Source organism: Sphingobium sp. TCM1, assembly GCF_001650725.1.
GTDB lineage: Bacteria > Pseudomonadota > Alphaproteobacteria > Sphingomonadales > Sphingomonadaceae > Sphingobium.
Window position 1 is genome coordinate 111,977 of sequence record NZ_LXVX01000023.1, and the last position, 47,543, is coordinate 159,519.

A 47,543-nucleotide genomic window follows, 5' to 3' on the forward strand; every position below is an offset into this window, starting at 1 on the left:
GGGAGACACCCGCATGAGCCGCCTTTCTGCCGGTGGCCTGATCGACAGGCAGCGCCCGCTTTCCTTCACCTTCGACGGGAAGGCCTATTCGGGCTTTGAGGGCGACACTCTCGCCTCCGCTCTCGTAGCTAATGATGTCCGTCTCGTCGGCCGCTCGTTCAAGTACCACCGGGCGCGCGGGATCCTCACAGCGGGAAGCGAGGAGCCCAACGCCCTCGTCACCCTGCGTACCGGCGCCCACGCCGAGCCGAATACGCGCGCGACCACCGTCTCGCTGTTCGACGGTCTGGAGGCGAGCAGTCAGAACCGCTGGCCCAGTCTGCGCTATGATCTGCTGGCCGTGAATCAGCTTGCCTCGCCGATCTTTGTGGCGGGCTTCTATTACAAGACCTTCATGTGGCCCGCTAAATTCTGGGAGAAGGTGTACGAGCCGCTTATCCGGCGGGCGGCGGGGCTGGGCAAGCTCTCCATGCTGCCCGATCCGAGCGAGTATGACCGCGAGCATGCCTTCTGCGATCTGCTCGTCATCGGTGGTGGTGCGGCCGGTCTTGCGGCGGCCCTGACCGCAGGACGTGCAGGGCTGCGCGTCATGCTGGCGGACGAGGACGCCCGTCCCGGCGGGCGCCTGCTGAGCGAGCGGCAGGAGATCGACAGCATGTCCGCAGTGCAATGGGTTGCACAGGTGCTGGCGGAGCTGGCCTCGCTTCCGAACGTGCGCGTGCTCAGCCGTACCGGCGTATTCGGGGTCTATGACGACGAATATGTGGCCGTCGAACGCGTTTCCGACCATCTTGTCGCCCCGCTGCCGGGGCAGCCGCGTCAGCGGTTGTGGAAGATCGTCTCCCGCCGCGCCATCCTCGCGACAGGCGCCATCGAGCGGCCGCTGGTGTTCGGTGGCAATGACCGGCCTGGTGTCATGACTGCCTCGGCTGTCTCGACTTACGTCAATCGTTACGCCGCGGTTCCCGGACAGCGCGCCGTCGTGTTTACCGCCAGCGACAGCGGATGGTCGACTGCGCGGGACCTGGCGGCAGCGGGCGCCTCCGTCGTGCTTGTCGACCACCGCGAAGATGAGCCTGCCCTCGCCGCTGAACTACGTACGCGTGGTGTCGAAATCCTGAGCGGCGCGATCGTCACTGACGTGCACGGTGTTCCGGTCAGGAAGGTTGACGTGCGCCTCGCGGATGGTTCGCGCCGCACGCTCCGCGCGGATCTCGTCGCGATGGGTGGCGGCTGGAATCCGGCAATCGGCCTTGGCAGCAACATGGGAGCAAAACCTGTGTGGTCGGAATCGCAACAGACTTTCCTGCTCGACGAGACCCCACCCGGGCTCGTTCCGGCCGGTGCGGCGGCAGGCCGGTTCTCGCTGGCGCAGGCCCTAGTCGACGGCGCTGCCAAGGGTACCGACGCCGTGGCGGACGCAACCGGCCGCGCTGTTCCCCCGCCCTCGTTTCGGGCAGCGGACGAAGCCGCGTCGACCGCGCCCTTGTGGCATGTACCGGGCGCGCGAACCAAGTGCTTCGTCGATTTCCAAAACGACGTGACAGCCAGCGACGTGCAGCTCGCTGCCCGTGAAGGCTTCGTGTCCATCGAACACATGAAGCGCTACACGACGCTTGGCATGGCGACCGACCAGGGCAAGACCAGTCAGCTCAATGGCCACGCACTGCTGGCGGCGGCAACTGACCGCACGATTGGTGCGGCAGGGACGATCATGTCGCGCGCGCCTTATCAGCCAGTGGCGATCGGCGTGCTGGCGGGCCATCACCGCGAGGAATCCTTCCGCCCTGTGCGCCGCACGGCCAGCCATGACTGGGCGGCCGAACAAGGTGCAACCTTCGTTGATGCCGGACAGTGGAAGCGTGCGCAGTGGTTCAGCCGCCCGGGGGAGGCGTCCTGGCTGGAGACAGTCAACCGCGAGGTTACGATGACCCGGCGCGGCGTCGGCATCTGCGACGTGTCAACGCTCGGCAAGATCGACGTGCATGGCCCCGATGCCGCCCTGCTGCTCGACCGGCTCTACATCAACATGTTCTCGACCCTTGCCGTCGGCAAGGCGCGCTATGGCGTGATGCTGCGCGAGGACGGCATCGTCATGGATGACGGCACAACCACCCGTTTCGCAGAGGACAGCTTCTTCGTCACCACCACCACGGTCAACGCCGCGCGGGTTATGCAGCATATCGACTATGCCCGGCAAGTGCTCTGGCCCGAGCTCGACGTTCAGGCCACTTCGGTGACCGAACAGTGGGCCACCTACGCCGTCGCCGGTCCCCGTTCGCGCGAGATGCTGCAGGCGGCATTTCCGGACCTTGACGTATCGAACGACGCCCTGCCGTTCATGGGCGCTGCGAAGTTCCGCTGGCAGGGTTTCGAGGCGCGCATCTACCGCCTGTCGTTCTCCGGTGAGCTGGCCTACGAAGTAAGCGTACCTGCGACGCTCGGCGACAAACTGGTGCGCCACCTCTTCGCTGCCGGCCGCTCCTACGACGCCGTGCCCTACGGCACCGAGGCGCTCGGCGTTATGCGCATCGAGAAGGGCCATGCCGCGGGCAACGAACTGAATGGCCAGACCACTGCAGCCGACCTCGGCATGGGCCGGATGATGTCGAAAAAGAAGGATTTCATCGGCCGCGCCATGGCTGCCAGGCGCGGGCTCGCGGATCCGTCGCGCCCCGCGCTGGTCGGTCTCAGGCCGGTCGACCGTACCCGGCATCTGCGTGGTGGCGGACACCTGCTCGCCCCAGGTGCAGCACCGCTGCCGCAGAACGACGAAGGGTTCGTGACCTCGGCCGCTTGGTCGCCAACGCTGGACCATTCGATCGCGCTTGGCCTGCTGGTCAACGGCGCACAGCGTCACGGCGAGCGCATTGTCATCCACGATCCGGTGCGCGGAGGCGATATCCAGGCGGAAGTCTGCAACCCGATTTTTGTCGACCCCGAAGGAGTCCGCGTCCGTGCCTGAACACCTCACCATCCAGGAGCGCGATGATATCGCTCTGGCATCCGTCATGGCGAGAAAGAGCATGAGTGCCGCGAAGATCGGCACTGCGCTGGGCATGTCGCTGCTTGACCGACCGGCGGCCTGCGGCTCGGGAGCCGTGACCTTCATCGGCACGGGCCCGGGGACCTGGCTCGCGTTCCACGATGGCACCGCTCCCGATTTCGCTGCCGATCTCACGCATCGGCTTGCGGGACTCGCATCGGTATCCGACCAGTCCAGCGGCTACGTTGTCCTGCGTCTTGCAGGCGAAGGCGCGCGCAAGCTGTTACAGCGCGGGGCGGCGATCGATTTCCACTCCGCATCCTTTTCCAGCGGTTCGGTGGCAACCACGGTGATCGCGCATATCGGTGTCGTCATCCGGCAAGTCGACGACGGTCCCACTTACGACCTTGCCACTTTCCGTAGCTTTGCCGGCAGCCTGCGCGAGTGGATCGACCACGCCGCAGCCGCGCTGGCCTTCTAATCCGAGGACACGATGACCAAACCCTATCTCCTGACCCTGTCCTGCGCCAACCGGCCAGGGATCGTCACGCGCGTTACCGACGTGATGTATCGCCATGGCGGCGACATCAAGGAAGCGCACCAGTACGATGACGCCGAAACCGGCCGCTTCTTCGGCCGCATCGTGCTCAGCCTGCCGGATGAGGCCGCTGCCGATGATCTGCGTGCCGGCATCGCGCCGCTGGCAGAAGAGCTCGCGCTCGACTGGACGCTGCGTCCCAAGGATGAACTGCGCAAGGTGCTGATCCTGGTATCCAAGTTCGATCACTGCCTGGTTGATCTGCTTTACCGCAACCGCATCGGCGAACTGCCGATGGACGTCGTGGGCATCATCTCCAACCATCCCCTCGGCACCTATCAAGGTGTCGATTTCGGTGGCATTCCGTTCCACCACCTGCCGATCACCAAGGAAACGAAGCCGCAGCAGGAAGCCCGGATCAAGGCGATTGTCGATGAGACGGGCGCGGAACTGATCGTGCTGGCGCGCTACATGCAGATCCTGTCGGATGACCTTGCCGCGTTTCTCTCGGGCCGGTGCATCAACATCCACCATTCGTTTCTGCCAGGCTTCAAGGGTGCCAAGCCCTATCACCAGGCGCATGCGCGCGGTGTCAAGCTGATCGGCGCAACCGCGCACTACGTCACCGCCGACCTCGACGAAGGACCGATCATCGAGCAGGACGTGGAGCGCATCTCGCACCACGACACGCCCGACGATCTCGTGCGCAAGGGCCGCGACATCGAGCGCCGGGTGCTGGCGCGGGCGGTAGCTTTCCATCTCGACGGCCGCGCGCTCGCCAATGGCGCGAAAACGGTCGTGTTTCGCGACTGACCCGATGGCAGCCATCATAGACGGACGGGCGATCGCCGCGAAGCTTCGTGGCCGGGTCGCGGAAGAAGTCGTCAGTCTGGCCGCGGAAGGGATCGTGCCGGGACTGGCGGTGGTGCTCGTCGGCGACGATCCTGCCAGTCAGGTCTATGTCCGCTCCAAGGTGACGCAGACGCTGGAAGCGGGAATGCGGTCGTTCGAGCACCGCCTTCCCGCCTCCACGAGCCAGGAGGAACTTCTTGGCTTCGTGGCCGCGCTCAATGACGACGATGCGGTCGACGGCATCCTCGTGCAGCTTCCCTTGCCGCAACACATCGATTCAGACCTGGTGCTGGACGCGATTGATCCGCTGAAGGATGTCGACGGCTTCCATCCGGTCAATGTCGGGCGTCTTTCCACCGGCACCGGAGGACTGATCCCCTGCACACCGCTGGGTTGCATGATCCTGCTCGACACCGCGATCGACCACTACCGGGGCCTGAAGGCAGTCGTGATCGGCAAGTCCAACATAGTCGGCAAGCCGGTCGCCATGCTGCTGCTTGAACGCGAGTGCACCGTCACCGTCACTCACATAGCCACCCGCAACCTGCCGGACACCGTGCGCAGCGCCGACATCGTTGTTGTCGCCGCAGGCAGTCCGGGCCTTGTGCGCGGAGATTGGGTTAAGCCGGGGGCTGTGGTCATCGACGTTGGCATCAACCGCGTCGAGCGCGACGGCAGGAAGGTGATCATCGGCGATGCCGTGCGCGAGGAAATGGATCACGCCGCCGCTGTAACGCCCGTCCCCGGTGGGGTTGGGCCAATGACGATTGCCTGCCTGCTGAGCAATACCCTGCGGGCGGCGAGGCGCCGACGCGGGCTGCCCGGCGCGGTGCGCGAGGCGGCAGTTGCCTGATCGATATGATGACATCGGGCAACATCCTCTTTATGAAACAGTGCCCGAACAGGTTTTTAACGGAGAGTCGGCATTACTGCTACCGTCAATACCGAAGATCAGGATACCTTGACGGGCTCGGCCGCACCCGGCAAGCCCGATCGCAGTCTGGAAAAAGCACTGGGCACCCAAATTCGTGCCGTCCGGCGCGATCTCGATCTCTCTATCGCCGATCTTGCCTCGGCAGCGGGCATATCCACCGGCATGCTCTCGAAAATCGAGAATGGGGGCATTTCCGCTTCGCTTGGCACACTCCAGGCGATCTCAGGCGTATTGCAGGTTCCCCTGTCTCTTCTCTTCGCGTCGTTCGAAGACCGGCAGGACTGCTCGCACGTGAAGGCGAACGCCGGCGTTACGATAGAGCGCCGCGGCACCAAGGTGGGCCATATCTATCAACTGCTCGGCCATATGTTGCGCGGCGATGTCAACGTCGAGCCGTACCTTATCACCCTTCGCGAAGATGCGGCCCCTTACACCGGCTTCGCGCATAGCGGCGTCGAGTTCATCTACATGCTCGAAGGCGAACTGACCTACCGCCACGGCAACGCGAGCTACCCTATGCAGCCGGGAGATTCGCTGCTGTTCGACAGCGGGACCCTGCATGGCCCGGAACGGATGCTATCGGAGACATCCAAGTATTTGTCGATAATCATATATCCGAAGAGTTGATTTCCTTACAGGCAAATTTGTTTCCTGTGAGTTGACCAATTTTCCATACTCCAGTACGACTTCCTTCTCTGACGAGGGAATCGACCATGTGTGGAATTGTTGGGTTGTTTTTGAAGAACAGCACGCTTGAGCCCCGTTTCGGGGAACTGCTTGCTGAAATGCTCGTGGTCATGACCGGCCGCGGTCCCGATAGCGCGGGCTTTGCTGTCTACGGCAGTGGTGAGAATGGGCGCATCAAACTGACCGTGCGGGGTGATGACCTCGATTCGATCGTCGCAGACCTGGGCGGCGATATCAGTGGCTTCATCCGCGACACGCATCTGGTGCTCACGCTTCCCGAACGCGATGAGCAGCGCGTTCGCGACTGGCTCGCCGCCTCGCGTCCGGATCTTGCGGTTACCGGCGCAGGTGAGCGCATCGAGCTGTACAAGGAAGTCGGCCTGCCTGCCGACGTTGCCAAGCGCTTCGGCCTCGCCGGCATGTCGGGCACGCACGGTATTGGCCACACCCGCATGGCTACAGAGAGCGCCGTCACCACAGCGGGCGCCCACCCGTTCTCGACCGGCACCGACCAGTGCCTAGTTCACAATGGCTCGCTTTCCAACCACCGAAGTCTGCGCCGAATGTTGGAGCCCAAGGGCATCCGCTTTTCGACCGATAACGACAGTGAAGTCGCCGCCGGCTATCTCAGCTGGAAGCTGCAGGAAGGAGCGACGCTGGCCGAAGCACTCGAAGCGAGCCTTGACGACCTCGACGGCTTCTTCACCTTCGTGGTCGGCACCGAGAGCGGCTTCGCAGTGCTGCGCGATCCAGTTTCATGCAAGCCTGCCGTCATGGCCGAAACCGACGATTACGTCGCGTTCGGCTCTGAATACCGCGCATTGGCGGGTCTTCCGGGTATCCAGAACGCCCGCGTGTTCGAACCTGAACCTGCCCGTGTCTATGCTTGGGAGCGCAACTGATGCCTGTCGTCGATCTCGCCGAAACCACCAAGCGCGACCTTAACGCGCAGCTTCACGCCCTGCCTGCCGACACCAACGCGACGCACTGGACCGTCGAGAATTCCGAAGGCCAGCACGCGCTTGCCGTCGGGCTCGATGTACCCATCACCGTCGAGATCAATGGTCACGCCGGTTACTACTGCGCCGGCATGAACAAGCAGGCAACCGTCGTGGTGGACGGCAACGTTGGCGTTGGAGTCGCCGAGAACATGCTTTCGGGCAAGGTTCACGTGAAAGGCGACGCCAGCCAGTCGGCGGGCGCCACCGCGCACGGCGGCCTGCTGGTGATCGACGGTGACGCCTCGGCTCGATGCGGCATATCCATGAAGGGCGTCGACATCGTCGTAAAAGGTTCGATCGGCGCGATGAGCGCATTCATGGCTCAATCCGGCAACCTCGTGGTCCTGGGCGACGCCGGCGATGCGCTGGGGGACTCAATCTACGAAGCCCGACTCTATGTGCGTGGCACGGTCAAGAGCCTCGGCGCCGACTGCATCGAGAAGGAATTGCGCGACGAGCACAAGGCCGACCTGCGCCGCCTGCTTGACGCCGCCGGCCTGGACGAGACCGTCAGCGTCGCTGATTTCCGCCGCTATGGCTCCGCCCGCGGTCTCTACAATTTCCACGTCGACAACTCGTCGGCTTACTGAGGACCTACAGATGGACCTGGAGAACATCCCCCAGACGTTGCCGCGCTTCTCGGCAACTTTCGATCCTCACACGCTGGCGGAAATCCGCAGAGCTGCCGCGACCGGAATCTATGACATTCGTGGCGGAGGTACGAAGCGCAAGCTGCCGCATTTCGACGATCTGCTGTTCCTCGGGGCATCGGTCTCGCGCTATCCGCTGGAGGGTTACCGAGAGAAGTGTGCCACGGATGTGTGGCTGGGCACTCGCTTCGCAAAGAAGCCGATCCATCTCAAGACCCCTGTCACCATCGCCGGGATGAGCTTCGGCGCCCTGTCGGGTGCCGCCAAGGAGGCGCTGGGCCGTGGCGCGACCATCGCCGGGACCTCAACGACCACTGGCGACGGCGGCATGACGCCCGAGGAGCGTGGTCAGTCGCAGACACTGATCTATCAGTACCTGCCTTCGCGCTACGGAATGAACCCTGATGACCTTCGCCGTGCCGATGCGATCGAGGTGGTCGTCGGGCAGGGTGCGAAGCCCGGCGGCGGCGGTATGTTGCTGGGCCAGAAGATCTCCGATCGCGTTGCCATGATGCGGAATCTGCCCAAGGGCATCGACCAGCGTTCGGCCTGCCGTCATCCCGACTGGACCGGTCCCGATGATCTTGAGATCAAGATCGAGGAACTACGCGAGATTACCGACTGGGAAAAACCAATCTACGTCAAGGTGGGTGCGACGCGCCCTTATTATGACGTTGCCCTTGCGGTGAAGTCGGGAGCCGACGTCGTTGTCCTCGACGGAATGCAGGGCGGTACGGCCGCGACGCAGGACGTATTCATCGAGCATGTCGGGATTCCGATCCTTGCCGCGATCCGCCCCGCAGTGAAGGCGCTGCAGGATCTGGGCATGCACCGAAAGGTCCAGCTCATCGTCTCGGGCGGCATCCGTAGCGGTGCAGACGTGGCCAAGGCCTTGGCTTTGGGTGCGGATGCCGTCGCCATCGGCACCGCCGCGCTGGTCGCGTTGGGTGACAACGACCCTGCCTACGAAGAGGAATACCGCAAGCTCGGCTCCACCGCCGGTGCCTACGACGACTGGCAGGAGGGCCGCGACCCCGCAGGCATAACGACGCAGGACCCTGAACTTGCCGCGCGCCTCGACCCGGTTCAGGCCGGCCGCCGCCTTGCCAACTACCTTTCGGTACTGACGCTGGAAGCACAGACCATCGCCCGCGCTTGCGGCAAGAGCCACCTGCACAATCTCGAGCCCGAGGATCTGGTGGCCCTCACGCTAGAGGCTTCTGCCATGGCCGGTGTGCCACTGGCCGGAACGAACTGGATCCCCGGCCAGACTTTCTGACCGGCCGGTGGTCCCGGAGCCGGCAATCCCAGATGCCGGCTCCAACGAAGGCACCCTCGTGCTCGCAGGCAGGAACGGGTTTATCGGACAATCAGAGCGCAAAGCGGCCGGTCGTCCGTTGCTGGAGAAATATGACCATGACCATTAGCCTTGCGGAAATCGCCAAGGAAAAGGGAATCAAGTACTTCCTCATTTCCTACACCGACCTGTTCGGCGCCCAGCGTGCCAAACTCGTTCCTGCCTCTGCCATCGCCGGGATGCAGAAAAACGGCGCCGGTTTCGCCGGTTTCGCTACCTGGCTCGACATGAGTCCGGCCGACCCGGACCTATTTGCGAGACCCGATCCGGAAAGCCTGGTCCAGCTCCCCTGGAAACCCGAAGTGGGCTGGCTCGCCGCCGATCTGTGGATGAATGGCGCTCCCGTAGAGGCCTCCCCGCGCGTCGCCCTCAAGAACCAGATCGCGCGCGCTGCCGAAATTGGCCTGCAGATGAAAACCGGGGTGGAATGTGAATTCTTCCTGCTATCTTCCGACGGTCAGTCTATCGCCGATACGGCAGACTGCCAGGCCAAGCCCTGCTACGACCAGCAGGCGCTGATGCGCCGCTACGATGTGGTTACCGAGCTGTGCGATGCCATGCTGTCGCTCGGCTGGAAACCTTACCAGAACGACCATGAGGACGCGAACGGCCAGTTCGAGATGAACTGGGAATATGACGACGCGCTGCTCACCGCCGATCGCCATGCCTTCTTCAAGTACATGGCCAAGTCGATTGCCGAAAAGCACGGCCTGCGCGTGACCTTCATGCCCAAACCGTTCACCCACCTGACTGGCAACGGCTGCCACATGCACGTCTCGATGTGGAAGGGCGACACCAACGCCTTTGCCAACCCTGGTGGCCAAGACCTGACCGCCGAGGCGCTGCACTTCATCGGTGGCATCATCAACTCTGCGGATGCACTCACGGCCTTCCTCAATCCGACCGTCAACAGCTACAAGCGTATAAACGCGCCGCGCACCACTTCAGGCGCGACCTGGGCGCCCAACTCGGTGACGTGGACGGGTAACAACCGCACGCACATGATCCGCGTGCCCGAACCGGACCGGTTCGAGCTGCGCCTGGCTGACGGTGCAGTCAATCCGTATCTGATGGCCGCTTCAGTGCTGGCGGCGGGCCTCGACGGACTGGCCAACGCCCGCGACCCGGGACCGCGCTCCGACATCAATATGTATACGGAGGGCAGCACGCTACCGGCCAAGAACAAGCTGCCGCTGAACCTGCTCGACGCCCTACGAGCGCTGGAAGGCAGCGCCGTACTCAAGGACGCGCTCGGCCAGCTCATTCCCGCCTATCTGAAGCTGAAGACAGGTGAATGGAACGACTTCACCCGTCATCTCACGCAGTGGGAACGCGACACCACGCTGGACTGCTGAACGGGCTCTCTCGCACCGCACATCGCCGTACCGGCCTGTTCCCGGCCTGCCGCCGGGAGCCGTGGAGACGTGCGCGCAGAACGCGCCGGATTCGTCATGTGGAGGCAGTCAATGAAACTCATCCTGTAAGCGGGGCCTGAGTACCGCAGCTATGCGGCTTGGGCGACGTCTTGCTCGGTCGGATGCCAGTTCCATATGTGGACGGCTCTTCGACATCGAGCGCGCCATCAACGGCAAATCGGCGCAGGATCGTTTGGCTCTGCGGCAGGAGCACAGCGCCCCGCTGGTGGCCGATCTGGAAGAATGGATGCGCGACAGCCGGTCGAAGCTATCGAAGAACAGCGATGTGGCCGAGGCCATGGATTACATGCTCAAGGCGTGGCCCGCCTTCGCCGCGTTCCTCGACGACGGCCGTATCTGCCTCTCGAACAACGCGGCGGAACGGGCGCTGAGGGGCATTGCCCTGGGGAGAAAGTCGTGGCTCTTCGCTGGTTCAGATCGCGGCGGCCAGCGCACCGCCTTCATGTTGAGTCTCATTGGCACGGCAAAGCTCAACGACATCGATCCGCAGGCCTGGCTCGCCGATGTGCTCAGCCGCATCGCCGACATCCCCCAGAACCGTCTCCACGAACTGCTTCCATGGAATTGGCGTGCCGCCGAGGATCAACGAAAAGCCGCCTGATCCGCGGCCTTCACCGCATGCCTACCCTGAAGGACACGGCACATCAACTCCACCCGCCAGCGATGCCGCCAGCTTTGCACAAAGGCAAACCTCACGGCCTTTGGCTCGCGAAGAACTGAGTCGCCTTCTTAAGAAACAGCCATATCAGGCTCCGGTGTCAGTTCCTGAAGCGAGAAGCGCTCTCTTCATGCCGGCGCTCATCGCCGCCCGCTTCAATCCCGACCTAAAATCCAAATATCAGCAGATGGTCGCCGCTGGCAAACCAGCCAAGGTCGCCATCACTACACTCATGCGAAAGCTCGTCGTCACGGCCAATGCTCTGCTCAAAGCAGATCGCCTTTGGCAGCAATCTCGCGCTTGACCATCATAGATACTCTAAAGCTTGATAAGGTTTCAATCAGACGTCATCAGTATGGGAAAACCTATTCAATTGAGCAAGACGAGACTGCAGTCGATCGGCCAGCGAATTCCTAACCGGCTTACCTATTTTAATCTTACGCCACGTGTTGTAGCTAATCCCGAATCTGTAATTCAACGCTTCGTCTGTTTGACCAGTAAGAAGTCGTTCCATATCTCGAACAACAGATTCATCAATTATAACTTGACCTTTCATGGAATATTTCACTCATTATTATTGACAGGACACATAAGAATGATCTTGCGAGAATATCCACGAACTGAGATTTCGATCCACGAAGCTTCGAGGAGCAGCTATGGATCAAGATGGTAGGCGAAGTGGGCGTCCAGTGTGATGATCTTCGACTGCCTTCGTACGCGGGGGTCGCCCGGTGATTTTCATTCTAGAAAACCGCCCTCCGGATCATCGAAAATGGAACCACGAAGCTGCTTGCGTACCTTTCGCTTCATGAGTGACCAAGCCGCTTGCTTCCCGAGATAATCAAGCGGCCAAGCGGGCCACCTCTGCGGCTTGCGGTTGACGATCCAAAAATCGGTTAGATCACTACGGCGACCGGCGAGCATGTCTGCGACAGTCTGACCATGTAAATGGCTGATGGCGAGCCCATGGCCCCAGCACCCGCCGATATAGATCACGCGCTCGTCACCGACATTCGTGAGGTGAGGCACCAGGTCGCGCGTCCCCGACATGTGTCCACCCCAGTTATGTGCCAGCCTGACATCTTTTAGCGCAGGAAAGATAGCCTTCAAGTGAGCAAGCGACACCTGGCCCCCCTTGGCATCGACGGTTGGCTCCATCTCGGTTCGCGTCGGATGGCCGCCATAATAGATGAAGTAGAACTGGATGCGCTTGTCCGCAGTGGGTGCCATATAGTGGAACAGATCGAGTGAGCTTTCAATCGCGTTGCCCTGTTTCCAGCCAATCGACGCCCATTGCTCGTCGGACAAGCGCTCGGTCACCGCGCCGCGCGCGAATACCGGAGCTTGATACCGGTCGAGTTCCCTGCCGAGTGGACCTTGTAGCTGGTGCGTGAATGCATTGGTCGCCAGTACGACCTTGCTCGCAAAGATTCTTCCCCCCGGCGTCGACACTCGCACCCCGCTGGGCGTCCGCTCCAGATGAGTCGCTGGCGTGTTTTCATACACCGTAACCCCTGCTGCCTCCGCAATGCGCTTTAGTTCACGCACTTGTTTGCAGGGATTCAGCAGACCTAGATCAGTGTCTGCGATTGCAGCCTTAAAGTGGGTATTTCCGTTGTAACTAGCCTGCACCTGACGGGCATCAAGCCAGGATATCGTATCAACGCCCACCTTTTGGTGAGCGGAGTACAGATCGTGGAGATCATCGATCCATCGATCATCAAAAGCGACACGCATCAGTCCAGGAGCACGATAATCACTGTCCAGACCATTTTGTTCGATAATCTGGCGAGTGTAAGCGGTCGCGCGACGACAATATGCAAAGGCCGCCGCAGATCGTTCCACCCCGTATTTCTTGTGTATGGCCAACTGGCTCATGCCAAACTGTGGCATGAGCCAGCCAGCGGCTCGTCCGCTGGCGCCGAAACCGATGATTTCGCTTTCGATCACGACCACCGAGCCCAGACCGTCCTTCGCACAGTGCCAGGCCGATGAAAGTCCGGCGATGCCGCCGCCTATTACGAGAATGTCGCATCGCAGATCGGCAGCCAGGTCCGGATTCGCGGTGTAATTTCCATAATCCCGAATCCAGAAGGACTTGCCTGCGTGCGGGGGCGACGAGGGCTTTGCTCGCTCGTTCGTGCCCGACGCCGGGTACGGCACATCATGGCCAGGCCCGGGAGTTTGATTGTGCATCCTACCAACTCCAACTATTAAGCCAGGCCGACATCGCATCGTCCTTGGCGCAGCGCTATGAGGGCTTCAAATCCTGACATCCGGTCCGACCCGACCGATCGCTTTACAAACGCGCCACCCTGAAGTGGCGACGCAAGCCATGGTTCAGGAGGCAGCAGGCACCCGCGCCGCTTCGTGGGGCCTTCGGGCTGCATATACCGCAATTATCACAAGGGCAGCTGCGGCGGGGAAGGGCGCGGCAAGAAGGACGATGCTCAGCGAACCTTTCGCGACCAACATCGCACCGATGGCAGGGCCTATGGCCTGCGCAGCTACGTTGATGATATAGATCATGCGGGTGAACTTTTCATCTGGATCATTGTCCGCAACGAGTGACATATAATAGGTCAGGCCCAAACCCCAGGCGGATAGGTATGCTGCGAATGCTATCGTGTAGGAGAAAGTTGTCGTCGACTCGTACAGCGCCCAAATCGCGCCGAAGAATAACAGGGTAGTAAAGGCGATCCACTTGAGTCGGCCTCCGATCACGCCGACAGCAGTCGGGATCAGGACGGCCACTATCGACAAGATGTAGCTGAACGCGGCGGCATTCGCGACCTGGGCCGGATTAAGGCCATTGGCGAGGCCGACCCGTTCCGTAAATCCGGAAACCACGTTTGCCCCCACGGCGAACAGTAGCAAGCCCACCAACGCGATCTTTCCGAACGCTATGGCGCCAAGCCGGGTGCCTTCTCCATCACGGCTCCCCAGATCAACCGTGCCACCGCGCAGGTCGGCGGGAAGCAGCAGCGATAGAAACACCGCGGCACCCAGCCAGAGCGCGCCCGATGAAAGAGCGGCGCCGTAGCCGATATACTCACGCAAGGCGTCAAGCAGCCAGATTGCGGCGGCCGACAGCAACAGGGAGATGGCCATTCCGGCGCCGAACGCGCGATCCGGAACGGTCGCTCGAGCCATGATGCATGCGCACACGGTCGTCAAAAGCACCACGCTCAATCCTGATGCGAACCGCACCGAGCAGAGCAGTAAGTAACTGTCCGCCATGCCGGTCAGCGCGTTGGCGACGGTTGCCGCCAGGGAAGCGCCCAATATAAGCAACCGCCACGGCGCGCGTGGCATCAAGATGAAGCCGAGTACGGCTCCCACGACGCCGCCGGCCTGGTCGATGGTTTGAACAAAGCCCGCCTGGCTTAGGCTGATACGCAGCGTGTCGTTGTACATGCCCACAAAAAATGGCGCCACATCGATCAGAACGAGTGATAGACCATAGAGGGTACACGCTATCGCCAACGTAATTCGAGGGTGTGCACCAAGTCCGCTCTTCACTCTCTAATCTCCTGATGACAGCCTGCTCGCAGGGTGAGGTCGTTCGATGATGCCCTCGATGCAAAAGGACCGCAGGCGGGGAGCTTATCACAGGCCACGAGGCCAACAAGAATAATTCATCAATCGAATATTTATCGGCCTATCGGGCCACGCGCCCGTATCTTTCCACACCAGGACGCTTCAGGGATGGTCCTGAAGAATGGCTGCGAAACGCGATGGCCGATAGCGACGAAGCCAGAGCGCGAAGCCGATGCCGACAACCATCGCCACCGGAATACCGATAGGGATCCGATTAACGACAGGGTTGCTGCTCCCGCTGAGATACTCGAAGTTTTCAAAGGCAAAGTATAGCGCGCCCAGCAGGCCGATAAACGCCAGTGCGGGTGCGATCACGTGCTGCCAGAGCTTACGTTGCGGATGGTCCCGGAAGTAGGAGATGACCGCAAGGCTGGTCAGCGCCTGCATGAACATGACCCCAGCCGCGGCGAAGCCGAGCGCCACCAGTCCAAGTCCCAGCATCGGGTGCAGGCCAAGATATGCGGCTCCAACGATGACTATGAGCGAGATGCCCGATACGGTCAGACTGGCCATGGTCGGTGAACCATGAACGGGATGCGCACGGCCGAGCACGAGCGGAAGGCAACCTTGGCGGCCAAGCACAAACATGTAGCGGGCAGCCACGTTGTGCATCGACAATACGGTAGCGAACATGCTGGTGATGACCGCGACCTGCATGATCGTGGTGAATCCGCCGCTGATGAATTTGTCGCTGAGCTTGAAGTAGATGAGGCCGACGTCGGACTCCGGTATGCCCTTGATGTTATCAGGTCCCACCCCGCCAACGGTGATCCACGACGTCACGAAATAGAAGACACCAATGGCGCCGATCGCGAGATAGGTCGCCCGCGCAACAGACTTTTGTGGAGACTTGGCCTCCTCCGAAAAAAGTGCCGCGGATTCGATTCCGAAGTAGCATGTAAAGGCGAGCAGGATCGCGACGCCCGGCGCACCACTGGCGAGGCCACCGATATCCAATGACTGTATTGGAAATGCGCTTGTGCCGAGCTTGTCGACAAGGGCGGCATCGAAGAACAGCAGGAGAATGAATTCGATAAGGATTACGATCAGCACGGCGCGAGCGCTGAAATCAATCTTGCGCAGACCGAATAAGCCGACGATGACCCAAGCTGCCAAGGAATAGGTTACCCAGTGCAAGTCATAGCCCAGCAAAGTCTGCACCGTGGTATGCATGATAAAACCCAGGTAACTGAAGCCGCCAGGCACAAACATCGTGTAGGAAACCACGGCCACGCACGCCGCGCCCATACCCACCACTGATCCCAGACCGCGCGCGATATAGGCATAGAAGGCGCCACCCACCAAAACCTCGCGGCTGATCGCCGAATAGCCTACAGCGAATAGCGCTGTAACCACCGTGGCGATGACGAAGGCCAGCGGCAGGGCAGTCCCGCTGCCGAACACAAGCGCAACCGGCAAAACACCGATCACGCAGGCTAGAGGCGCGACCGCAGCAATGACAAATACGGCTAGCCTGAATGTGCTGAGCGTGCGCGGCAACGCAACGGGCTCGGCTCCACGGGGAGGAGGGACGGCTATTGATGCAGTGTCAACTATGGTTTGTGTCATCCCAATCTCCCGAAATTCTTTTCGTCTCGCATGGCACCGGATGGTTGACGGTGACCGTTGGCAATAGAGCGCAAGTGCCGCGACCATAATTATTCATCTGCATAAATGCAATCGCCAAACTTGAACCTGTAACATGCGTGGAAAAGGAAGCGCGAATGGACGTTCCTGGCTAACTTTGTTCGCCGATGCGGTCTGCCAGGAACTGGCCTGATTTAATAAGAATAGCCCCGGTCTTGCGCCTTCACGAAGGTGCAAGCCGGGGCAAAGTTATGCAATACCAGGAAGACTGGTGGGGAACATAAAGCTATTTTCCGAAGTCACCAGCCTGCCACATTTCGCGCACTACGCGCCAACCGAGCGGCGAACGCTTCAGCACGAAGAGCTGACGGATCGTCTCTTCCTTTTTGGTCTTGGGAGTCGGCTTGCATTTCAGCACGGCGAATACCGAAGCAAGGTCGCCCGATGCCACAAGCGAGTCTTGCACACTAAATTCGCAGCCCTTGTTTCCATTCGGACCCAGATAAGCGAACCAATCGTCAAGCGCGGTGACGGCATCTTTGATACCGCGCCTGGGAACGGCATCCCCTTCACCCGTGATGATCACGTCTTCAGCATAGAAGCGCTTGACCAACTCGGTGGTCGACAGACCATCCCGATTTGCTTTGTCCTGACTAGCGAAGAACGCGCGGAGTCCTTCCGTGATTTCCGCCTCCGAATTAGTGGTGCCCATGTCATGCGCCATGGCGCCGACTGGTGCGAGGCAAAGGGCGGATAATAGGGTCAAGCCCGCTTTGAAGTTGAGAGCCATAAGATCTCCCCGATGATGATTGGTGGATACAGTAGTTATTAGGCGTTCGGATAATAATGCCGGTTGTGCCTTTGTCAACGTGTCACCATCCTGCACAGGGACCAAAAATCTCTTCTAACCCGCAGGGCGCTTCATGGTGAAGGCGGCTGTCGAGCCGATCTCAAAATAGTCGGCGGCATAGCCGGCCCTCAACACGATCCCGGCAGAAGCGGTGTCGAACAGCCCGTCCCGCAGAAGCGTGCGATCGATGTGTACGCCGACGATCTCGCCAAGGGTCAACCAGGCCGAGGTACGGCTACCCGCGGCATCGGTCAGCCCCCTGATGTCGATCAGGCGGCACTCCAAAGCCACCGGAGTTTCCGCAACGCGCGGGCAGTCGATGATCGTGCAATCGGCCGACTTAAGGCCCGCCTCTTCAAATTCATCGATGCCCGGTGGCGCGGGTCGCGAGCTGATGTTCATCGCCTCGGCATGGCGCCGCGTGACGAGGTTGCAGGCGAAAACCCCCGTTTCGCGGATGTTGGCCAATGAGTCCTTCTCGCCGATGCTCGAGAAGCCAATGATCGGCGGCTTGTCACAGAGCATCGAGAAGAAGCTGTACGGCGCAAGATTGGCCACTCCCGCAGCCGATCGGCTCGATATCCAGCCGATCGGCCGGGGGCCAAGGATGGCGCGCAACGGATCCCGAGTCAGGCCATGTCCGGCACGAGGTTCGTAGAAATGCGTGTCGTGCATGTGCTGGTCCGTTTCGTCGGATGAGATGGGTCGCCGGTGTCGCGCGCAGTCCGACGCGCAAATCCGCTCCGGTCGGGACTTGGCCCAACGGGAGCGGAATGGCTCGCCCTATTTCGAGCCGGTGCCCGCCAGATAAGCGACCACGGCCTTTCGATCGGAACCCTTGGCCAGGCCTCCGAACGCCATGGCGGTGCCCGGATAAGCCTCCATCGGGTTCTTCAGGAAAGTGTCAAGCTTCTCGGGCGTCCAATCCCCCTCAGCCTTTGCCAAAGCCTGGGAGTATGGATAGCCTGCCGCGCCACCGATCTTGCGGCCAAGCACCCCGGCGAGGGTGGGACCGGCCGGAGACGGCGCCCCCGCCTCTGCGGAGTGGCAAACGGCGCAATTGCTGAAAACCTTCTTCCCGGCCTCGACCTCCGCAGGATTGCTCGCCAGGGCGGAATAGTCCGCCGAGGCGGCTGGTGCGGGGGCGGTGTTTCCGTCCTGCTTGTTTCCGTCGGCCGTCGGGTTCGAGCATGCAGCGAGCGCGCCGAGGCACAACGTCGCGCATGCCGTCAAACGGCGGTACCTCAACAACCGGTTGATCATTGTTGGTTTCCCTTCTCGAGCAACTGCGTCACCTCACGGCACGCACGAATACCACTTTCGACAGCGCCGTCGATATAGGCGTGCCAGCCGTCCGCCGTCCCGGAACCTGCGAAGAACATGCGGCCTTCCGGCTTCGCCATGTCCTTATACTTCTTGAACCATCCCGCCCGGTAGGCAGGCCACGCCTGCTTGGAAAACGGGTCCTTGACCCAGTTATAGGGTGCGATGTCGGTGATCTCCGCAGTCGGATGGATCTTGCGCAGTTCGGCGTTGACGGCGTCCTGGTCGTTGATGTCGAGGAGGGATTGGCGGCCAAGGGTCGCCTTCAGGATCGTACCCACCGTGTCGTCAGACTCCTCGGTCTGGATGGCGTTCAGGGGATTGGGATCGTCGCAGAAGGCGAAGGTGTTGCCGATATTCTGCTTGATGCGCATATACATCGTCGCGCCGTCGCAGATGTCCCCGTTCTTGATGAATGCGCGCTTCTCTGCGGAGAGGCCCGGCTTGAATTCTATGTCCGGATAGACCTGGGTCGGCAACGTGAAAAGCACCGCTTTCGCCTCGACCGTCTGTCCATCGGCAGTACGCAGCGTGACGCCTGTCGCGGTGGTCTCCACCTGCTTGACTACGGTGCCGAGCCTGACGTCGGCCTTGCTGTCGTCGAGGATCGCTTTCGCGAGTGCGGCAGTGCCGCCGTTGGCGATGTGCCAGTGCTTTTCTGAGTCTGTGAAGGTATATGGATCCCAGGCCGCGAGTGCGGCCAGCTTCACGAAGCTCATGGCGCTGAACGTGTTTGTGGGGGATCCCGCGTAGAGCACCAGCTCCGCGTTCAGCGACGCGCGCTGGATAGGGTCAAGGTCGAGCTTTGCCATCCTCGCGGCGCCTGAAATCTCGTCCAGCTTGGCAACCTCCGGGTTGGCGAAGGGCGAGAAGGGTTGCGGGAAAAGGGTCCTGGCGCCTTCGCAGAACTTCTTGAACGCGTCGTCGTAGCCAGCGTCAAAACGTGCCGGTGGCACATCGTGCACCTTGCCATCGGCAGTCATCACATAGGCCTTGTCCAGGTTGCGCAGCGGCACTTCCTGGAAGCCGAAGCCGTAACGCTGCATCTCGGCGAAGACATGCGGCTGTAACCAGTGCACCGACGAGCCGCCCAATTCGATCTGGCGACCAAGGAATTTACTTGTGAAGGTACGGCCACCAATGCGCGGACGCGCTTCGAGGACCACTACTCGCCAACCCTGGGCAGCCAGTTCGCGGGCGGCGGTGACACCGGCGTAACCAGCACCAACGACCACGACATCGTAGGGACCTTCGTCCTTGCCGTCACGCGCTTCCCGGTTCGGGTTTTCCTTGGCGCAGCTGACCAGCGCGATTGAGCCCGCAGCCGCGGCGCCGAATTTCATCAGCGATCGCCGATCCAAGTGTCGATCGTCCATTGGCTCGTCATTGTCCTGATGCGTAGTCATGCTGCTCCTCTTTGGCTTCCGGTGCCGCTATCGCGAATGCTATCCTGCGGCATTGATCACTTGTAATCGGGTGTATTCGTACACCCCCTCAATCCCGCCTTCCGAACCAAGACCGGACTGCTTTACGCCCCCAAACGGGATATCGGGATGGATGGCGATGTGCTGGTTGATCCAAACGCTGCCCGCCGTGATGCCGCGAGCAAGCTGCCGCGCGCGATCGATGTCCCGCGTCCAGATGGAGGCGCCCAATCCAAAAGCGCCCTCGTTGGCACGCGCGATCGCGTCCGCCTCATCCGTAAAGCGCAGTAGCGGCACGACGGGGCCGAATTGTTCGTCGGTAACCAGCGGAGCCTGATCGTCGAGATCGGCAATGATGGTCGGCTCGATGAAAAAGCCTGGTCGATTGGCGACGTGGCCGCCGGTCAGTACCGTGCCGGATGCTGCTGCCTCTTCGATCATGCCGCGCACCTTGTCGAACTGCATGCGGTTCTGAACAGGCCCGAGCGTTACGCCGTCCTCGTCGCCAGCCCCCATCCTGATTTCGCGTGTGGCGGTCACGAACCGCTCCCTGAAATCATCATATATCTGGTCGGCGACATAGAGGCGCTTGGGCGCTGCGCATACCTGGCCGGCATTGAGGAAGGCGGTGGCAGCGAGGCCCCGGGCCGCCGCCTCGACATTAGCATCCGCCAGCACGATGGCGGGATCGTTGCCGCCTAGTTCGAGAGTAACGCGCTTCATATCGTCCGCAGCGCTTCTCAGAACGGCCTTGCCGGTGTTCGTGGAGCCGGTGAACGAAACCTTGGCGATGTCCGGGTGCCCGGCCAGGCGCGCACCAAGGTCGTTGTTGTCAGCAACGATATTGAACACGCCACGGGGGAAAATGTCGGCGGCCAGACGGCCCAGTTCCAGGGTTGTCAGAGGCGTGGTCGCCGCAGGTTTGAGGACGATCGTGTTTCCGGTAATGAGAGCGGGCGCATATTTGTTGCTCGCCAGGATCATCGGGAAATTCCACGGCGTAATACCGGCCACGACACCAAGCGGGCGGCGCTCGACCTCATAATCGCCCGTGGGGTGGGTTCGCGTCTCGGCCTTCAGCTCGACATTCGCATAGAAACGGATGCCGCGGATCGTTGCCTCGACCTCGAAACGGGCTTCGCCATAGGGTTTGCCCTGCTCCCTGATAAGGAGGTGCGTAAAGCTATCCGTCTCGTTTTCGAGGCGCTGCGCGAACTCCAGCAGGCACGCACGGCGCGTTTCCCAAGGTGCCGCCGCCCATGCCGGGAACGCACGCGCCGCAGATGCGACCGCTTCGTCGATCTGCGCCCCATCGGCGGCGTGGGCCTGGGCGAACGGTTCGCCCGTCGAAGGATCTATGACCGGGATGATGCGCGCACCATCCACCAGCTGACCATCTATGAGCATTTTGTAGGCGTTCATTGCGGCTCCTGTCCTCTCGATAGTGGGTCCAACAAGTGGTCTTTATGATCTTCGGCCTGATTTTGCGGAAGCCGACCCGCTAATCGTTTCGGATGGACCGATTGCTAAGATGCTGCGAACCGCCCGAACCGATAAGGTGACGGATCTATTATGGGGTCGGCGCCCGTTATCAGGTCGGCCGCCAGTTCACCCGCCGTAGGCGAGGTTCCGAAGCCATGACCTGAAAAGCCCGTGCAGACGGTCAGCCCGGGGATGCTGCTCACGTGATCGATGACTGGCGTTGAGTCCGGGGTGACATCCACGGTTCCTGCCCACGTCTGGACGATTTCGGCCTGCTCGAATACGGGCCAGGCTGCGCTCAGAGCAGCGAAAGCTTCACCGATTGCGCGTTGATCGATCGCCGGATCTTTTGTTCGGACACGCTCAAAGGGTGAACGGGCATCAGGTTTCCAGCGGCGAGGAAGGGCCAGATCCTGAAAGAATTCGCGCCCGATCGACACTCGAAGATACCGCCCTTGGGTCTTCAGGGAGGAAATATATCGTTGGCCGATCAAGAGATGGTCAAGCGTGATCGGCGCCTTTACGGCACTGCGCTGGGTTACGATAAAGCCGCCATCCGCATGTTTCCGAAAGGAAAAGTCCGGCCCTCCCACGGCAATCTCGGTCGGCCCCTCCATCGGAGCGGTGCGGGCCACCGACACAGTAAGCGGCAAAGTCGGAAGATCGACGCCCAGATTACCCAGGAAGCGCCGCGACCACAGGCCGCCCGCCAGCAAAACGGCATCGCTGCGGATCTCGCCATGCTCTGTCACTGCACCCGTGACACGACTGCCAGAAAGGACGAGCGAGCGCACCGCACAGTTTTCGAGTATGATCGCCCCCTTGGCGCGTGCGGCGCGCGCGATCGCGTAGGCGGCTAGCGAGGGCTCGGCACGCCCGTCCGACGGCGTATAGATGCCCCCAGCCCAGTCGCCGCGTCCGCCAGGAACGAGGTGATCGATATCCCGCAGGGTGAGCAGACGAGAATCCAGATCGCACTGCTCGACGGATTGTAGCCATTTCTCGTGGACATGCATTTCCGCCTCGCTTTTAGCGAGAAAGAGAATGCCGGCCTGCCGATAGCCTACATCGGAACCGACCCGCTCTGCCAATCCAGCCCAAAGCCGGTCTGAAGCGGCAGCCAGCGGCACGTCGGCCGGAGCGCGACTGGTCTTGCGAATCCAGCCCTGGTTACGGGACGACTGCTCCCCCGCTACCGACCCCTTTTCCAGGACAACCACCTGAACACCGCGCTCGCTGAGCGTGAGCGCCGCTGTCAGCCCAACGATCCCACCCCCGATAATGACCACGGAAGCGGATCGCGGAAGCCTGTCGCTAGTTGTTATGGATGCGGTTGGCGATTCCACCTGGCTATCCTTCATACATATATATACCCGCCGCCGATGGAGCGACGACGACGTGGGTCAGATCGACAGTCGTCGGGTTTCCACCTTACCCTTCGAAGCGCCCCGGAATGCGGTCACTTCGATCTCGACCTTGTACACGTTCGAACTAAGTGGAGGACACGTCAATGTCATCGCCGGATCGACGCCGCGGAAACGTTCCCCTACCTTGGCCATGACCGCTGGTACGTCGGCCGGGTCCTGGATGAAAATGCGGGACGCAACCACGTCGCCAAGGCTTGCTCCGACCTCGCCAAGCGCGCGCTCGATGTTGGCTATCACCTGTTCGGTCTGTTGGGTGACATCGTCCGGTATCTCCTGCGTTTGAGGATTGCGGCCCGCGGTGTTGGAAACGAATATCAAGTTATCGACCGCTACCAGTCGCGAATAGCTCGCCAGATCCTCATATCTTGAGCCTGTCTTGAGTTTTACGACATTAACCATTTGTCCTCCGACTAAGTAGCGCGGCCGATCTGGCCGAATACGGATTATGCATCAGCGCAGAACGGGCGTTTCCCAAAGGTTCAGGGTTTGCCCGATGTTGCGTTCGATGGCGTTTCGATAGATGATTGTGCCCCAGGCGACGTCCTCAACCGGCATTCCGCCTACCGACATGATGATGATCTCCTCATCATTCGTCCGGCCCGGCGCCTCTCCAGCGACGATGCGACCCAAATCCTCGAGATCCTCTTTGGCCATTCGGCCTTCGGCGATCATGTCCATGAACTTTACGCCAATGACGGGCACCACATTGTGTGCAGGCTTTGGCAATTCTTCAAACCAGGCTTCATAGAGACCAGTATTGTCCACGACCTTACGAACTTCCGGAGCTTCCATGTCACTGTCGATCTCACAGCTGGATGGCATAGCCAGGAAAGCGCCGGGCTTGACCCATTCACGTTTGACAAGAGGATAGGTCGATGGGTCGCCGGACAGACCGGTGTTGCAGTAGGTGACGATGTCGGATTCGCGAACCGCCGCCTCGATCGTATCGACCACCTCGATGTTCGCGATCTGGGGCATGTCGGATTTGAGCCAGGCGAGGAAGCTATCGATACTGGATTTGCCGCGCCCTTTGATCTTGATCGCGTCGATGTCGGGACAAACGGCGCACAGAGCCATGAGCGTGGTCTTACCCATGACGCCGGGGCCGACAAGGCCGACCACTTTGGAGTCCCGACGCGCCAGATGGCGAGCCCCGACGCCGGGAATGGCGCCGGTCCTGTACGCTGACAGGAGATTGGCGGACATGAAGGCAAGAGGCGCACCCGTGTCTGCGTCATTGAGCACGAACATCAGGATAGACCGCGGCAGGCCTTTCTCACGATTTTCAACGTTCGATCCATACCATTTGACGCCGGCTGTACGGAAGCGACCGCCAAGATAGGCGGGCATGGCCATGAAGCGGCGGTCGGCAGTCGCCTTCGGCATGTCGGGGAAAGGAGACTCCTTTGGAAACAACACCATCGCGCCATGGGAGTCATTATTGGCACCCGCCATGCGATAGTCGCCGTGCCACAAGAGCCCGAACATCTCCTCCATCGTATCGACGCAGGTCGGCATGTCGGTCACACCCGCTGCGATCATGTCGCTCTCGGATAAATAAACAAAATCTATCTTTGCCGGGCTGGCCATTGAATCTTCTCTCCAGAATATTCTTCAAGTCAATAATAAAAAGATCGGGTCGTCGTCGGTTTGAACAGTGTCCCTGCGTCGGTTCTCCGAGCCGGTATCTACCCGGCCAGACTGCTTCTCCACGCTCGATCGCCGGATACTGCGAACATGCCTTTAGTCCTATATTAAGAGAGCCTGGCTTTCCGTGCCGATCAAATCTGCTCAGCTGATTTTCGACCAGACGGGCTCCACATATGCGCTGAGCTTTCCCGGGTAAGTTCATCCGAACGATGTTATTTCAGGCAGGGATATCTCGCGCTAGACTCTCTCAGATTTCCGGATTAATTCTACAGATGCAAAATTATTGGTCAAGTCAAGAAAGGCGGCTCTGCTCGGTCGAAAGGGCAGGGCGCATATACCTCGTTTCGAGCGGTTTGTTTTTGTTGTCGTAGGGCTTTCCTGGGCGGATAGTCGATGCGTCGTTTCGGCGATCATCTGGAGCCATGCGCGAGGGGCGAAGGAGATCGACGGATGCTGAGCGAAGGCCAGTTGATCGATCGCAAGTGCAGATTTCTACCGTTATTTACGCCACTCGATGCCTCCGACTGCTTCGCAATGGGGCCATGGCGGCCACCTTGCTCCGTGCATCACGCCCGGCTTACTGCCCAGGTCGCCTCAAGGTCGAGCACTACCACGACATGATATCCTGCCGGTTGCGCGCAACAAAATCGAGAATATAACGTTGGCGGCTCGGGCTAAACGGCGAGATAGTAAAGAGTTTCATCTTGTAATATTGCAGGTGTAGAATTAACGCGCGTCTGGGCAGCATAGGAGGTGGCGGTTGAAGGCCCATCGCATCGGAAAGACCGTAGCGAGTTGGAATGTGACGACGAGGGCGGGAACAGCTGCTGCACGCCGCAGCCGCGAAACGATACCGACCGGGCGTCGTGCGTTAGCTTCGGCGCGAGTGCGCCCGCCGCTGCCCACCTTCCTCGTCGGTCGTTACAACATCAATGCTATGGTTCTGGCGGCGTATGCGCACATGCTACCCCACCTGTCCATTCCAACAATGGACAGGCAAATTGACCATCGGCGAAATCGCGGAGATATTATTCAGTGACTGGACGTGACGTTATCCAAGGACGTGGACGAGCTCGGCTTCTCGCAAGCCTGGTACTTGCCCATGCGATTCAGAAATCTTGATGTTGGAAGCGGTGAGAATGGAAGCTGAAGCGCAGGCCGCGGCCGCTCCGGAAAAAAAGACGGAAGCTACAGAAAGGCGGCGTAAGCCTGGTCGGCCAAGGAAGGACGGCAACCATCGCGAGACGATCCTCAACAAGGCGGAGATCGCCTTCGCAGAAGGGGGCTATGCGGGCATCAGCATCCGCGATATCGCCGAGCGGGCGGGCGTTAACCAGGGGTTGATCCGCTATTATTTCGAGAGCAAGCAGCAGCTGTTCGATGAGGTTTATCGTCGTCGCGGCGGATTGTTGTCCGGACGCCGTCACGTTCTGCTGGATCAGCTTCTTGAAGGAGGAAAACCGTTAACGGTCAAGGCGATCGTCCGCGCTTATCTTCAACCACAATGGGATCTGAAGTACAGCGGAGAGGCGGGGTCCGCCTTCGTGCGCCTTCAGGCCCGTCTGCACGCCGAGCCGGAAGAGCATGCGCTGAGACTGCGGCGGGAGGTCTACGACGCCTCAGTCAAGCGGTATGTCGATGCGCTGGCGAAGGTGCTCCCCGACATTCCCAAGAGAACCATCGGCCTGCGCATGGCGTTTCTCGTGGGGACATATCTCTTCATGCTGAACGATCTCGGCCGCATTGAGGACCTGACTGAAGGTAAGATCAGGCATATTTCCAAGGACGAGATGCTCGACCATATGGTCGAGTTTCTCGCTGCGGGCATCCAGGCGGCCGTGCCATAAGCGAACGCTGGCCGGGCATATAGACCAGCCAGCGTTCCGAGCTCATCCGGTTGGAGTCAACTCGCCGAACCGGATTCCCGCCTTTCTGCCATCGTAAGTAGCCTGCGCGATTTGGCCAGCGCCGAGGCAGTCTCCGACCCGATCGACCGAGCGGATGAGGCCCGCCCCGCGCTTCGCGACTAGCTCCTGATAGAGTTCATCGTCAGAGATCTGGCCGGTAACCAGGACAACTGTGTCCGCGTCGATGCGGCTTTCTGCCCCGTCAAGCAGGCGGCTGGCGGTCACCGAACCTTCGTCGATCGATGTGATCATTGTGCCGACCACGATCGCGATCCCGGCTTCATTCATTGAATTGATGACGTGCACGAGTTCCAATGTGTTGTGCGTCCAGGGGGAAGGATCGCTGGCCGTCGTTACATAGGTCACCTTGCAACCCGCCTTGGCAAGGCGGTCGGCTATAACGGCCGCCATATAATAATAGTCCTCGTCGTAGACGACAACGCTGCCGCCACTCGGCACATTGTCGTTGAGGATGTCCTCCGCGCAAAGCACATGGGGAAGGTCGTGCCCCGTGATGGGCTCGTCGTGATGGCGTCCCACGCCTTCGCCGCGCCATTTGGCGCCCGTCGCAATGATGATGTGGTCGGCCCCGAAACCCACGATATCGTCTGCGTTGAGCGGACTTTCGAGATACATGTTGACGTTCGGCATCGTCTGTAGCTGACTGACGCGGTAATCCACCACGCGACCCCAGGCACTCAGCCGCGGCATCCTCCGCTCGCGTACGAGGCGGCCGCCCCATTCGCTGCCCGCGTCCGCGATAGATACCTGATATCCACGCTTGGCAAGCGTGTGGGCTGCCTCCAAGCCAGCCGGGCCGCCGCCCACTACGAGTATAGATGCGTCGGGGTCGTGCGCCTCCGGCACATTCTCAGGATGCCAGCCGTTCACATGCTCCTCGCCTGCGGAGGGGTTCTGCGTGCAACGGATTCTGGAATAGGTCATCACCTCAGCGGTGCAGGCGTTGCAGCCGATACATTCCCGGATGTCGTCGTGACGGCCCGTGTCGATCTTGTTCGGGAGGAAAGGGTCAGCTATCGAAGGGCGCGCGGCCCCGATGAGATCAAGCACTCCGCGCTTGATCTGACTTACCATCGCATCAGGCGAGGTGAAGCGGCCGACGCCAACAACCGGCTTGTTGGTGACCTTTTTCACAAAATCGATGAACGGCTCCTGCTGGCCCTCCTCAAAGAACCGACTGCTGCCGCTATCCCAGGCCCAATCGCTGACGTTCACGTCCCACAGGTCAGGCACATCGGCAAGCGCCTCCACCACACGGCGACCATCCTCGAGTGCGGTGATGTTCGAAGGCCGACGCCGATCCTCGACAGCGAAGCGAACGGCGACGGCACAGGTGTCCCCCACCGCGTCCTTCACGTCGGAAAGCGTCTCCCGGAGCAAGCGGACGCGATTCTCAAATACGCCGCCATATTCGTCGGTGCGCTTGTTCGTCCTGGTATCCAGAAAGTCCTGCAGCAGCGACAGGTTGTGCGCGCAGTAGACGTAAATGATATCGAAGCCGGCCTTGCGGGCACGCAGCGCCGCGTCCCGATACCACTGGCGGAAGTTTGTGATGTCCTGCCTGTCGATGGTTCGCGCCGAGATGGGATTGATGAAATAATGTGGGAACTTGCCGGTGGGTGAAAGCGGATGTTCGCGATGGTTGATGGCAGGGCCGGAGGCACCCGCATGCGCGAGCTCTATACCTGCGAGCGCGCCATACTCCTTCACGGCTGCGACCACGCGTGATAGCGGCTCGATATATTTGTCGTTGTACATCCGCGGATCAGGCAAAGGTGCGTGGTCCGAGGTTTCGTGGATCATCGTCTCCTCAAGACAGACAACGCCCCAGCCACCCTCGGCCCTGGCTTTCCGGAACGCAATCATCTCATCCAGGGCGGGCATGCCCATCGCGGTGGCGTGCGGCACAACATAGAACCGGTTCTTCGTTCTTACAGGGCCGATCTGCAGCGGTTCGAAGAGAATATCGTATCGAGGGTCGCGCATTTGTTACTCCACGTTATCACGCAGTCAGTTTTCGGAATGACGGGAAGACGCCGCCGCGCATCCATCTCGTCCAGAGCCGGATGGATGCGCGGGACCATAGTGCCAACGGCGTGAAGTCGCATATGGAAAGCGGCCAAAAAAGGGGCAATCACACAGCTAAGGGCATAGATGAGTTGAAAGGCGGGCCTGTTGCTTCCACGCTGATGTGGACGCAAAGATGTACCGACATAAGCGATCGATCAAGGGCCGATCTATAGTTCTCAACCTATTTTTGCCCCGCGTACCAAGCTGTTACTCATGCTCATAAGGGCTGAATGCCTTGGCTATGGCGAAGTCGTCACTTTCAAGGACGATGCTGGGCTCGTTCATCTCAACCCAGCCGCAGAATGGCGGCGACATCTCATATCCCAAAAGCTGTTGAACCCGCTTGGGATATTGTTTCACCATGTCTCGCGGCACAACCAGATACTGATTCTCCTCCTGACGATGATAGCCTTGGGTGAAGGATAGTGCGATCGCCAAGCGGCACTCGTTCGAAATATTCGCGCCCCCTCCATGATAGACGCTGCCCACATACATAAGACCCGATCCGCGCTTCATTTCAGCAGGAACCGCTTCATGGGGCTGAGGCCGCCGGTCCATGTCCCATTTATGGCTGCCCGGGATCACCATCGTTGCGCCGTTGCTTGCGGTGAAGTCCGTTCCTGCAAGAAGCGTCTGGAGGAGCACATGGGGACCGGGATGGCGGACGTGGTACATTCCATCGTCACGGTGCAGGTCCTGTGCAGCCTGGCCCGGACTGATCTCGATTGCTTGCGTCACCGATACCTGAACCGTGGGCCGTACCATGGTCTGCCGTTCGCCTGCCATCATCGGGAACTCGACGCAAAGAACTCTCTCAGCCGTGCCTAGAAACAACGGATGGAGAACAAATTCCGTCATATGCCGTGATTTGGCAAATAACGCGGACGTGCGCCGGGTTCGATTGCCCGAGAAGCCAGCCTCTCCGAACGGTGAACGCTTTATCCATGGCTCCAGGTCGCCGACTAGCTGATCCATCACACCCGGTGTGATCATGCCCTCAATGATGACGGCACCATCCCGGTCAATGATTTCACATACAGCGTCAACCGAGGTGTCATTCGAGACAGAAGCTATTGTAGCCATGACTATACCTTATCAACGTAAACGAAGGCGAGGACGGGAAAAATGGAGCGGCAATTTCTGCAATTCATGCACTTGATCACGGACGTCACAGAACAGCGGCGGGATCGAAACGATCTATCATGCGCTCTGTGTCGGTCGAGCGACTCGCGCCACATTCACCCGACGCTGTCTGGAGCCTGATCCGATCAAACTGGATCGGATCAGGCTCTAAAGTCTTTCGATTCCTACATTTTCCGATCCAGCAGGTGATGCCATCTGCTTCGAAAATGCTCTAGCTGCGCACTCCTATATGCGGACGACTATGGTCCTGATATAAGCTCCCCGGCTCCCGCTGTCGAAGCTTAGTGCCGGGGAAGCGCAAAGTCGGCAGAACTTCATTTCACCGATCGTATGGCAAGTCCATTTGCTTTGCAGAAGGCGTTCTTCGAGATGAGCTTGCCGTCGCGAAAATCCAGGATATCCAGCCCGTCGACGCAAGATTGCTGGCCGTCTGCGGCCGTCATCATCATCGTCCAGGCGACAAGGGCGCGGTCGCTTGCTTCGTCCAGCATCGTCGAGGAAACCGTATACTGGACGCTTCCAAGAGTGCCGTCGAAGATGGACTTGAGTGATGCGCCGATGGCATCGACACCCTTATGCTCGATGCCGTTGGGATCCATGTACACGCAGTCTGGAGACAGAAGACCGAGCATTTTGTCGTAATCGCCGTCATTGAATGTGCTCATAAAAGCGGTAGTGTGTGCATTTAGGTCAGACATGGTCGCTCCTTTGACGTGTTGCGTGCGGAAAGATGACGGCCGCCTATGCTGGCCTTTGTAATCGGCTGGGTCAGAGGGCTCGCTCGTCCTGGCTGAGTCAGGCCTATCAAGTCGCGGAAAGCCTGTGGTGAAACGTGCGCCCATCGTTTGAAGGCGTTCCTGAAGTTGCTCACTTCGGTGTAGCCCGCCCGATCAGCCACGTCGCCAATCGTCAGTTGTGGATCGGAAAGGCATTGCTTGGCGAATGCGAATCGGACTTCCGCGATAATTTGTGCGTAAGACGTCTCTAGACAATGGAGTCGTCGGCGCAGGGTTCTTGCTGACAATCCCAAATCCCGCGCAATATCGGCTTCGGCCGCATCGAAGCGTGGGCCATTCAGAATCGCCTGCTTCAATCTGCGGATTAAAAAGGCGTCCGAAGAATGGCCCTCGTCGGAAAGCAACTGAAATAGGCCTGGCATTGCAGCGGTTATGGGCTCTTCAGCAGCACCACCGTTCTCCTGGCAATGATGATGAGTGGGCGCGTGACGCGGCGTACACCGAGGGCGCGCGTGCTTTGAATTGGCAAAGGAGTGGGAGGACTTATCCCCTGAACTCCTCCAGGTATCACGCGAGATGCACGAAGCACGCGTAACGCTCGAGCCTTCGATACCTGCGGCGCTCACCAGATGCCGCCGATTCAAACTTTCGGACTGTTTCTGGACGTTTGTTATTTGCGGTGGCATCCAGTGCATTCCTCTCGTATCTTCGCTGGCGCGCCTTGTTCGGCCGCGCGACGAAAATCTTTCAATCTCGTTATAAACTGGATCCGGTCGGCGGTTCGCAACCAAACAGACAGGACCCACGGGCAGCCTGCAATCGCACATCGGCCAGACATGCTGCGCGCAAGGTAACTTCCCGATATTTCCACAATCAATTATACAGAAAAAGAAATCAAGTGAGAATGTGCATGGGCAGTGGCCGCCGTCGCAGGCGCAGCGTCCCATCGGTCATGTGTTTGACACCTGACTAAATTAGGACCGGCTCCGATATGCATAAGCCAAGCTGGATCCCATGGATATTCGACCTTGTATTTATCCAACGGACGAATTAATGTTGCCACAGCAGCAAAGGAGAGGGCAATTGAGGGCCTACCGTATAGGGCAGATCGTGCCGAGTTCGAATGTTACGATGGAGACTGAAATACCGGCGCTCCTCCGTGCCCGCGAGACCATCTCGCCCGAGCGCTTTACCTTCCATTCGGCCCGCATGCGCATGAAGCACGTGACCAAGGAAGAGCTGTCCAAAATGGACGGCGCCAGCGACACGTGCGCCATCGAGTTATCTGACGCGGCCGTCGACGTGATGGGTTATGCATGTCTGGTGGCTATCATGTCGATGGGCAAGGGTTACCATCGTGAGTCCCAGGCCCGCCTGCATCAGGCAACAATCGATAATGGCCATCCGGCCCCCGTCGTATCGTCAGCTGGCGCGCTCGTGGATGGGATCAAGGCGATTGGCGCGAAGCGAGTGGCGATTGTGGCGCCATATATGAAGCCGCTAACCGAGCTTGTTGTCGACTATATTCGTGCCGAAGGCATCGATGTCGTCGAATGGCGCGCTCTTGAGATTTCGGATAATTTGGCAGTCGCCGCTCACGACCCCGCCCGGCTTCCGGGCATCGTCGCGTCGATGGAGCATTTGGCCGAGGTCGATGCTGTAATTTTGTCTGCATGCGTGCAGATGCCGTCGCTGCCCGCCGTCTCGATCGTTGAGGCGCAGGTCGGCAAGCCGGTGTTGACCGCAGCCATCTCCACAACCTGGGCGATGTTGCGAGCCCTTGACCTCGACACGCGCGTGCCCGGTGGCGGGACGCTTTTATCAGGGGCATTCTAACAATGGACGGCAGTCCTTTCGGATACAACGTTCATGCGAACGGCATCCGGCACCATCTTGTGCGCCATGGCGCGCCTGGGCGGCGTCAGATGCTTCTCGTGCCTGGCATCACGTCGCCAGCGGTCACGTGGGATTTCGTTGCCGCTCGCCTGGCCGAGACGTACGAGGTTCATGTGCTCGACGTTCGGGGCCGCGGATTAAGTCAAGCTGGCGACCTTGATTATTCCCTGGATGCAATGGCGGATGATGTCGTCGCGCTGACGGGTGTTCTTGATCTCGATCGTCCGGTGATTCTTGGTCATTCCATGGGCGCCCGCACCGCGATCCGCGCCGCCCGGAAAGCGCCCGGGATTTTTGCCGGGCTGATCTTGGCCGATCCGCCCGTAAGCGGGCCGGGCCGTCGCCCCTATCCCTCGGCATGGCCATGGTATGAGGATTCGATCTTGCTGGCGCAGCGCGGCTGCTCGGCGGAAGAAATGAAGGCATTCTGCCCGACCTGGACTCAGGATCAGCGCGCGCTGCGTGCTGAATGGCTCCACACGTGCGAACTGCGTGCGATCGACGCGGCCTATAAAGGCTTTCATACGGATGACGTTCATGCCGACCTGCCGCACCTTGACCTGCCGATACGGCTCGTCGTGGCCGGTGGCTCGCCGGTCATCGAAACGGCAGATATTGAAGAAATTCGGACACTGGCGCCCGGCATCGAGGTCGTGACCGTCGAAGGCGCAGGGCACATGATACCGTGGGATGATCTGGACGGTTTCCTCGGCGCAGTCGCAGGTTTTCAAGCCGACATCAAGGAGGCCACCGCAAATGGATCGCGCTAGTTTCGCGGAGATATGCCTCCACCAGCTGAAAATGTCCTGTGTTCGCGCCGACGAGCGGCTGGTCGTGCTGACTCAGGGTGACGAGCGACTAGATTATGCCGACGCGTTTCTCGCTGCGGGCCGGGCGCTCAAGGCGAATATCTACCACATGCGGCTGCCGGCGCCTGCACCGATGGGCAATTGGGCGGTAGGGCAGACGCCGCTTTCGCGGATGCCTGAAGCCGTGGAGGCATTGAAGAATGCCGATATGGTGATCGACTGCGTCTTCCTGCTGTTCTCGCCCGAGCAGATGGCGATCCAGGCCGCGGGTGCTCGCGTCCTTACGGTTGTGGAGCCGCCGGAGTTGCTCGCGCGGATGCTGCCTTCCAGGGAGTTGCGTGAGAAAGTGGAGGTCGCAGGCGAGTTGCTGTGTCGCGCGAAATCGATGCACATCACGTCGCCTTATGGGACGGACGTCACGTATAAGCTTGGCACCTATCCCACTGTCACCGAATATGCCTGCACCGACACGCCGGGCCGATGGGATCACTGGCCATCCGGCTTCGTCTTTACAGGCGGCGACGACGACGGCGTGGACGGGCAGATCGTCATCGCGCCGGGCGACATATTGCTGCCGCAGAATATTTATGTGCGCGAGCCTATAACATACACGATCGAGAAGGGCGTCGTCACCTCGATCCGGGGCGGCTTGGAAGCTGATCTGGTCAAGTCGTACATGGCGGACTTTAATGATCCGCGCGGCTTTGCGCTGAGCCACATCGGCTGGGGAATGAATCCTGACGCCAAGTGGCACCGGATGACGCCCGGCGAATTCCCCGGCGGAATGGGCATGGAGATGCGTAGCTTTCTTGGCAACGTGCTGTTCTCAACCGGTCCAAATAACGAGCTTGGCGGCATGAACGACACGGACTGCCATCTCGATATACCGCTGCGCGGTTGCTCGCTGTTTTTGGATGGAGAACCGGTGTTGCTGGACGGAGCAGTCGTAGCGAAGGACCTGACGGCTTGCGAAGGGGGTAAGGTGTTCGATGTCGCAGGATGAAGTCTATGAAAAGGCGGGGTTCGGAGGCAGCGTGCCCCGCGGCACTCGGCCGGCGGTCGTGGTGGTCGATTTTACCTATGGCTTCACCGACACTGTTTACCCGACGGCGGCGGATATGCATGCGCAAATCGCGCGAACCCGTGCCATCACCGATCTGGCCCGAAGCCGTGGTTTTCCCGTTATCTACACGACTATCGCCTACCAGCCCTGGGAGGTCGAGACGTTGGCCTGGCTGCGTAAGGCCACCGGAATGAGAGCGCTTCTCGCGGGGAGCAGGCTCGTTGAGATCGATGCGGCGACCGGGATCTCCGATGGCGATCCGATCGTGGAGAAGCATGGCGCATCAGCATTCCATGGCACGAACCTGGCGGCCATGCTCACCGGGGCGGGTGTCGATACCATAGTGGTAACGGGCGCGACTACGTCCGGTTGTGTCCGGGCGACCGTCGTGGATGCAGTGCAGTCTGGCTTCAACGTTCTGGTGCCGCGCGACTGCTGTGCTGATCGCGCGAACGCGCCACATGAAGCCAGCCTTTATGACATCGATCAGAAATATGGCGACGTCACCGACGCCGCGGACGTGACCGATTGGATCGCGAAGCTTTGAATAACGCAGGTGCATGCGCATCAGAAAACAACTGGAGGGAACCGCAATGGCTCAACATGTAATCGTCGTTGGAGCCGGGCCCATTGGCCTGCTAACCGCTTTCGGACTCGCGAAGGAAGGCACGCGTGTCACGATTATCGAGGCGGAGGAGCAGTTCAACGATAAGCCGCGTGCGCTGGTCTATCACTATCCCGTTCTGCCCCATCTCGACCGGCTTGGACTGTTGCAGGACTGTGAAGCGGAGGGTTTCCTGCGCCAGACCTTCGGCTGGCGTATCCACAGCACGGGCGAACTTATTGAGTGGAAATGGACGCCTGAGGGGATGGGGGGGAATGCGCTTCATCTGCACCAAGGGTTGTTGTCCAAGATCATTGCACGGCATGTCTCGGCGCAGCCGAATGTGGAGATATTGCTGCGAACTAAGCTGACCGGGTGCTGCCAAACTGCGGGCGGCGTGATCGCGGAGGTCGAGGGACCCAATGGATCGGCAGTGCTGGAAGGCGACTATCTCATAGGGGCGGATGGCGCGAACAGCACGGTACGCCAGAATGTACTGGGGCTCCAGTTTCTGGGGACAACCTGGCCCGAGCGCTATGTGGCGACGAACACGAGAATCAACCTGTCGGCGCTGAACTATCCTGAGTCCGTCATGCAGCTCGATCAGAAGCACGGCTCCATTATCTGCAAGATCGAGCAGCCAGACGTCTGGCGGGTAACCTTTGTCGAAGACCCCGAGCTACCTTTCGAGGGGCTGGAAGAGCGCATCCACACGATGTTCGCTGATCACCTGCCCGACCTGCCCTATGAGGTGCTCGCCTACTCGCCCTACCGCATGCACCAGCGCATAGCCGATCGGATGCGTGTGGGGCGGATCCTGCTTGTCGGTGACGCTGGCCATATCACCAACCCCACAGGCGGGCTTGGCCTGACTGGCGGCATGTTCGATGCTTTCGCCCTGATCGGCGCTTTGAACCGGGTCATCCATGACGGGGCAGGGGAGGAAATACTCGAATTTTACGAGCGCGATCGTCGTCGGGTGTTCGCCGAGGTTACGTCGCCCCGCGCGTCGTTCAATCTGCGCAACCTCTATCACCTGAAGGAAGGACAGGAGAAGGAGGACCGCATAGCTTTCCTCCGCGCCGTGGCCGCAGATCCGCGGCTAGTTGAGCGGGAAATGAGCTTCACGACGCAGATGGAAACGCATTTCTGAGCAACATGCGCACCTTTGAAATGGCAGACTTTGGCGGTGTCTTCCTGACATCGCCGCCTGTTGATGCCGGGGACGCGGTGTGGCCCGGCATCAACGCCTATGTCCAGTGGTTCATTCCTGTAAATCCCCGTCCGGTTTCTATCCTCTTCGTCCATGGTGGCGGCGGACAGGGCGCTGACTTCGTCAGGACACCGGACGGTCGGCGCGGATGGGTGCATCGGTTCCTGCAGGCGGGCTATGCAACATATGTCCTAGATCGGCCGGGGCATGGAAGGTCAGCCTGGAACGAAAACGTGCTTGGCCCGGCAACGCCCACGGCAGACTACGGAATGCTATACCCCCGGTTCGTGGAGCCGGCGAAGCACGACTTATGGCAAGGTGCCTCCAAGCATAACCGCTGGCCCTCCGATCCGTTGGCCGGTGACCGGTTCATGGCAAGCCAAGGACCGATGGCCACTTCGTTAGGTGCGAGCCAGCGTCACGTTGAGGCTATCGCCGAACAACTGCTCGATCTGACCGGCCCGACCGTGGTAGTGAGCCACTCGATGGGGGGGCCATGCGGATGGGCTCTGAGTGCCGTTGGCGGGCAGCGGGTCGCGGCCGTACTGGCGGCGGAACCTCTGGGGTACTCGGGCATGGTGCATCCGCTTGGAACCTTCAATAACGGTCTCGCGCCGGAGGCATATCAAGGACTTCACGACCCGTTCGCGAAGCCGGTCGCCATTGTTACAGGCGAAGCCACGTGGATGAGAGAAGCCAATAGGCGCGCAGCGGAGTACGTACGAGCACGGACTCCAGTGTTTGAACACATCGCCTTGGAAGAACATGGCATAACTGGAAATGGTCATATGCTAATGGCCGAGTCCAATAGCGACGAAATCGCCGATCTGATGATTCGATGGTTGGATGCGAATGTTTCGTGTGGGCTGGCTCAAGCTAGAGCTTGATCCGATCAGACTGGATCGGCTCAAGCTGTATTTGTTTTTTGTTTTCCGCATTTTCCCAGCCAACAGATGATGCTATCTACTTCGAAAATGCTCCAGATGTGATCAGTATCTCTGCACTGACATAAATCGGAGCGTAGTCGCCGCGAGGGTGTGATCTGCATCCGTGCGAAATTCGCGATGCGCCCCCGCGGCGGTTTGATCGGAAGAAGCATCGTAACCGACTATTCGCGGCCATCGACGGTTGAATAGGGATAATGCCATCACTGCATGTCGCGCTTTTGGATAAGCAAAAGCGGGGGTTGTCTGGCAGTGAGGAGGCTGCCCCGAACCGGCGCTACTGATGGCCGATCCTATCTAAAGGTTGCCTGATGGTTTGCCAGGCAACGCGTCTGAGCCGTCCTGTTTTCTAAATGACAACACATGATCGCTGAGCGGAAGCGAGCGAATCCTCGGCCCACCAGCATCATAAATTGCGTTCAGCATCGCAGTCATCACAATAGGGACGGCGTCCTCTCCAACGCCGGCAGGATGATCGTCGCTCTCGACAAGTTCGACCACGATGTTTCTACAGGCAGTGGCAAGCCGAGCGACGTTGTGATCCTGGAAATTGCGCTGGACCACACGACCGTCCTTGAGTGTGATTTTGCCGTAAAGCGCCGTAGTGATTGCCCAGAAGATGCTTCCTTCGACTTGGCCGCGGACTACTTCGGGATTGAGGATGCGGCCGCAGTTCATCACCACATATACGTGATCGACTCTAAGCCCGCCTTTGCCGTCAAGCGTAACCTCCACAACCGATGAGGCAGTGCCAGTGTGGTAGGTATCCCAATAGCTGAAGTCGCTGACCGAAACGCCTTTGCCGCGGCCCTGCGAGAGAGGCGTTTCCCAATCGGCGATTTGGCAGACCCGCTTCAACACGGCGCGCATGTGCCGGATGCGTCGAATGGCGACGTCGCGGCCTTTCAGGTCAGTGGGCACCGAACCCTCGTCCAGCAGGTCCATGTAAAGGTCGACCGGATCACGTCCAGCGGCGACCGCCAGTTCGTCCTGAAATCCCTGGTTCATCCAGACATGCTGTGTGAACGCCACGCCGCGCATCCAGCCGAACGGCTGAGGCGTCTTGACGCGAGCATACTCGATCCTAAGGTTCGGCACATAGTGCGGTAGGCGAGCCGGTCCATAGCTTTGATCGGGCGCTGTGCCACTAATCACGCGATTGAACCACGCGATCACATTCCCCTTCTCATCAAGCCCCGCCTTGAAGCGTGAGATGGTAATCGGTGGCGGATAACCGCGCGCCATCATCTCTTCGCGGGTCCATATCATCTTGATGGGCTTGCCAGGAATGGCCTTCGCGATCTGGACCGCCTGCGATACATATTCGTTCTGGCAACGCCGTCCGAAGCCCCCCCCGACATATGGCAGATTAAACTGTACCCGTTCAGGCGGCAGCCCGGCTGTAACCGCGGCGAGTCGATGCGCTTCCTGGGCGAACTGCGTGGACGCCCAAACCTGGAGTCCGTCCGAATTCAGCCATGCGGTGCAGTTGATCGGCTCAAGCGGCATCGCGTCCATGAAGGGGTAGGAATAATCCGCCTCGATAACGCGGTGAGCACGGCCGATCGACCCTGCGAAATCTCCGGCTTCCCGGACTACCGGCTGCGGCCGCCCAGCCCGGCTGACCAGGTTCGCCATGATGGACTCACTGCTGGTGTGAGCAAATTCCCCATCATCCCACTCGATCGGAAGCGCCAGAAGCGCCTTCCTTGCCCTCCAGAAGCTGTCCGCGACGACGGCAACGGCATCGTCCATCCCGTAATCTTCTCCGCCGTCGGCAAGCGGACCGTTGAGGCCGCAAGGTCCTGCCGCGATCCGGACGACCCCGACAACGCCCGGCATCTTGGCAATCGCTTGTTCGTCGAACGAGACAAGCTTGCCGCCATAGACAGGGGATTGTTGCACGACCGCATACAACATGCCCGGCAAATCGACATCGATGCCATATTCCAGCTTCCCGGTCGTCTTGGGAACCAGATCGAGGCGCTTGATCGGCTTTCCGATCAGCCGGTAGTCAGCAGGGTCCTTAAGTTTGACCCGCGAAGGGTGCGGCGGCGCAATATGGGAGGCGGCGGACGCGACCTCCGCGTAGCTTTGCCGTCCCCCGCCGGGCAATATGATGCTGCTCTCCTCGGTTCTCAAATCCGCTACGTCGAACCCCGAGCGCCTGGCGGCAGCGGTCAAAAGCATTTGTCTGATCTGAGCGCCTGCCATTCTCATGGGATTGAAGAGACGGTCAGCTGACCAACTGCTCTCCGTGCATGTATATACATACACATTGTTGCGCTTGAGGTTCGTCAATGGATCGAAGAATTCGGGCCGGATCGATGACCATTTCAGATCGAGCTCTTCCGCAAGAACCTGCGAGAGGGTTGTGACCACACCCTGTCCAATGTCGCTCTGTGGAATGCGGATGCGAACCGTGTTGTCGGGCATCATTACAACCCAAGAGAATAGCTCGACCGAATCGGAAGGCTTAGGATCGGCGACCCGGCAACCAGTCATGGTGACGGGAAAAACCACACCTGCCGAAACGGCGGCGATCGACTTCAGCAAGGAACGGCGGTCAGTATTCATGGCTTCTTCACGTGCGCCCGTTCGCGGCCGCGTGGATCGCGGCGCGTATGCGATCATAGGTCCCGCACCGGCAGATGTTCGTGATCTCGCGATCGATGTCTTCATCCGTAGGGAAAAGTTTCTTCCCGAGAAGTGCGGTGGCTGCCATTATCATGCCGGACTGGCAATATCCGCACTGTGGAACACGAATATCCTGCCAAGCTTTCTGTACAAACTGGTCGCCATTGGCCGAAAGCCCCTCAATCGTGGTTACTTCGAGCCCGACCGCGGCCGTCGCAGCCAAGGAGCAAGATCGGGCAGTCTGGCCGTCCACTATGACCGTGCAGGCGCCGCACTGGCCGATGCCACAGCCATATTTCGTACCTTTGAGCTTCAACGTGTCACGGAGCACCCAGAGTAGTGGCGTATCATCGTCGACCTCGGCGGGCATGGTCGACCCATTAATCTTCAGCTCAATCCTCATCATTATACTGCCCATCTGGCATACACTGCCGACCGCGGTAAATTGGCAATCCTTTTGAGCACGCGGAGGCCGGGGCGTCAATATAATTATCCACACGCTGAATTGGTGCAGCCCGCCTGACGCAAGCAGGGCCTACACCATTCAGGAGATCCGCACCGCAATGCCGTAGGAGTGCTTTGGGTCGGTTGTCCGCGCGCCTCGCCCGCCGGAATTTTCTTGTGAAATGGAGGGCTCCATCTGCCTTGTCGCACGTTGATGATATGTCTAGCGACAGGAGGTCAGGCGCATGATCATTCGAGCTTTGAAGCCCTGTTCACTCCTCGTCGGCGCGCTTCTCCTTGCGATTTCCGCCCCAACTGCGTTTGGCAACGGTCCCCCATCTTCGTCCCCTATCGAGGCCCGGAAGCTTTTAGCCAAGGTGGACGCAGATCAGGACAGGCGAATATCGTTGGCGGAATGGCGCATGCAGAGCCTGCCGAAAGCCAACTTCAAAAAGCTGGACCGTAACCGGAACGGCTTCATCACTTTCCGGGAACTGGCTGCTTTCCCGCCGTCGACCCTTGATGCAACGCGCGACGGAAAGCTTTCCGCCCGTGAGTTGAAGTTTGGCAAAGGCGCGGCCCGAATAGGAGCTGCACCAGCTTCCAAGTAATATTAAGGCCGCGTTCGAAAATGGATTCTTCTGACCGACTTTGGTGAAGGACGAAAATATCCATTGAGAGGCGTTCATTGGAAGAGTGATCATCCATCTTTGTAGCATTGCCACTTTTTTGGCGGGCGCTTCGACAAAGTCGAAAATCGATCGTTCAGCGTCGTCGAACACAAAATCGCTACCGGCCGCGATGCTCGGTAAATACGCGAAAAAATGGGGCGATGCTTGCCCCCTGCATGGCGAGGAGTTGCAGATATCGTGAATTTGGTTTAATAATATCGCCACAATATCGATCCATTCGCAACTGTCGGCAATGGGGGCGGCAATGATTGTGTTGTCCGCGACGAGGCTTATCTCGTATTGTTCGTGGTCTTGTCTGGAAAGTCGGCCTGGGAAACGTCTGTTTCACAATCTTCGGCCGTTATTGCTTGTCCCCTTGTGAAGCTGGTGGCGCCTGCGCAACCCAGACCCGAGTCCGATTTGGTCGAATTTTTCATTGTCGAGGATAAGATGAGCGGCTGCGCTTCGTCGCCGCAGAAATTTCGCTCCCATGGCCGATAATTTATTCGGCTGTTGATTTTCGAAAGAGCTGTGAAATTGGTGTTGTGAGTGTTCCAATATAACCGTGGATTACATGCTATCTATTTGAATATAAAAAGATAATCGTCGGGAAGGGGTCGGCTGATCCATTTGCTGCGAGGCGCGTGTCCTGCCCAGCTCTAATGGGCGTTGACAATGCGATCAATTATGCAACAACGTAATTACTGCATGTTGCTCGGTCGACTCCGCTTAGGCGGAATTTCGTTCGGCGCGAGGAGAAGCAGTGGCGGTTCGCAGGTGCTGAGGGGGCACCTTGGCCGACGCGAACGGGAAGTGCCTTCGGCGAAATGCACTCTCGCTCTGCAGAGGACGTATAATGAAAGGGAGAAGTATATGATTGCTCGCATCACCCGCGGTTCTGCTCATACCGCACTGGCGATTTCGCTTGCTTCGCTGCCGCTGGCAGTCTCTGCTACTGCTTATGCCAAGGATCAGGTCCAGCCTGAACCGAGCGCTGCTTCCGCAAGGGGCAATGGCGATATCGTTGTTACGGCGATGCGGCGCGAACAGCGCCTTCAAGACGTTCCAGTCGCCATTTCTGCCTTTGGCGGGGAGGCGCTTGAGAAGCGTCAGGCGGTGCAGATCTCCGATCTCATTCAGCTGTCTCCCAATTCGCAGGTCAACTATCCATTCGGTGAAGGTGGCCCGCCCAACTTCGTCATCCGCGGCATTTCCTCGACCGACTATTCCGCTAACCAGAGCAAGCCGATCGCGATCTACATCGACGAAGGCATCCGCGGCCTGTCGACATTCGAAACCATGCCTCTTTTCGATGTCGAGCGCGTCGAGGTATTGCGTGGCCCGCAGGGCACGCTCTACGGCAAGAATGCGACCGGCGGTGCTGTCAATATCGTCACGAAAAAACCGGGCTTTTCCACCGAAGGATATGTGACGGGCAGCTACGGCAACTTCAATCGTGTTCGACTGCAAGGGGCTTTGCAGGTCCCCTTGATCGACAATGTGCTGTCGATGCGCGTTGCAGCGCTCTATGTGCACGATACAGGTGTTCTCAAGAATGTTACGCCTGGCCTTGGCGACCTCGACCAGACGGATGTTTTTGCCTTCCGCGGCGCGCTTCAGTTTGAACCTTCGGACAGATTCGAGGCGACGCTCCGTTTCAACCACATGAGAAGCGGCGGCCGCAATTACGCGCCGTTTGCGGGCAACATCAACTTCAACGATCCCCAAATCATCTTTCCCGGTAACAATCTGTCCAACCTTCCGGGGTCTAACCGCGATGGTCTGGGTTTCTTCGAAACTGCCGTCAATCGCGCGCCCGAGCGTGATATCCGCAGCGACGGGCTCAACCTGATCATGAATTGGGAAGCATCCGACAACCTGAAGCTCACCTCCGTGACGACCTATGACTGGGGCAGGTGGGTTGATACCGGAGATGATGACGGTCTCGTCATCGAGGCGGATGATCCGATCGTCACCTTCGGCAAGAACATGAAGCAGTTCGTCCAGGACCTGCGGCTAGCCACCTCCTTTGATGGCCCCCTAAACGTCCAGGCCGGCCTCCTCTATACTTATGACTCGGTAAATGCAGGCTTCAACTATTCGCTCCTGACGGATCCGGGTTGCGGTGCCGTATGTAGCTTCGGCTTCACGCCCACTGGAACCGGCTTTATCCAGTCGAACAGCTTCAACCAGAAGCGCAACAGCTATGCCGGTTATTTTCGTGCTGACTATGAGGTAACCGACACGCTTTCCGCATATGGGGGTGTCCGTTTCAGCCGGGATAAGGTCGCTGTCTCTAATTTCAACGCATTCCTCGGTGACAATGTAGATCCCGTAGCCATTCAATCGATCAGCAATTATTCTGATCGCCGCACCTTCAACAATACGAGTTTCGAGGTTGGCGTAAATTGGAAGCCTACGCAAAATATCCTGCTTTACGCTTCAATGCGCGAAGGGTATCGCAGCGGCGCCGTGAACGCGCAGGCCTTCAGCGATCCCTCCGAAATCACGTTCGCGCCGCCTGAAACTGCGCGGACTTATGAGGCCGGGTTTAAGTCCACGCTTCTCGACCGTGCGCTGACCATCAACGGTACTGTGTTCCAGACCGATTACGCAAATCAGCAAGTTGTCGTGACCGAGGCGGGCGGGCTATTTCCGCTCCGTTCGATCAGCGCCGCGCGCGTTCGCGGGTTCGAAGCTGATATTACCGCGCGGCCGATCGATCGGGTGACGCTTGGCGTCGGCGTCGGCGTGTTGGATCCAAAATACCGGAACAATGCGACAGTTACGGGTACGAGCGGCATCGACGTCTCAGGAAATCAGATATCCAATGCCGCAAAGTTCAGTCTCAACCTCAGCGGCGATTTCGTGCTCGCCGAAATCAACGACGCTACCGTCGACCTCAGTCTCGACGGTGCATATACTTCGCGTGTCTATTATGACATCGCTCAGACCCGAACGCTGTCTCAACCAGGCTACTGGGTAGCCAACGGTCGCATTGCTTATAACGCCAAGCGTTTTGCAGTGGGTGCAGGCGTAAAGAACATCTTCAACGAGAAGTATTTTACCTACGGCTTGGGTTTGCGGTTTGCAGGATTGGATTACCTGATCCGTGGTACACCGCGGACCTACAGTGCGGATGTCACTTTCCGCTTCTGATTTTCAAAAGATGCCAGTTTAACTTTTTTGTACTTCTTTCTCGCTGACGAACAATCAGCGAGAAAGAAGTCTTTTATTTAGTATAATCAAACTCCATTTCGCTGAAGTCGTTATAAATTGTTCAAGGTTTAGACATAGATTTTGGACTATCATAAAGGATTTTTATACGGCCGCTTTGCAGGATAATAACCTAAAACAGAAGTTGGGGATGCGCGATGTTTTGGTTACCAAAGCGACAGGAACGACCGGGCGTTATGTAGTCGAATGCCTCGCGGAGCGCGGGGCAACGGTCAAGGCCTCATCAAGAAACCCTTCATCGGTCACGCAGAGCAACGTCGTACCGATATTGTTTGATTGGGAGAACCGATCGACTTGGGATGTTGCATTGGACGTAACCGTCCGGCCTGACCCGCTTGCTCAAGTTGCCCGGTGTGCTCAGGACGTCCTTTAGGTCGTGCAATAGGACGTACTTTAGGACAGCCATGACGCAGGTAACGGTGCTGACGGGCGCTCGACGCCGCCGGGATTGGTCGGATGAGGAACGCCTTGAGATTTTGCACGAGGCGTTCTCGCCCGGTGCATGTGTGGCCGATGTCGCACGCCGGCGCGACGTTTCGCGAGGCTTGATCTACTTGTGGCGCCGGACAGCCTTGCGCCAAGTCCAGGAGGCATTCGTTCCGGCGGTGATTGAGGATGACCCAGGTTCCGTCGGCAGCGCATCGGCGGCGAAGCCTGAAGCCGCGATCGTGTTGGAGCTGACCGACGGCCGGCGCTTGCGCATTTCGGCTACTGCCCCGGCTGCGCTGGCGGTAGCGGCTCTGAAGGCGATGCGATGATCCCGCCCGGGGCGCGAGTGTGGATCGCGATGGGCCACACCGATATGCGGCGTGGGATGCAGAGCCTGGCTGCGATGGTGCAGCAGCACTTCCTGAAGGACCCGTTTGCCGGCGATCTCTGGGTCTTCCGGGGCCGCAGCGGCTCGCTGGTCAAGATCATTTGGCACGACGGCCTGGGCATGTCGCTCTACGCAAAGCGGCTCGAGAAGGGCAAGTTCGTATGGCCCTCGGCGAAGGACGGCGTGGTGTCGCTCACGAGCTCTCAACTCGCTTGCCTGCTTGACGGCATCGACTGGAGGAACCCGCGTGTGAATAAGCCTGCAATGTTGACCCCGGTTCTGGGGTGATAGGCGTCCAAAGTTGACCCCCTGAACGATGTAAGCGGGGTCTGACGGCCGCCTTGCGCGGCACCCATTCGCCGGGATGATTGCCGCTCTTTGAGCGGGGTTGCGGGTGTTGGACGAGATCGAGGATTCAGCGAGCAGTGGAGCGACTACTCATACGAGCGGTCGTATGAGTAGTCTGATAGAGGTCGTTAGCAGGGTGTCGGGCCGGCGGCGCTGGACGGTGGAGCAGAAGCTGGCCGTGCTGCGGGATGCATTCGGCCCGGGGGGCTGCGTGCGCGCGGCCTGTGAACGCCATGAGGTTGGCAGCGGATCGATCTACACATGGCGGCGACAGGCGATGTCCGGTGAGCTTGCGGGGGTGCGCAAGCCGATCGAGCCCGTTTTTGCGGAGGTGCAGATCAGCGAGCAGCCAGCCTTACCCGCGCCGACGGTCGCGGCGCGCAGCGGCGGCGTGATCGGGATCGAGCTACCGTCGGGTATCAGGGTGAGCGTGGACGCCACGGTCGATGGCGATGCGCTGTCGCGGGTGATCGGTATCCTGACGCGATGATCCCGCTGCCGCCCTCAACGCGGATATTCCTGGCTTGCGGCGCGACGGACATGCGCAAGGGTTTTGACGGCCTTGCCGTGATGACGCAGCAGGTTCTGGAGCAAAGCCCGCATTCCGGCGCGCTATTCGCCTTTCGGGGGAAGCGCGGCGATCTGGTGAAGCTGCTCTGGTATGACGGCCAAGGGATGTGCCTGTTTTCCAAGCGGATGGACCGGGGCCGGTTCGTGTGGCCGTCGACCAAGACGGGGTCGGTGGTGATGACGGCGGCCCAGCTTTCCATGCTATTGGAAGGCATCGACTGGCGGCGTCCGGCGCGCACTTTTACCCCGTCACTCGCGGGATAAAACGCCCATATTCCGGCGCTTTTCCTAGCATTACGACCGCTGTTTCGCTATAGGATAGCGGTGTCGGACGCAGGCCTTTCCACCGCTGACAAAGACGCTCGGATCGCCGAGCTCGAAGCTGCTTTGGCGGCCGCCCACGCCGATATTTCTGCTCGCGACATCCTGATCGACACGCTGCGCGTGCAGATCGCACGCCTCAAGCGGATGCAGTTCGGCAAGTCGTCCGAGAAGCTCGACACCCAGATCGCGCAGCTTGAGCTGGCTCTCGAAGAGCTTGAAGGAGAGGCCATCGTTGCTGCCGCGCGTCGGGCCGATCCGGCAGATGGCGTTCGCTCAGCGCCTGTTCGCGCGCTGCCCGCCCATCTGCCGCGGGAGGAACAGCGGATCGAGCCTGAGCAGGGCAACTGCGCCTGTCCCGACTGCGGCGGCGTGTTGCGGCCTCTGGGGCAGGATAGTGACGAGGTCCTCGATGCGGTGCCAGTCCAGTGGCGCGTCGTTCGGACCATCCGGCCCAAGTATAGCTGCAGGGCTTGCGAGAAGATCGTGCAGGCGCCCGCGCCGGTAAAAGCCATTGCCCGGGGCAAAGCGACCTTTGGCACGCTGGCCCATGTCGTTGTTTCCAAGTTCGACCATCATCTGCCGCTCTACCGTCAGGCCGAGATCATGGCGGCGCAGGGCATCGAGATCGATCGCTCAACGCTGGCAGGCTGGGTCGGGCAGGCATCCGTGCTGCTCGATCCGATCGTCAGTCGCATTCGGGAGGTCGGCCTGACCGCCTCGAAGATCCATACCGACGATACACCGGTTCCCATGCTTGATCCGGGCCGCGGCAAAACGGCCACCGGCAGGCTTTGGGCTTACGCCGTCGATGATCGCGGCTCCGGCGCCACGACCCCCTCGCTGGTCTGGTATGAGTTCACCACCGATCGCACAGGTGCCCATCCCCAGCGGCAGTTGGCCAGCTTCAGCGGCTACCTGCAGGCCGATGGCTATGCGGGATACGACAAGCTCTACGACACCAACCGTGTCACCGAGGTCGCCTGCTGGGCGCATTTCCGGCGCAAGATATTCGACATCCACGCCACCAAGCCGACGCCGCTTACCACTGATCTGCTGGAACGCATCGGCCAGCTCTATGAGATCGAAGCAGAGGTTCGAGGCCAACAACCCAAGATCCGGCGACGAACCCGGCAGGACCGCACCCAGCCATTGATCGACGAATTGCGCCAGACACTCGACGATGCCCTGCGCCGTCTCTCGCCCAAGTCCGAGATGGCCAAGGCGATCGCCTATGGCCGCAAGCGCTGGGGGGCGCTCACCCGCTTTCTCGACGATGGCCGCCTGGAAATTGATAACAACATCGCGGAGCGCGCCATGCGGTGCGTGGCCCTGGGCCGTAAAAACTGGCTGTTCGCTGGCTCAAAGGCGGGCGGCGATCGCGCCGCCGCCATCTACTCCGTCATCGAAACCGCAAAGCTCAATGGCCTCGAACCGCAGGCCTATATCGCAGATGTCATCGCCAAGATCGCTGGCGACTGGCCTGCTGCCCGCTGGAATGAACTCCTGCCCTGTTGGGGTGGACGGCTCCCAACGGCATCGCAATGTGCCAGAGTGAGTGCGTTGCAAGACTCAATCAAGGGAGCCGCCCGTGGAGCAAATTACCCGCATAGGCATGGATACGTCAAAGAACGTTTTTCAACTGCATG

The 47,543-nt window shown here is 59.7% G+C and carries 42 protein-coding genes and 1 pseudogene (1 of these 43 cut by a window edge); 26 read left to right on the forward strand and 17 right to left on the reverse strand.

Going from position 1 to position 47,543, the window contains the following annotated elements; translation table 11 throughout:
• The 12 genes and pseudogenes from A7Q26_RS16155 to A7Q26_RS24745 form a co-directional block, all read left to right on the forward strand.
• Positions 1-17: the final stretch of a sarcosine oxidase subunit delta gene (locus tag A7Q26_RS16155; protein ID WP_017181644.1), read on the forward strand. It extends 235 nt beyond the left edge of the window; 17 of the gene's 252 nt are visible here — the last part of the coding sequence; its start codon lies off the left edge, out of view; its stop codon occupies positions 15-17.
• Entirely contained in the window at positions 14-2,965 is a 2,952-nt protein-coding gene (locus A7Q26_RS16160; RefSeq protein WP_017181645.1) for a sarcosine oxidase subunit alpha family protein, read from the forward strand. The genes A7Q26_RS16155 and A7Q26_RS16160 overlap by 4 nt, the downstream gene beginning before the upstream one ends.
• The gene (locus A7Q26_RS16165) at positions 2,958-3,467 is read left to right on the forward strand and encodes a sarcosine oxidase subunit gamma (protein WP_017181646.1); all 510 of its coding nucleotides are present in this window, start codon (positions 2,958-2,960) and stop codon (positions 3,465-3,467) included. Before A7Q26_RS16160 ends, A7Q26_RS16165 begins: the two co-directional genes overlap by 8 nt.
• A 12-nt stretch (positions 3,468-3,479) precedes the next feature.
• Entirely contained in the window at positions 3,480-4,337 is an 858-nt protein-coding gene (gene purU / locus A7Q26_RS16170; protein ID WP_017181647.1) for a formyltetrahydrofolate deformylase, read from the forward strand.
• The gene (locus tag A7Q26_RS16175; RefSeq protein WP_370385549.1) at positions 4,306-5,229 is read left to right on the forward strand and encodes a bifunctional 5,10-methylenetetrahydrofolate dehydrogenase/5,10-methenyltetrahydrofolate cyclohydrolase; all 924 of its coding nucleotides are present in this window, start codon (positions 4,306-4,308) and stop codon (positions 5,227-5,229) included. The genes purU and A7Q26_RS16175 overlap by 32 nt, the downstream gene beginning before the upstream one ends.
• 108 nt (positions 5,230-5,337) lie before the next feature.
• On the forward strand, positions 5,338-5,937 hold the full coding sequence (locus tag A7Q26_RS16180) for a helix-turn-helix domain-containing protein (RefSeq protein WP_017181649.1): 600 nt from the start codon (positions 5,338-5,340) through the stop codon (positions 5,935-5,937).
• 86 nt (positions 5,938-6,023) lie between these two features.
• A complete protein-coding gene (locus A7Q26_RS16185) occupies positions 6,024-6,899 on the forward strand; it encodes a class II glutamine amidotransferase (RefSeq protein ID WP_026002135.1) in 876 nt (291 codons plus the stop codon).
• Positions 6,899-7,588: a protein glxC gene (locus A7Q26_RS16190; protein WP_017181651.1), complete on the forward strand. Its 690-nt coding sequence runs from the start codon at positions 6,899-6,901 to the stop codon at positions 7,586-7,588. The genes A7Q26_RS16185 and A7Q26_RS16190 overlap by 1 nt, the downstream gene beginning before the upstream one ends.
• Positions 7,589-7,598: 10 nt before the next feature.
• Positions 7,599-8,927 carry an FMN-binding glutamate synthase family protein gene (locus A7Q26_RS16195; protein ID WP_017181652.1) on the forward strand — a complete coding sequence of 443 codons (1,329 nt, stop codon included), beginning with the start codon at positions 7,599-7,601 and terminating at the stop codon, positions 8,925-8,927.
• 131 nt (positions 8,928-9,058) lie between these two features.
• On the forward strand, positions 9,059-10,360 hold the full coding sequence (gene glnT, locus A7Q26_RS16200; RefSeq protein WP_017181653.1) for a type III glutamate--ammonia ligase: 1,302 nt from the start codon (positions 9,059-9,061) through the stop codon (positions 10,358-10,360).
• 169 nt (positions 10,361-10,529) lie between these two features.
• Positions 10,530-11,042 (forward strand): annotated as a pseudogene (locus A7Q26_RS16205) (IS66 family transposase); the annotation flags it as partial.
• 187 nt (positions 11,043-11,229) lie between these two features.
• Entirely contained in the window at positions 11,230-11,403 is a 174-nt protein-coding gene (locus A7Q26_RS24745) for a hypothetical protein (protein WP_017181820.1), read from the forward strand.
• Between the two features lie 434 nt (positions 11,404-11,837).
• Here the strand turns inward: A7Q26_RS24745 and A7Q26_RS16210 are convergent, their stop codons facing one another.
• The 11 genes from A7Q26_RS16210 to A7Q26_RS16260 form a co-directional block, all read right to left on the reverse strand.
• The gene (locus A7Q26_RS16210; protein ID WP_051034288.1) at positions 11,838-13,295 is read right to left on the reverse strand and encodes an NAD(P)/FAD-dependent oxidoreductase; all 1,458 of its coding nucleotides are present in this window, start codon (positions 13,293-13,295) and stop codon (positions 11,838-11,840) included.
• 144 nt (positions 13,296-13,439) lie between these two features.
• The gene (locus A7Q26_RS16215; protein WP_124810770.1) at positions 13,440-14,621 is read right to left on the reverse strand and encodes a hypothetical protein; all 1,182 of its coding nucleotides are present in this window, start codon (positions 14,619-14,621) and stop codon (positions 13,440-13,442) included.
• Between the two features lie 180 nt (positions 14,622-14,801).
• A complete protein-coding gene (locus A7Q26_RS16220; protein WP_017181817.1) occupies positions 14,802-16,199 on the reverse strand; it encodes an APC family permease in 1,398 nt (465 codons plus the stop codon).
• A gap of 373 nt (positions 16,200-16,572) precedes the next feature.
• A complete protein-coding gene (locus tag A7Q26_RS16225; protein ID WP_026002165.1) occupies positions 16,573-17,076 on the reverse strand; it encodes a hypothetical protein in 504 nt (167 codons plus the stop codon).
• A 114-nt stretch (positions 17,077-17,190) separates the two neighbouring features.
• Complete coding sequence (locus A7Q26_RS16230; protein ID WP_323132813.1) at positions 17,191-17,754, reverse strand: flavin reductase family protein; 564 nt, start codon at positions 17,752-17,754, stop codon at positions 17,191-17,193.
• A 165-nt stretch (positions 17,755-17,919) separates the two neighbouring features.
• Entirely contained in the window at positions 17,920-18,399 is a 480-nt protein-coding gene (locus tag A7Q26_RS16235) for a c-type cytochrome (protein WP_017181814.1), read from the reverse strand.
• Entirely contained in the window at positions 18,396-19,865 is a 1,470-nt protein-coding gene (gene ndpB, locus A7Q26_RS16240) for a (S)-6-hydroxynicotine oxidase NdpB (RefSeq protein ID WP_037514113.1), read from the reverse strand. The genes A7Q26_RS16235 and ndpB overlap by 4 nt, the downstream gene beginning before the upstream one ends.
• 39 nt (positions 19,866-19,904) lie before the next feature.
• Positions 19,905-21,305: an aldehyde dehydrogenase family protein gene (locus tag A7Q26_RS16245; RefSeq protein WP_017181812.1), complete on the reverse strand. Its 1,401-nt coding sequence runs from the start codon at positions 21,303-21,305 to the stop codon at positions 19,905-19,907.
• A gap of 104 nt (positions 21,306-21,409) precedes the next feature.
• Entirely contained in the window at positions 21,410-22,711 is a 1,302-nt protein-coding gene (locus A7Q26_RS16250; RefSeq protein ID WP_232313830.1) for an NAD(P)/FAD-dependent oxidoreductase, read from the reverse strand.
• Between the two features lie 57 nt (positions 22,712-22,768).
• The gene (locus A7Q26_RS16255; protein WP_017181810.1) at positions 22,769-23,191 is read right to left on the reverse strand and encodes a RidA family protein; all 423 of its coding nucleotides are present in this window, start codon (positions 23,189-23,191) and stop codon (positions 22,769-22,771) included.
• Positions 23,192-23,242: 51 nt separating this feature from the next.
• Positions 23,243-24,382, reverse strand: coding sequence for a tyramine oxidase subunit B (locus A7Q26_RS16260; RefSeq protein ID WP_066861588.1), 1,140 nt, complete (start codon positions 24,380-24,382; stop codon positions 23,243-23,245).
• A gap of 1,199 nt (positions 24,383-25,581) precedes the next feature.
• Here A7Q26_RS16260 and A7Q26_RS16265 point away from each other — a divergent pair.
• Complete coding sequence (locus A7Q26_RS16265) at positions 25,582-26,289, forward strand: TetR/AcrR family transcriptional regulator (RefSeq protein ID WP_017181808.1); 708 nt, start codon at positions 25,582-25,584, stop codon at positions 26,287-26,289.
• A gap of 42 nt (positions 26,290-26,331) precedes the next feature.
• On the opposite strand, the gene ndpC is transcribed toward A7Q26_RS16265, so the two are convergent.
• From ndpC to A7Q26_RS25670, 4 genes are all read right to left on the reverse strand, one after another.
• Positions 26,332-28,356: a 6-hydroxypseudooxynicotine oxidase gene (ndpC, locus tag A7Q26_RS16270; protein WP_017181807.1), complete on the reverse strand. Its 2,025-nt coding sequence runs from the start codon at positions 28,354-28,356 to the stop codon at positions 26,332-26,334.
• Between the two features lie 291 nt (positions 28,357-28,647).
• Positions 28,648-29,523: a phytanoyl-CoA dioxygenase family protein gene (locus tag A7Q26_RS16275; protein ID WP_066861591.1), complete on the reverse strand. Its 876-nt coding sequence runs from the start codon at positions 29,521-29,523 to the stop codon at positions 28,648-28,650.
• A gap of 374 nt (positions 29,524-29,897) precedes the next feature.
• The gene (locus A7Q26_RS16280; RefSeq protein WP_157784779.1) at positions 29,898-30,281 is read right to left on the reverse strand and encodes a nuclear transport factor 2 family protein; all 384 of its coding nucleotides are present in this window, start codon (positions 30,279-30,281) and stop codon (positions 29,898-29,900) included.
• Entirely contained in the window at positions 30,269-30,724 is a 456-nt protein-coding gene (locus A7Q26_RS25670; RefSeq protein WP_165418744.1) for a helix-turn-helix transcriptional regulator, read from the reverse strand. The genes A7Q26_RS16280 and A7Q26_RS25670 overlap by 13 nt, the downstream gene beginning before the upstream one ends.
• 727 nt (positions 30,725-31,451) lie before the next feature.
• Here A7Q26_RS25670 and ndpH point away from each other — a divergent pair.
• From ndpH to A7Q26_RS16310, 6 genes are read left to right on the forward strand one after another with little or no spacing between them, the layout of a single operon-like run.
• Positions 31,452-32,156 (forward strand): maleate isomerase, encoded by a 705-nt coding sequence (gene ndpH, locus A7Q26_RS16285; RefSeq protein WP_017181804.1) that lies wholly within the window; start codon positions 31,452-31,454, stop codon positions 32,154-32,156.
• Between the two features lie 2 nt (positions 32,157-32,158).
• Complete coding sequence (gene ndpF, locus A7Q26_RS16290) at positions 32,159-32,986, forward strand: N-formylmaleamate deformylase (protein WP_066861594.1); 828 nt, start codon at positions 32,159-32,161, stop codon at positions 32,984-32,986.
• Entirely contained in the window at positions 32,973-34,028 is a 1,056-nt protein-coding gene (ndpE, locus tag A7Q26_RS16295) for a 2,5-dihydroxypyridine 5,6-dioxygenase (RefSeq protein WP_017184746.1), read from the forward strand. Before ndpF ends, ndpE begins: the two co-directional genes overlap by 14 nt.
• Positions 34,015-34,635 (forward strand): maleamate amidohydrolase, encoded by a 621-nt coding sequence (gene ndpG, locus A7Q26_RS16300; RefSeq protein ID WP_017183769.1) that lies wholly within the window; start codon positions 34,015-34,017, stop codon positions 34,633-34,635. Before ndpE ends, ndpG begins: the two co-directional genes overlap by 14 nt.
• 46 nt (positions 34,636-34,681) lie before the next feature.
• A complete protein-coding gene (ndpD, locus tag A7Q26_RS16305) occupies positions 34,682-35,845 on the forward strand; it encodes a 6-hydroxy-3-succinoylpyridine 3-monooxygenase NdpD (protein ID WP_025547122.1) in 1,164 nt (387 codons plus the stop codon).
• A gap of 5 nt (positions 35,846-35,850) precedes the next feature.
• On the forward strand, positions 35,851-36,792 hold the full coding sequence (locus tag A7Q26_RS16310; protein ID WP_017183767.1) for an alpha/beta fold hydrolase: 942 nt from the start codon (positions 35,851-35,853) through the stop codon (positions 36,790-36,792).
• 354 nt (positions 36,793-37,146) lie between these two features.
• Here the strand turns inward: A7Q26_RS16310 and A7Q26_RS16315 are convergent, their stop codons facing one another.
• Entirely contained in the window at positions 37,147-39,393 is a 2,247-nt protein-coding gene (locus tag A7Q26_RS16315; protein WP_100215233.1) for a nicotine dehydrogenase subunit L, read from the reverse strand.
• A 40-nt stretch (positions 39,394-39,433) separates the two neighbouring features.
• The gene (locus tag A7Q26_RS16320) at positions 39,434-39,892 is read right to left on the reverse strand and encodes a nicotine dehydrogenase subunit S (protein ID WP_017183765.1); all 459 of its coding nucleotides are present in this window, start codon (positions 39,890-39,892) and stop codon (positions 39,434-39,436) included.
• A 460-nt stretch (positions 39,893-40,352) separates the two neighbouring features.
• Between A7Q26_RS16320 and A7Q26_RS26350 the strand changes: the two genes are divergently transcribed.
• The 7 genes from A7Q26_RS26350 to tnpC form a co-directional block, all read left to right on the forward strand.
• Positions 40,353-40,541 carry a hypothetical protein gene (locus tag A7Q26_RS26350; RefSeq protein WP_443018166.1) on the forward strand — a complete coding sequence of 63 codons (189 nt, stop codon included), beginning with the start codon at positions 40,353-40,355 and terminating at the stop codon, positions 40,539-40,541.
• 933 nt (positions 40,542-41,474) lie between these two features.
• A complete protein-coding gene (locus A7Q26_RS16330; RefSeq protein ID WP_017183763.1) occupies positions 41,475-43,760 on the forward strand; it encodes a TonB-dependent receptor in 2,286 nt (761 codons plus the stop codon).
• A 482-nt stretch (positions 43,761-44,242) separates the two neighbouring features.
• Complete coding sequence (tnpA, locus tag A7Q26_RS16335; RefSeq protein WP_017183762.1) at positions 44,243-44,596, forward strand: IS66-like element accessory protein TnpA; 354 nt, start codon at positions 44,243-44,245, stop codon at positions 44,594-44,596.
• Positions 44,593-44,943: an IS66 family insertion sequence element accessory protein TnpB gene (tnpB, locus tag A7Q26_RS16340; RefSeq protein ID WP_017183761.1), complete on the forward strand. Its 351-nt coding sequence runs from the start codon at positions 44,593-44,595 to the stop codon at positions 44,941-44,943. Before tnpA (A7Q26_RS16335) ends, tnpB (A7Q26_RS16340) begins: the two co-directional genes overlap by 4 nt.
• 166 nt (positions 44,944-45,109) lie before the next feature.
• Positions 45,110-45,493: an IS66-like element accessory protein TnpA gene (gene tnpA, locus A7Q26_RS16345; RefSeq protein WP_026002509.1), complete on the forward strand. Its 384-nt coding sequence runs from the start codon at positions 45,110-45,112 to the stop codon at positions 45,491-45,493.
• Positions 45,490-45,837, forward strand: a complete 348-nt coding sequence (tnpB, locus tag A7Q26_RS16350; RefSeq protein ID WP_017183759.1) for an IS66 family insertion sequence element accessory protein TnpB — start codon at positions 45,490-45,492, stop codon at positions 45,835-45,837. The genes tnpA (A7Q26_RS16345) and tnpB (A7Q26_RS16350) overlap by 4 nt, the downstream gene beginning before the upstream one ends.
• A 9-nt stretch (positions 45,838-45,846) precedes the next feature.
• Positions 45,847-47,543: IS66 family transposase (gene tnpC, locus A7Q26_RS16355; protein ID WP_443018167.1), on the forward strand; the 1,697-nt coding region annotated here is incomplete at its 3' end.

Bases quoted from the DNA above. Each gene is read 5' to 3' on its own strand.
- A7Q26_RS16160 (WP_017181645.1), top strand. From the start codon at position 14: ATGAGCCGCCTTTCTGCCGGTGGCCTGATCGACAGGCAGCGCCCGCTT.
- purU (WP_017181647.1), top strand. From the start codon at position 3,480: ATGACCAAACCCTATCTCCTGACCCTGTCCTGCGCCAACCGGCCAGGG.
- A7Q26_RS16175 (WP_370385549.1), top strand. From the start codon at position 4,306: ATGGCGCGAAAACGGTCGTGTTTCGCGACTGACCCGATGGCAGCCATC.
- A7Q26_RS16185 (WP_026002135.1), top strand. From the start codon at position 6,024: ATGTGTGGAATTGTTGGGTTGTTTTTGAAGAACAGCACGCTTGAGCCC.
- A7Q26_RS16190 (WP_017181651.1), top strand. From the start codon at position 6,899: ATGCCTGTCGTCGATCTCGCCGAAACCACCAAGCGCGACCTTAACGCG.
- A7Q26_RS16195 (WP_017181652.1), top strand. From the start codon at position 7,599: ATGGACCTGGAGAACATCCCCCAGACGTTGCCGCGCTTCTCGGCAACT.
- glnT (WP_017181653.1), top strand. From the start codon at position 9,059: ATGACCATGACCATTAGCCTTGCGGAAATCGCCAAGGAAAAGGGAATC.
- A7Q26_RS24745 (WP_017181820.1), top strand. From the start codon at position 11,230: ATGCCGGCGCTCATCGCCGCCCGCTTCAATCCCGACCTAAAATCCAAA.
- A7Q26_RS16210 (WP_051034288.1), bottom strand. From the start codon at position 13,295: ATGCACAATCAAACTCCCGGGCCTGGCCATGATGTGCCGTACCCGGCG.
- A7Q26_RS16225 (WP_026002165.1), bottom strand. From the start codon at position 17,076: ATGGCTCTCAACTTCAAAGCGGGCTTGACCCTATTATCCGCCCTTTGC.
- A7Q26_RS16235 (WP_017181814.1), bottom strand. From the start codon at position 18,399: ATGATCAACCGGTTGTTGAGGTACCGCCGTTTGACGGCATGCGCGACG.
- ndpB (WP_037514113.1), bottom strand. From the start codon at position 19,865: ATGACTACGCATCAGGACAATGACGAGCCAATGGACGATCGACACTTG.
- A7Q26_RS16245 (WP_017181812.1), bottom strand. From the start codon at position 21,305: ATGAACGCCTACAAAATGCTCATAGATGGTCAGCTGGTGGATGGTGCG.
- A7Q26_RS16255 (WP_017181810.1), bottom strand. From the start codon at position 23,191: ATGGTTAATGTCGTAAAACTCAAGACAGGCTCAAGATATGAGGATCTG.
- A7Q26_RS16260 (WP_066861588.1), bottom strand. From the start codon at position 24,382: ATGGCCAGCCCGGCAAAGATAGATTTTGTTTATTTATCCGAGAGCGAC.
- A7Q26_RS16265 (WP_017181808.1), top strand. From the start codon at position 25,582: ATGGAAGCTGAAGCGCAGGCCGCGGCCGCTCCGGAAAAAAAGACGGAA.
- ndpC (WP_017181807.1), bottom strand. From the start codon at position 28,356: ATGCGCGACCCTCGATACGATATTCTCTTCGAACCGCTGCAGATCGGC.
- A7Q26_RS16275 (WP_066861591.1), bottom strand. From the start codon at position 29,523: ATGGCTACAATAGCTTCTGTCTCGAATGACACCTCGGTTGACGCTGTA.
- A7Q26_RS16280 (WP_157784779.1), bottom strand. From the start codon at position 30,281: ATGTCTGACCTAAATGCACACACTACCGCTTTTATGAGCACATTCAAT.
- ndpH (WP_017181804.1), top strand. From the start codon at position 31,452: ATGGAGACTGAAATACCGGCGCTCCTCCGTGCCCGCGAGACCATCTCG.
- ndpF (WP_066861594.1), top strand. From the start codon at position 32,159: ATGGACGGCAGTCCTTTCGGATACAACGTTCATGCGAACGGCATCCGG.
- ndpE (WP_017184746.1), top strand. From the start codon at position 32,973: ATGGATCGCGCTAGTTTCGCGGAGATATGCCTCCACCAGCTGAAAATG.
- ndpG (WP_017183769.1), top strand. From the start codon at position 34,015: ATGTCGCAGGATGAAGTCTATGAAAAGGCGGGGTTCGGAGGCAGCGTG.
- ndpD (WP_025547122.1), top strand. From the start codon at position 34,682: ATGGCTCAACATGTAATCGTCGTTGGAGCCGGGCCCATTGGCCTGCTA.
- A7Q26_RS16310 (WP_017183767.1), top strand. From the start codon at position 35,851: ATGCGCACCTTTGAAATGGCAGACTTTGGCGGTGTCTTCCTGACATCG.
- A7Q26_RS16320 (WP_017183765.1), bottom strand. From the start codon at position 39,892: ATGATGAGGATTGAGCTGAAGATTAATGGGTCGACCATGCCCGCCGAG.
- A7Q26_RS26350 (WP_443018166.1), top strand. From the start codon at position 40,353: ATGCAGAGCCTGCCGAAAGCCAACTTCAAAAAGCTGGACCGTAACCGG.
- A7Q26_RS16330 (WP_017183763.1), top strand. From the start codon at position 41,475: ATGATTGCTCGCATCACCCGCGGTTCTGCTCATACCGCACTGGCGATT.
- tnpA (WP_017183762.1), top strand. From the start codon at position 44,243: ATGACGCAGGTAACGGTGCTGACGGGCGCTCGACGCCGCCGGGATTGG.
- tnpB (WP_017183761.1), top strand. From the start codon at position 44,593: ATGATCCCGCCCGGGGCGCGAGTGTGGATCGCGATGGGCCACACCGAT.
- tnpA (WP_026002509.1), top strand. From the start codon at position 45,110: ATGAGTAGTCTGATAGAGGTCGTTAGCAGGGTGTCGGGCCGGCGGCGC.
- tnpB (WP_017183759.1), top strand. From the start codon at position 45,490: ATGATCCCGCTGCCGCCCTCAACGCGGATATTCCTGGCTTGCGGCGCG.